The 56,375-nt window shown below is 60.2% G+C and carries 54 protein-coding genes (1 of these 54 running past the window's edge); 11 read left to right on the top strand and 43 right to left on the bottom strand.

Annotation, left to right across the window (positions count from 1 at the left end; genetic code table 11):
- Positions 1-76 precede the first annotated feature (76 nt).
- From ONZ54_RS20535 to ONZ54_RS20615, 17 genes are all read right to left on the bottom strand, one after another.
- A complete protein-coding gene (locus tag ONZ54_RS20535; RefSeq protein ID WP_271787038.1) occupies positions 77-3,724 on the bottom strand; it encodes a DUF6701 domain-containing protein in 3,648 nt (1,215 codons plus the stop codon).
- Positions 3,721-4,191: an MSHA biogenesis protein MshP gene (locus ONZ54_RS20540; protein ID WP_416995599.1), complete on the bottom strand. Its 471-nt coding sequence runs from the start codon at positions 4,189-4,191 to the stop codon at positions 3,721-3,723. Before ONZ54_RS20540 ends, ONZ54_RS20535 begins: the two co-directional genes overlap by 4 nt.
- Entirely contained in the window at positions 4,181-5,092 is a 912-nt protein-coding gene (locus tag ONZ54_RS20545; protein WP_271787039.1) for a PilW family protein, read from the bottom strand. The genes ONZ54_RS20540 and ONZ54_RS20545 overlap by 11 nt, the downstream gene beginning before the upstream one ends.
- A complete protein-coding gene (locus ONZ54_RS20550; RefSeq protein ID WP_271787040.1) occupies positions 5,092-5,715 on the bottom strand; it encodes a prepilin-type N-terminal cleavage/methylation domain-containing protein in 624 nt (207 codons plus the stop codon). Before ONZ54_RS20550 ends, ONZ54_RS20545 begins: the two co-directional genes overlap by 1 nt.
- Positions 5,702-6,190, bottom strand: a complete 489-nt coding sequence (locus ONZ54_RS20555) for a type II secretion system protein (protein WP_271787041.1) — start codon at positions 6,188-6,190, stop codon at positions 5,702-5,704. Before ONZ54_RS20555 ends, ONZ54_RS20550 begins: the two co-directional genes overlap by 14 nt.
- A gap of 52 nt (positions 6,191-6,242) precedes the next feature.
- Positions 6,243-6,677, bottom strand: a complete 435-nt coding sequence (locus ONZ54_RS20560) for a prepilin-type N-terminal cleavage/methylation domain-containing protein (RefSeq protein WP_264304384.1) — start codon at positions 6,675-6,677, stop codon at positions 6,243-6,245.
- 14 nt (positions 6,678-6,691) lie between these two features.
- The gene (locus ONZ54_RS20565) at positions 6,692-7,363 is read right to left on the bottom strand and encodes a type II secretion system protein (protein WP_059168883.1); all 672 of its coding nucleotides are present in this window, start codon (positions 7,361-7,363) and stop codon (positions 6,692-6,694) included.
- Positions 7,364-7,440: 77 nt separating this feature from the next.
- Entirely contained in the window at positions 7,441-7,902 is a 462-nt protein-coding gene (locus tag ONZ54_RS20570; protein ID WP_058394768.1) for a hypothetical protein, read from the bottom strand.
- Positions 7,903-8,137: 235 nt separating this feature from the next.
- Positions 8,138-9,358 carry an MSHA fimbrial biogenesis protein MshG gene (gene mshG / locus ONZ54_RS20575; protein WP_271787042.1) on the bottom strand — a complete coding sequence of 407 codons (1,221 nt, stop codon included), beginning with the start codon at positions 9,356-9,358 and terminating at the stop codon, positions 8,138-8,140.
- Positions 9,359-9,432: 74 nt separating this feature from the next.
- On the bottom strand, positions 9,433-11,142 hold the full coding sequence (gene mshE, locus ONZ54_RS20580; protein WP_021139565.1) for an MSHA fimbrial ATPase MshE: 1,710 nt from the start codon (positions 11,140-11,142) through the stop codon (positions 9,433-9,435).
- 32 nt (positions 11,143-11,174) lie between these two features.
- Complete coding sequence (locus tag ONZ54_RS20585) at positions 11,175-12,239, bottom strand: tetratricopeptide repeat protein (RefSeq protein ID WP_271787043.1); 1,065 nt, start codon at positions 12,237-12,239, stop codon at positions 11,175-11,177.
- Positions 12,236-13,126 carry an ExeA family protein gene (locus ONZ54_RS20590; RefSeq protein ID WP_271787044.1) on the bottom strand — a complete coding sequence of 297 codons (891 nt, stop codon included), beginning with the start codon at positions 13,124-13,126 and terminating at the stop codon, positions 12,236-12,238. The genes ONZ54_RS20585 and ONZ54_RS20590 overlap by 4 nt, the downstream gene beginning before the upstream one ends.
- Positions 13,127-13,218: 92 nt before the next feature.
- Complete coding sequence (gene mshL / locus ONZ54_RS20595) at positions 13,219-14,883, bottom strand: pilus (MSHA type) biogenesis protein MshL (RefSeq protein WP_271787045.1); 1,665 nt, start codon at positions 14,881-14,883, stop codon at positions 13,219-13,221.
- 70 nt (positions 14,884-14,953) lie between these two features.
- Positions 14,954-15,274: a SctD/MshK family protein gene (locus tag ONZ54_RS20600; RefSeq protein ID WP_111589349.1), complete on the bottom strand. Its 321-nt coding sequence runs from the start codon at positions 15,272-15,274 to the stop codon at positions 14,954-14,956.
- Complete coding sequence (locus ONZ54_RS20605) at positions 15,267-15,914, bottom strand: hypothetical protein (protein WP_059168890.1); 648 nt, start codon at positions 15,912-15,914, stop codon at positions 15,267-15,269. The genes ONZ54_RS20600 and ONZ54_RS20605 overlap by 8 nt, the downstream gene beginning before the upstream one ends.
- Positions 15,914-16,507, bottom strand: coding sequence for a PilN domain-containing protein (locus ONZ54_RS20610; protein WP_096117710.1), 594 nt, complete (start codon positions 16,505-16,507; stop codon positions 15,914-15,916). The genes ONZ54_RS20605 and ONZ54_RS20610 overlap by 1 nt, the downstream gene beginning before the upstream one ends.
- Positions 16,507-17,370, bottom strand: a complete 864-nt coding sequence (locus ONZ54_RS20615) for a type IV pilus biogenesis protein PilM (protein WP_005316385.1) — start codon at positions 17,368-17,370, stop codon at positions 16,507-16,509. The genes ONZ54_RS20610 and ONZ54_RS20615 overlap by 1 nt, the downstream gene beginning before the upstream one ends.
- Positions 17,371-17,439: 69 nt before the next feature.
- Here ONZ54_RS20615 and ONZ54_RS20620 point away from each other — a divergent pair, with 69 nt between their 5' ends.
- Complete coding sequence (locus ONZ54_RS20620) at positions 17,440-18,387, top strand: 1-aminocyclopropane-1-carboxylate deaminase/D-cysteine desulfhydrase (protein ID WP_271787046.1); 948 nt, start codon at positions 17,440-17,442, stop codon at positions 18,385-18,387.
- A gap of 22 nt (positions 18,388-18,409) precedes the next feature.
- On the opposite strand, the gene ONZ54_RS20625 is transcribed toward ONZ54_RS20620, so the two are convergent.
- Both ONZ54_RS20625 and ONZ54_RS20630 read right to left on the bottom strand, forming a co-directional pair.
- Positions 18,410-20,338: an EAL domain-containing protein gene (locus tag ONZ54_RS20625; protein ID WP_271787047.1), complete on the bottom strand. Its 1,929-nt coding sequence runs from the start codon at positions 20,336-20,338 to the stop codon at positions 18,410-18,412.
- Between the two features lie 663 nt (positions 20,339-21,001).
- A complete protein-coding gene (locus ONZ54_RS20630) occupies positions 21,002-21,652 on the bottom strand; it encodes a class I SAM-dependent methyltransferase (protein WP_099991458.1) in 651 nt (216 codons plus the stop codon).
- Between the two features lie 280 nt (positions 21,653-21,932).
- On the opposite strand from ONZ54_RS20630, the gene ONZ54_RS20635 reads away from it, so the two are divergent.
- Entirely contained in the window at positions 21,933-23,030 is a 1,098-nt protein-coding gene (locus tag ONZ54_RS20635) for a calcium:cation antiporter (protein WP_005316398.1), read from the top strand.
- A 72-nt stretch (positions 23,031-23,102) separates the two neighbouring features.
- Here ONZ54_RS20635 and hutH read toward each other — a convergent pair whose 3' ends face one another.
- From hutH to ftsY, 10 genes are all read right to left on the bottom strand, one after another.
- On the bottom strand, positions 23,103-24,635 hold the full coding sequence (gene hutH, locus ONZ54_RS20640; protein ID WP_099991457.1) for a histidine ammonia-lyase: 1,533 nt from the start codon (positions 24,633-24,635) through the stop codon (positions 23,103-23,105).
- 1 nt (position 24,636) lies between these two features.
- Positions 24,637-26,340, bottom strand: a complete 1,704-nt coding sequence (gene hutU / locus ONZ54_RS20645) for a urocanate hydratase (RefSeq protein WP_271787048.1) — start codon at positions 26,338-26,340, stop codon at positions 24,637-24,639.
- A gap of 55 nt (positions 26,341-26,395) precedes the next feature.
- Positions 26,396-27,340, bottom strand: coding sequence for a formimidoylglutamase (hutG, locus tag ONZ54_RS20650; protein ID WP_271787049.1), 945 nt, complete (start codon positions 27,338-27,340; stop codon positions 26,396-26,398).
- A complete protein-coding gene (gene hutI / locus ONZ54_RS20655) occupies positions 27,333-28,568 on the bottom strand; it encodes an imidazolonepropionase (protein WP_271787050.1) in 1,236 nt (411 codons plus the stop codon). Before hutI ends, hutG begins: the two co-directional genes overlap by 8 nt.
- Before the next feature lie 155 nt (positions 28,569-28,723).
- On the bottom strand, positions 28,724-29,428 hold the full coding sequence (hutC, locus tag ONZ54_RS20660; RefSeq protein ID WP_058394753.1) for a histidine utilization repressor: 705 nt from the start codon (positions 29,426-29,428) through the stop codon (positions 28,724-28,726).
- Between the two features lie 11 nt (positions 29,429-29,439).
- On the bottom strand, positions 29,440-30,099 hold the full coding sequence (gene can, locus ONZ54_RS20665; RefSeq protein ID WP_005316416.1) for a carbonate dehydratase: 660 nt from the start codon (positions 30,097-30,099) through the stop codon (positions 29,440-29,442).
- A gap of 125 nt (positions 30,100-30,224) precedes the next feature.
- The gene (gene rpoH / locus ONZ54_RS20670) at positions 30,225-31,079 is read right to left on the bottom strand and encodes an RNA polymerase sigma factor RpoH (protein WP_011899178.1); all 855 of its coding nucleotides are present in this window, start codon (positions 31,077-31,079) and stop codon (positions 30,225-30,227) included.
- 451 nt (positions 31,080-31,530) lie between these two features.
- Complete coding sequence (ftsX, locus tag ONZ54_RS20675) at positions 31,531-32,484, bottom strand: permease-like cell division protein FtsX (protein WP_005316425.1); 954 nt, start codon at positions 32,482-32,484, stop codon at positions 31,531-31,533.
- Between the two features lie 97 nt (positions 32,485-32,581).
- Positions 32,582-33,250, bottom strand: coding sequence for a cell division ATP-binding protein FtsE (gene ftsE, locus ONZ54_RS20680; protein WP_271787051.1), 669 nt, complete (start codon positions 33,248-33,250; stop codon positions 32,582-32,584).
- Between the two features lie 51 nt (positions 33,251-33,301).
- The gene (ftsY, locus tag ONZ54_RS20685) at positions 33,302-35,065 is read right to left on the bottom strand and encodes a signal recognition particle-docking protein FtsY (RefSeq protein ID WP_271787052.1); all 1,764 of its coding nucleotides are present in this window, start codon (positions 35,063-35,065) and stop codon (positions 33,302-33,304) included.
- Positions 35,066-35,176: 111 nt separating this feature from the next.
- Here ftsY and rsmD point away from each other — a divergent pair, with 111 nt between their 5' ends.
- Both rsmD and ONZ54_RS20695 read left to right on the top strand, forming a co-directional pair.
- A complete protein-coding gene (gene rsmD / locus ONZ54_RS20690) occupies positions 35,177-35,806 on the top strand; it encodes a 16S rRNA (guanine(966)-N(2))-methyltransferase RsmD (RefSeq protein ID WP_271787053.1) in 630 nt (209 codons plus the stop codon).
- Between the two features lie 113 nt (positions 35,807-35,919).
- A complete protein-coding gene (locus ONZ54_RS20695) occupies positions 35,920-36,234 on the top strand; it encodes a DUF1145 domain-containing protein (RefSeq protein ID WP_125608572.1) in 315 nt (104 codons plus the stop codon).
- A gap of 35 nt (positions 36,235-36,269) precedes the next feature.
- Here the strand turns inward: ONZ54_RS20695 and ONZ54_RS20700 are convergent, their stop codons facing one another.
- Entirely contained in the window at positions 36,270-36,635 is a 366-nt protein-coding gene (locus ONZ54_RS20700; RefSeq protein WP_021140174.1) for a YijD family membrane protein, read from the bottom strand.
- 21 nt (positions 36,636-36,656) lie between these two features.
- Complete coding sequence (fabR, locus tag ONZ54_RS20705; RefSeq protein WP_005316443.1) at positions 36,657-37,277, bottom strand: HTH-type transcriptional repressor FabR; 621 nt, start codon at positions 37,275-37,277, stop codon at positions 36,657-36,659.
- A 149-nt stretch (positions 37,278-37,426) separates the two neighbouring features.
- Between fabR and ONZ54_RS20710 the strand changes: the two genes are divergently transcribed.
- On the top strand, positions 37,427-38,545 hold the full coding sequence (locus tag ONZ54_RS20710) for an acyl-CoA desaturase (protein ID WP_271787054.1): 1,119 nt from the start codon (positions 37,427-37,429) through the stop codon (positions 38,543-38,545).
- 468 nt (positions 38,546-39,013) lie between these two features.
- Here ONZ54_RS20710 and ONZ54_RS20715 read toward each other — a convergent pair whose 3' ends face one another.
- Positions 39,014-40,267, bottom strand: a complete 1,254-nt coding sequence (locus ONZ54_RS20715; RefSeq protein WP_271787055.1) for a phospholipase D family protein — start codon at positions 40,265-40,267, stop codon at positions 39,014-39,016.
- Between the two features lie 78 nt (positions 40,268-40,345).
- Here ONZ54_RS20715 and ONZ54_RS20720 point away from each other — a divergent pair, with 78 nt between their 5' ends.
- Positions 40,346-40,492 (top strand): hypothetical protein, encoded by a 147-nt coding sequence (locus ONZ54_RS20720; protein WP_005316451.1) that lies wholly within the window; start codon positions 40,346-40,348, stop codon positions 40,490-40,492.
- Between the two features lie 24 nt (positions 40,493-40,516).
- Here ONZ54_RS20720 and ONZ54_RS20725 read toward each other — a convergent pair whose 3' ends face one another.
- The 3 genes from ONZ54_RS20725 to tatA form a co-directional block, all read right to left on the bottom strand.
- Entirely contained in the window at positions 40,517-41,938 is a 1,422-nt protein-coding gene (locus tag ONZ54_RS20725; RefSeq protein ID WP_271787056.1) for an MltF family protein, read from the bottom strand.
- Positions 41,939-42,165: 227 nt separating this feature from the next.
- Positions 42,166-42,468, bottom strand: coding sequence for a YfcZ/YiiS family protein (locus ONZ54_RS20730; RefSeq protein WP_005316458.1), 303 nt, complete (start codon positions 42,466-42,468; stop codon positions 42,166-42,168).
- A 14-nt stretch (positions 42,469-42,482) separates the two neighbouring features.
- Positions 42,483-42,644 carry a twin-arginine translocase TatA/TatE family subunit gene (gene tatA / locus ONZ54_RS20735; protein WP_005316461.1) on the bottom strand — a complete coding sequence of 54 codons (162 nt, stop codon included), beginning with the start codon at positions 42,642-42,644 and terminating at the stop codon, positions 42,483-42,485.
- A 272-nt stretch (positions 42,645-42,916) separates the two neighbouring features.
- Here tatA and ONZ54_RS20740 point away from each other — a divergent pair, with 272 nt between their 5' ends.
- Complete coding sequence (locus tag ONZ54_RS20740; protein WP_270687765.1) at positions 42,917-43,885, top strand: LysR substrate-binding domain-containing protein; 969 nt, start codon at positions 42,917-42,919, stop codon at positions 43,883-43,885.
- A gap of 110 nt (positions 43,886-43,995) precedes the next feature.
- Here the strand turns inward: ONZ54_RS20740 and ONZ54_RS20745 are convergent, their stop codons facing one another.
- Together ONZ54_RS20745 and ONZ54_RS20750 are read right to left on the bottom strand one after the other, a co-directional pair.
- A complete protein-coding gene (locus ONZ54_RS20745; protein WP_005316467.1) occupies positions 43,996-44,595 on the bottom strand; it encodes a YhgN family NAAT transporter in 600 nt (199 codons plus the stop codon).
- Between the two features lie 110 nt (positions 44,596-44,705).
- Entirely contained in the window at positions 44,706-44,951 is a 246-nt protein-coding gene (locus tag ONZ54_RS20750; RefSeq protein WP_271787057.1) for a YecH family metal-binding protein, read from the bottom strand.
- Positions 44,952-45,159: 208 nt separating this feature from the next.
- Here ONZ54_RS20750 and ONZ54_RS20755 point away from each other — a divergent pair, with 208 nt between their 5' ends.
- Positions 45,160-46,443: a dicarboxylate/amino acid:cation symporter gene (locus ONZ54_RS20755; protein WP_017412345.1), complete on the top strand. Its 1,284-nt coding sequence runs from the start codon at positions 45,160-45,162 to the stop codon at positions 46,441-46,443.
- A 14-nt stretch (positions 46,444-46,457) separates the two neighbouring features.
- On the opposite strand, the gene ONZ54_RS20760 is transcribed toward ONZ54_RS20755, so the two are convergent.
- A complete protein-coding gene (locus tag ONZ54_RS20760) occupies positions 46,458-46,772 on the bottom strand; it encodes a putative signal transducing protein (RefSeq protein WP_042467471.1) in 315 nt (104 codons plus the stop codon).
- A 114-nt stretch (positions 46,773-46,886) separates the two neighbouring features.
- A complete protein-coding gene (locus ONZ54_RS20765; protein WP_017413013.1) occupies positions 46,887-47,789 on the bottom strand; it encodes a LysR family transcriptional regulator in 903 nt (300 codons plus the stop codon).
- A gap of 96 nt (positions 47,790-47,885) precedes the next feature.
- Between ONZ54_RS20765 and ONZ54_RS20770 the strand changes: the two genes are divergently transcribed.
- Both ONZ54_RS20770 and ONZ54_RS20775 read left to right on the top strand, forming a co-directional pair.
- A complete protein-coding gene (locus ONZ54_RS20770; RefSeq protein WP_058394745.1) occupies positions 47,886-48,938 on the top strand; it encodes an HlyD family secretion protein in 1,053 nt (350 codons plus the stop codon).
- Positions 48,938-50,491, top strand: a complete 1,554-nt coding sequence (locus tag ONZ54_RS20775) for a DHA2 family efflux MFS transporter permease subunit (protein WP_271787058.1) — start codon at positions 48,938-48,940, stop codon at positions 50,489-50,491. The genes ONZ54_RS20770 and ONZ54_RS20775 overlap by 1 nt, the downstream gene beginning before the upstream one ends.
- Positions 50,492-50,612: 121 nt before the next feature.
- Here ONZ54_RS20775 and ONZ54_RS20780 read toward each other — a convergent pair whose 3' ends face one another.
- Entirely contained in the window at positions 50,613-51,239 is a 627-nt protein-coding gene (locus ONZ54_RS20780) for a lysoplasmalogenase (protein ID WP_005316484.1), read from the bottom strand.
- 174 nt (positions 51,240-51,413) lie between these two features.
- Here ONZ54_RS20780 and ONZ54_RS20785 point away from each other — a divergent pair, with 174 nt between their 5' ends.
- Positions 51,414-51,566 carry a hypothetical protein gene (locus tag ONZ54_RS20785; RefSeq protein WP_005316486.1) on the top strand — a complete coding sequence of 51 codons (153 nt, stop codon included), beginning with the start codon at positions 51,414-51,416 and terminating at the stop codon, positions 51,564-51,566.
- Between the two features lie 297 nt (positions 51,567-51,863).
- On the opposite strand, the gene ONZ54_RS20790 is transcribed toward ONZ54_RS20785, so the two are convergent.
- From ONZ54_RS20790 to ONZ54_RS20800, 3 genes are all read right to left on the bottom strand, one after another.
- Complete coding sequence (locus ONZ54_RS20790; protein WP_113721551.1) at positions 51,864-54,416, bottom strand: TRAP transporter permease; 2,553 nt, start codon at positions 54,414-54,416, stop codon at positions 51,864-51,866.
- A 103-nt stretch (positions 54,417-54,519) separates the two neighbouring features.
- Positions 54,520-55,491 carry a TAXI family TRAP transporter solute-binding subunit gene (locus tag ONZ54_RS20795; protein ID WP_042467466.1) on the bottom strand — a complete coding sequence of 324 codons (972 nt, stop codon included), beginning with the start codon at positions 55,489-55,491 and terminating at the stop codon, positions 54,520-54,522.
- Between the two features lie 416 nt (positions 55,492-55,907).
- Positions 55,908-56,375, bottom strand: partial view of a S9 family peptidase gene (locus tag ONZ54_RS20800; protein ID WP_271787059.1) — the 3' end only. 1,674 nt of this gene lie beyond the right edge of the window; only the last 468 of its 2,142 coding nucleotides appear in the window; its start codon lies beyond the right edge, outside the window; it ends in the stop codon at positions 55,908-55,910.

Consider the following 56,375-nt stretch of genomic DNA (forward strand, 5'->3'; position numbering starts at 1 on the left):
ACTCGCACAAGCCGACAAACGCTAATAAACAAGAAGATAGGGGGGAAGATCCCGAAGATCCGCTGCCCCGCCTCCGCTACTGCATCACTTCACGCCGATAAATAATTCTGTCATTACCTCTGCTGGAGCCAAAAATGGCCTCACCTTGCAGGCTAACGGGGTCAGATAACCAGAGCGGCTGAGCCGGCTGTTTTGACAAATCGACCTTGTAGGGAATGCGTACCGAGATATCCGGCTTGGCAAACTGGAACAGGATCTCACCATCTTTGGCTGTAGCCGACATAACTCCCGGGGGCGGATCCCCCAGCCCCAGCCTGATCTTGCGACTGGCGCCCAGATTCAGGTCTTGGGTAGCCGCATCAAAGGTGTGACTCGGATTGAGGAAAGTGAACCCCTGATTGGCCAAAGAGAGCTGAGTACATTGATCCAGCTTGTTCAACTGCCAGTTGCCCGCTTCGTAATATTGCATCTGCAACGGCACGGCTAACGGCGCAGAGGCCAGGCCTGCTCCCGTACCTGCCAGCAGGCGACCGAAATAGACTTGCATGGGCACACTGTCGATCAGACGAGCATTGCAGCCACTGCCGCTGCAATTGCCGACCACGGCATCGTTGAAATCGGGGCTGGCAATCAGGGTGCGTTCGCCATCGTTATCCTGCATATAGAGGCCAAACAGCAGTGCCTTGAAGGGGCCATCCGGCTGGGTATCGGAGAGGCGAACAAACTCGCTGCTGCCGCTGAACGCCGCCTGCCCATCTAGCCAGGGCAGAGGTTGCAGGCTGCGCAAGCGGCTCGATAGAGAAGTACCATTCTTGCTATTGGCGGTGGTGATATAAGCATTTCCCTTGGCAAAGTCGCCGGTGTAATTACGGGTCTGTCCCCCCGCCACATTGCGGGCAATGATATCCAGCGTCACCCCGAATGGCTGGCCCATGTAGGAGAAGACGCTACAGGCAGGCACTATGTCGCCACTGACCAGCTCAAAATCAGCGGGGATAAAACGACCCACCGGCTGGCTCTGAGCAGAAGGGATGGTATATCCGAAGTAGTTGCTGGCGAGCGGTGTCGCCGTCATCCTGAATACCCCCACCTCGCTCACCGTCTGGTTGACGCTGTTGAGACTGTTGGTCGCAGCAACATGGTTATAGGTGGTGGTTCCCACTGTCGCATTGGTACCTGGGCTTGGCGCCACCAGGGTGCTGCCCAAGCCAATGCCGTTGAGCACAAAATTGGGGGTTGTCTGATTCCCCGCGCAGATATCCCCATCATTGGCCGACTCCCAGGCCATCGCCTTGATATCTACCTGGAATGTCTCTCCCGCTTTCTTGAAGACCGGGCAGCTGGCATTCCCTACCGCACATACGCCTTGCGGGGGTGTAATACACAAGCCGACAGGACGCGCCACGAACTGATCCGCGCCGAGCATCACCAGACCCGCCTCGTTGCCCGTACCATCATAACGGGCATCCAGCTGTACCTTGCCTGCATCCGGATACTTGACCGTCATGGTCGACTGCCCCTGTGCATCAAACGCCAGGGACACGGGGACAGCAGTCCCCTGACTGGTGCCAAGCACGCTGCTGTTGACACTTATCTTGCTGTTGCTGAGGTTGCTGGTCGGAGAGATGTAGCTGCCCCAGAACTTGATGCTCTTGCTCTGGCTGGCAAACCCGGGTACGCACTGTTTGGTCACGTCACTCTTCTTGACCGCCTTGATGGTCACCGTCTGCGGCTGATTGGAGTAGGTATCCGGCACGTCGAAGAAAAAGCCGCTGTCGGCAAAACTCAGGGTACAGGCTGCCACGCTGGGGGTGCCATTGCCTGACTTGCACAAGGTAGTACTGAATGGTTTGGTGGTCGGGGTCGAGCCGGATACTCCGATAGTGACCGCCGAGGCGGTGTTATTGCGAAGCTGGACCGTGGTGGAGCCGCCACTGAAAGTCACCGTATTGCCGCCGACCCAACCATTGCTGCTGGACGTCGGCGTCAGACTCAGGGTCGCCGTAACAGGGTCCGTAATAAGGGAGCTGCAAGCCGCATCGGCACAGGCCTTGATAGTGACCGTCTCCGGATTGCACGTCAGCGCCTGACCGGAATGCTCGAGTTGGAAGTGGTCTATCTGTACGCCGACCGGGTTGGATCGCAGGGCACAGATCCGCACGTTGTCGATCTCGTGGAAGTTGGTCACCGAACCGGTGGAGCCGGTCAGGGAGAGCAGGAAATTGGCAGGCACCGCCGCCTGGCCGGCCTGACTCGCCATGTTGATGGGACCAACCAGGGTGCCATAACCCGAGCCGGTGTCCCGCTCGACTTTCGCCAGCGAGCTGCCAGTCGTCCGGGAGTCGACTGTGATGCGGTAGCGGTGGGGGCGATTGCCGTTGATGCCGCTGTCGACGGACGGACTCAGGTTGCTGACGGTACCGGCCAGATAGTTGTAGCCGGAGGTGCCAGAACCCGAGCCACGGATGGAAACGGCCTGAGGACGGGACCCCCAGTTGTAGTTGCCCCCTTCGTTGGCATAGTTGCCGTACTCGTCGATCCCCACCCCGAGCCAGCCGCCCGCGAAGCCGCTGATCCCAGTCTTGTAGCCATAGCCCAGCGGGCCGCCAAAGGCCCCCGGCTGCGGCGTCAGGGTGGCATCCGAGAGCACCACAGCCATGCCGTCCGCCCCGCTCGTGCCGAAGGTCTTGTAGGCGAACTGATCGAATTCGACCGTCACCAGGTTGCCGGCTCCCGGAAAGAGGCGCTGGAAGGTGGCCGAAGTGGCCTGGTCGGTGACGTTCTGGGTGAGGCGCAGGCGGCCATTTTGCACCGATGGCAAGGTACTGTTGTTGCGCTGGGCCACCACCCAGCTGTCCGGGTTGATCTGGGCGCTGTCAAAACCGTCGGCAAAGCAGGTCAGCGGAGGAGGAACGGCATAGTCGTTGATGCTGGACTGGGCATCCATGCTCAGATAACGGGCCGTCACCCGCCCATAAACGGTGGCATTGTTGTTCATGGTCAAACGACCATCGGTGTAGAGGTAGCCATAAAATGTGGTGGCGTTATCAAGCACCATGTTGCCGTAATTAACCCAGATAAGACTCCCTTGACCATTGCTGTTGACGCTGACCGTGTTGAGCAGCTTCACGTCCTGATTGACAAAAATGCGCGTCGTGCCGTTGCCGGACAGGCGGATGGTGGCATTGTCGAGGATCAGCGAGTCGATAAAGTAATCCCCATCCCCCAGCACCAGCACACCGTTGTTGCGTACACTCAGCGATTTGATCTGGTAGGTGCTGCGGCTCGGGAAAGTCACGGTGCAGTTCTCGACCGTGACAGACCCGTAGTCCGAGAAGAGTGCGGTTTGCTGGCCCTGCTGGCAAAGAAGCGGCATCACAGAGGTGATGGTCGGGAACTTGTTGTTCCCCGTTGCCATCGGGAGGCCGCGAATATCGCTGCCGGTGATGGCGCAGACCTTGTAACCGCCAGCCCCGTTATCGCAACGGGGCGTATTGTTCTGATCGGGCAGGATGGAACAGAAATTGAGCGGCAGACCGCCGGTGCCATTGATCTTGGGATTGTTGAGCTGGCTCAGCTGGTTGCCGCTGATCTGGTGGCAGGTATTGTTGTTGTCACCATGATGACCCTGTACCACGGCAGGGAAGAAGGTGCTGGTGTCGATGGGGTCAAATGCCCAGACCGGGCCAGTGAAGAGGGCCAGCGCCCATAGCCATTTCATCATAAACCTCCATCATAGGCTTCAACGGCCAGAGTGCGACTCACGGCAAAATCCGGGTTGGCGCTGCCGAGATCGGTAGAACCACAGGAGCCGACACTGAGCAGACGGTAGCCATTGGTCACCTCTCCGTTATAGGTCACGGGCAGTTGCACGCAACTGATCCTTGCCTCGCAGCCAGCCAGTCCAGAATTGCCATTAAACACAGGTGATGAGAGTACCCACTCGCAGCGATCAAGCGGTGATGGCGGTGTCGGTCTATTGGGAAACAGCTGATACAAGGCTATCTCCAGCCCGCTCTGTGCCGCCAGCAAGGCGCGCACACTGCGCACCTCCACTGCATTTTTCTCGCTGCTGTCTACCAGAAAGCGGCCCATGGCAGCCGCCAGCAGCGCCATCACCACAATGACAAACAGGGCAATCATCAGGGCACTGCCACGCATGCGTCCAAGAGCCTGTGTATCAGGGCACATTGAGCACCTCTATCTTGTGGTTGAAGGTGACTGACTCCCCTTTGCGCTCGAACACAAAACGCATGCCAAACTCCCCTTCAGCGTTAAACGCAGAGGTTTCCCGATAGAAAGCGCCAATACGAAGGGAATCTGCCATCAACACGCCCTGCGCAGGCAAAGATGCACCAATGGGAGCTGTGGTACGGGTGAGCGTGCTCCCTTCCACACAGTAACGTACCTGCTGGTTGGCAAAGTAGACTCGGCTGCCAGGCGAGAGGCCCGCCAGGCTCTCGGCGCTGGTATAGCGAATGGTTTGCGCCCCGGATACGGGAGCCAGCACATCAGTGACCTTGGCTACGCAGCGGCCATAATCGCAGCCTGCCGTGAGCGAGCCGGCATTTTTGTCCGGCACAGGGAATACGATCAGCTGGTCATCTTTTTTGACGGCGGTGGCATCCACATCCAGTGGATTGGCAGCAGAGGCCGGGGTTGCCATCACCAGCTCCAGGGTGGCGCTGCTACCTGATATCGCACGATTCAGGGTGATATAACGGCTGGAGGTGCTGATGGGCCAGAAACTCAGGCAAGGGCCAGCGTCGACCCAGACTCCATCTGTCGTCTCTATCCGCTCCGAGCCGGGGACCGCATCGCGAACTTCACGGTTGAGCCGCTCCATGGCGAAGCGGGCATCGCTCATCAGCTGTTCGCGACTGCTGGCATCCCCATAGATCTGGCTGCCAATGCCGATAAACTGGCTGGTAAAGGTCGCCATTATGCCGAGCAGCAGGATCACCATCACCAGCTCGACCAGGGTAAAACCGCTGGCACGCCCAAGTCTGGCGCAGGTTCGATTAGCCTGCCGGCGTAATCGGACATCGGAAGCAGGATCGGACACTCGGACACGATCGCAAGGCCGACCCATCAGTAGTTCCCCCGATAGAAGGAGAAGTCGAGCAGGCTCTCATCCGGCAGCTTGACCTGTAGGTCGATGCGTTTGCCCACAGAGCAGGGGGCAGTGCAGTTCTTGAAGGTGCCATCGCTGAAATCGACCCCGCTCACCGTAATTTTCACCTGGTAGTTGCGATACTCCTCGCCGCTGATCCCCGCCGCAGTCTGGGTAAACCGATTGGCATCCACCCAGTTGCCTGCGGTATCAAAGTCATCCACATCGTTGTAGGCATAAGGCGCTGGCTCGCCATCGGGGCCATAGGCACTGGGTTGCCAACCGGTGATGGCCGGAGCGGGAGGCCGCTGGGTGCATGCCACACCGACAGGGCAGCTGCAATCCCCATAAAACTGGCCATTGAAGGTCTCACCACAGCGATAGCCGCCACCGTTATGATCCGACTGCTCATCGAACGACTTTTGCAGCATCTCGCCGGCCAGACGCTGGGCCAGCTGGGCGGCACGCACCTGCTGCACCGGATCCACGGCCTGGGGCGCCTGATTGATCAAGAGCCCCAGAATGCCGGTCAGCGCCACCGCCAGCAGCACTATGCCGACAATCAGCTCTATCAGGGTAAAACCGCGATCAGGGGATCTCATGGATATACCCCTCGGGCTCTATCTTGATGCGGCCCGTTTCGCGGCCATCCGTTACCTGCAGGGTACAGCCATTGGTTGTGGAGCAATCCCCTTGTGGGCGGCCCATTTGATCAAAATGCAGTACAAAGTGGGTATTGCCATTCAGGGTGACAGCGATATCGGCTGAGGGGGTAACCAGGCGGCCACGAGTACGCAAATTGTCGCTCCAGCCACTGACCAGACCATCGCTGGATGGACAGGCGGCATAGGTGCGGTGGGCAAAACGGGGGGAGACAACAATGAGTTGAGTACAGCGATTGGTGGCTTCATGCATATTGACGGTCTGCACCAGCCGCAGCCGGGTCAGCAGCTCATCGCGTACGGTTTGAGTTTCAAAGCCGCCTTTACCCAGCCACTTGGGCACGGCAAAGGCGGCCAGAATCCCGAGCAACAGGATCACGATCACCAGTTCTATCAGGGTGAAGCCTCTGCGCATCAGACTCTCTCATTGAAAAGAAAGGCGAGGTTTTTGGCCTCGCCTAACGCCATCAGTTACAGCCAGCCAGGGTAGTAGAAGCGGCGGAAGTTTCTGATGCTTCGGTGTAGTTCACTGTACATTGGGAGCTACTGGTCGAGAAGACATAGGCACCACCAGACACTTTACCACTCCAGGAACCGTCAATGGTGACTGCATTCTTGATACCTGTATCGGTTGCCGCCGGATAGCCGAACACAACATCAATATTGGTGCCGTCACTGCTGCTGACTGCACCAGAAGAAGCACGCTCAATCCCTTCCAAGGCTGACTTGCTATAGACCAGCTGGGCAGAGCTGCTGACAGCAGCCTGTACCCCTTGTGCAGCAGCTTCCCTAGCATCACCTTGCAAATTCAGGAACTTGGGCGCAGCGGTCACTGCCAGAATGCCCAGAATGATGATCACTATGACCAGCTCGATCAGGGTAAAACCCGCCTGTTTTTTCATTTTACTATCCTCTGTCAATTGATATTGGTGGTCACCTGACCGGAAGCCGGACGGTAACTGAAACTCATGAATGCATCAGTACTACCTTGCGGATCCTGATACTTGCCATCACTACCCTTACTCAAACTATTGACCAGATAGTAGCGGCAGACCGAGTCCAGGCCATTATTGGTCACACTGACATAGTATTTCAGGTCATTGCCGCTACCGCTCACCTCGCTGAAGCTGGCGGTAGCCTTGGGTGGGTTCTGTAATAATCCCTCCCAAATCTTGAGACAGCGCTGGGCTGTCAGGTTGGCCGGATCAACATCTATGCCGCCCCCTGCCGATGTATCCATGGGATAGCCGGGCGAGAGCTCACCATTGCTGACCTGCGTCTCGGTCGGGGTCGTCAGATAGAAACGAGAGCCGTCATATAGCACAGTGTTCTGACCGTCCTCCTTGGGACGTCCTTCTGCCTCCCACTGGGCCCGTACCAGCGAAACCGCAGTGGCGAAACCGCCAGAGACCCCCTCCACGCTGGCCTTCTTGGCTTCATCGGTCACATCGAGGAAGCGAGGCAGGGCGGTCACCGCCAGTATCCCCAGGATAACGATGACGATCACCAGCTCGATCAACGAGAAACCGGCTGCCCGACTCGTCATCATCGACGCGGGATGTCTTGGTGCCATTCGATTTGTTGCCATGGTCCCTCCGTAATAACCCGCATTATTTCATGCAGATATAAAAAAATCATTTAACTGAACCACACTATCGGCCTCATTCAAGGCTTTAGTGTCACTCTGCCATCATAAAATTGATAAATCAGCCAATTATCTTCCCACCCGAACTCGCATCCCGTGCCATCTCGGCTCGCCATGGCCTGCAACGGCGGCAGGGCCTGGCTCTGTGTGCCAATGATCGACGACCAGAGCTGGCGGCAATTTTCCGAAGGGGCCAGCAGCGCATCAACACCCAGAGGCCAGCCCCTGGCATCGAATTGCCAGGCCACCCCATCTGCATGCAGGACGGCGGGACGGCGCTGATCCAGCCAGAGACCGTGCAACCTTTGTACCCGCTCGGCAAACTGCTCCCCCAGCAGGGTCAGGCTGAGGGCCAGCGCCTCGGCCCTGTGGCTACGATAGCTCTGGGCCAGGGTCGCCACCATGATCAACAGCAAGATCAGCACGGCCATCCGTCGATACCCTCCCAGCCAGCGATCATCCTGTTGTGACTGTCTGTTCAACCGCACCTCTCCCGCACCCTGTTGATCATCCACTCCGCATCAGGCCCCTACGCTGAAATAAAGAGTCTGCTTATTTTCCGCGTATGGCGCTCATCATTCTCCCCACCAATAGGAGTAAAGATCATCACTTGCCGCGCACCGCGCTCATCATTCCCCCACCAGGAGGAGGAAAGATCATTATTTACCCCTTACAGCGTCCAGCATGTCCCACCATCGGGAGGGTAAAGATACCTGCTTATTTGCCGCGCACCGCGCTCATCATGTCCCACATGGGCGTAAAGATACCCAGTGCCAGCACCAGTACCATGACGGCTACGATCCCGATCAGGATGGGCTCGATACGGGCGGTCAGGCTCTTGAGGTCATAATCCACCTCTCGCTCGTAATACTCAGCCGCCTCGTGCAACAGATCATCCACCTGACCCGTCTCTTCCCCCACCGCTATCATCTGCATCACCAGGGGCGTAAACAGACCGCTGCTGCCGGCGGTGCGCAGCAGGCTCTCGCCCCGCTCGATACCGGCCCGCATGTCGCGGATCTGACCCGCCATATAAGCGTTGTCCACCGCATCGGCCACCAGGGTCAGTGCGGTATTGAGCGGCACACCAGCCTTGAGCATCATGGAAAAGCTGCGCGCAAAGCGGGCCAGCAGGGAGCGCTCGATGATGGTGCCGACAATGGGCAATTTGAGTTGCCATCTGTGCCAGGTCAGCTTGCCCTTGACAGTGGCAACCCAGCGCCGCCAGCCAAACACCATGGCCAGCAGCATGCCGAGCAGCAGCCACCAGTAGTTGACGAAAAAGTGGGAGGTAGCGAGCAGAATGCGGGTGGCCAGCGGCAGCTCGACCCCGAACTTGGCAAACATGCCGGCGAAGACGGGGATCACCATGATATTGAGGATCACCATGGCGATGCCGATGGCAACCATCACGAAACTTGGATAGCGCATGGCGGTCTTGATCCGCTTGCGGGTCTCCAGCTCCAGCTCGAAATAGTTGGCCAGTTGCAGGAAGGCTTCTTCCAGCTGACCCGTGTTCTCGCCAACGTGAATGATGGCGACGAACAGGCTGCTGAACACTCTGGGGTGCGCCTGCATAGAGCTGGACAGGGGCCTACCGTTGCCGAGATCCTCGCCCAGCGCATGCAGCGCCCGCTTGAGCGGCTTGCTGTGGGCGGTCTCTTCCAGGCCAGCGATGGCACGCAGTATGGGAATGCCTGCCCGGGTCAGGGCGTACATCTGGCGGCTGAATACCACCAGCTCGTCCAGCTTGACGCCACCTTCCAGCAGCAAAGACCAGTCGATGGCCGCGGATTTCGCCTTGCCGAGTTTGAGTTCGGTGGGCATAACGCCACGGCGCATCAGCTGCTCGGCGGCAGCCATCTCGTTGGCAGCATCGACCACGCCATTGACGGCATTGCCCTGACTGTCGCGACCCTTGTAGGCGAAGGTATTCATGCCGCGCTCCGCACAAGCCGAGTGGCAGGGCGCTGCCGTCCGGGTTGCTCATTGCCGATGAAGTTGGTCATCACTTACCCCAGGTCCTCGGCCAACCGCAGCACCTCGTCCACCGACGTGATCCCTTGGCGGGCATAATCGAGCGCTGTCAGGGCCAGCGGCCGGTAGTGCTCATGCTGACGCGCCGCCTTGGCAAAGCCTTCCGCATCGTTGCGGCGCAGGGCATCCATCATGGGTTGATCCAGCTCCAGCAGCTCGTAGACACCGATCCGGCCAGAGTAGCCGGTGAAGTTGCAGCTCTGGCAGCCACGTCCCTTGTGGTAGACATGCTGACCCGGCGCCTCGCCGGAAAGCACCCTTAGCCAGGTCGCCTGCCCCTCGTCAGGCGCCTTCTCCTCGACGCAGTGCTCGCACACCCGCCGTACCAACCGCTGGGCAATGACGGCACGCAGCGCGCTCGCTACCAGATAGCCAGGCGCGCCCATGTCGATGAGACGCAGGGCGCTGGTGACCGCATCGTTGGTGTGCAGTGTGGTGAGCACCAGATGGCCCGTGATGGCGCCACGCAGGCCTATCTCCACCGTCTCGTTGTCCCGCATCTCCCCCACCAGCAAGATGTCCGGATCCTGACGCAGGGTGGAGCGCAACACATGGGAGAAGGTGAGGCCTATCTTGGGATTGACCTGCACCTGATTGACCCTGGGCAAGCGGTATTCCACCGGGTCTTCCACCGTGATGATCTTGTTGCTGGCCTGATTGAGTTCAGACAGAGCGCCATAGAGGGTAGTGGTCTTACCGCTCCCGGTCGGGCCTGTCACCAGTATCATGCCGTGGGGGCGCTTGAGCTGGCGACGGAAGCGGGTCAGTATCTCCGGCGGCATGCCGGTTTCGCTCAGGGACAATATGCCGGATGATTGATCCAGCAGACGCATCACCACGGATTCACCGTACTGCACCGGCATGGTGGACATACGTACATCCACGTCCCGACCGCGCACCTTCATGTTGAAGCGGCCATCCTGGGGCAGTCGCTTCTCGGAGATGTCGAGCCCGGCCACCAGCTTGAGGCGCAGCACCAGCGCCTGGGCAATGCGCACCTCATTGAGAATATTCTCGTGCAGTATGCCGTCGATCCGCTGGCGAATGCGCAGCACCTTCTCATCCGGCTCGATATGGATATCGGACGCCCCCACCTGCACCGCATCCTCGAACAGGGAGCGCAGTAGCTTGGCCACCGTCGCCTCCCCCTCGTCGCCGGCGCCCAGGTTGCTGGAACCCAGCTCGAAGCCGGAGTCCTGATACTCCTCGTGCAGCTGTTCGGCAAAGCTCTCTATCTCGCGGGTACGGCGATAGAGGCGGTCGAAATACTCCAGCAGCTGACCTTCCCGCGCCACCGCCAGCACCATTTCCCTTGGGCTGAGCAAGGCCGCGATGGCGTCGAGGGCACTCAGATCCGCCGGATCCGACATGGCCACAGTCACCCGGTTGTCGGTGAGATTGACCGCCAGGGCGCGATAACGGCGCGCCTGAACCTCGGGCAGAAGCGGCACCGCAGAAGCGTCTATGGTGAGGTTGTTGAGATCGAAGAAGGGCACGTCCAGCTGGCGGGCGAGGAACTGCAGCAATTGCACCTCGCTGATGAAGCCGAGATCGATCAGTGTGGTGCCCAGCTTGCGGCCGGTCTGACGCTGCTGCTGCAGGGCGAGCTGCAGTTGATCATCCGAGATGATCTGCTCTTGTACCAGCAGGTCGCCGAGGCGCATTTTCAGTCTGGGTTGTGCCATGCAAACTCCAAAAAAGTTAACTGTCCCGCCCGTCAGGGAGCAAGCTGGGCAATTCGCTGTTCAATCCAGCTGGTCGACGCCTCGCCGAGGTTGCCATGCAACTGGGCATTGCGATAGGCATCGAGCGCCCGCAGGCTGTGGCCCTGGCCATCTTCGGCCACACCGAGCCCGAGCCACCAGCGCCCCTGATCCGGCTGCTGACGCAGCAATTTCACATAGATCTCTGCCGCCTCGGCGTTGCGGCCCAGCTCCTGGGTCAACCCTGCCCAGGTGGCGTAATAATCCAGATTGCTGGCCAAGTCAGGTTGATAACCGGTCAACCAGCCAAGTGCCTTGAGCTGATCACCACCACTGATGGCAAGCCGTGCCAGCAGCAGACGAAAATCCGCCTGCGCCGGATCGAGCCGTATCCCCTCTTCCAGCAACTGGCCAGCCTCACTCAGCCGCCCTTCGCCGTAGAGCAGACCCGCCAGCTGTTCGCGGGCGCCCTGATTGTGGGGGTCGTGAACCAGCACCTGATAGTAGTTGTCCTGGGCGTCGCGCAGTTGCCCCCTGGCCATGGCGGTAGTGGCCTTGCGCTCGGCCAGGGTGGCCAGTTCAGCCTCGGAGAGGTTCACCGTCTCTATCTTCAGCACCCCCGGTTTGCGCGGCGGCGGGGCGACCGCCTCTTGTTCCGCTTCCAGCTCGGCATAGAGCTCAGGTTGCAGCTCTTCATCGCTCGGCGGAGCCTCTTCATAGGCGCTCTCATCCTGCTCTTGCGCCAGCCCGGGTTCGACTGCAGGCCGAGAGCGGGTCTCGGGCCCGGAGCCCGGGGTAGGCAAGGCCACCACCAGATCCACCGGCTCCTGCTCTACATAGGTCGGCGTGGCGGGCACGGCGCGGGCAACGGCATCAGGCCCCGGCTCGCTGGCCTGGACCAGACTCTGCTGCCAGTAAATCCAGGTCCGCCAGCCCAGAATGCCGAGGGCCAGGCCGCAGATTAGGGTCAGCACCAGCATCCACCAGCCCTGTTGCCGCACGGGCGGCACATAGACGGCACCCTCGCCACCCTGCTGGCGCTGCTCCAGATCCTTGAGCATCTGGTTGATCACGCTCATGGCCAGACTCCATAAGCCAGGGCACACCCCAGCAACAGTAACAGGGGCCACCAGCACAACGGCGCAAAGCGGCTGGCATCGTCGGTATCGCGAATGGCGAGCCGCACCAGACGGCTGTCGATCTGGCGAGCCCCCTGGCCATAGGCCAGCATCAGGCACTTCTGCGCCAGTATGTTGATAAGCCTGGGGATCCCGCGCGACGCCCGCCACAGCAGGCGCATGGAGCGACCGGCAAACAGCGGCGCACCTCGATAGCCGGAGATCTGCAATCTGTGCTCCAGATAGGCACGGGTCTCGTCAAAACGCAGGGGGCGCAGGCAGTAGGAGAAACCGATCCGCTGACGCAACTGGCGCAAATGAGGCTTTGCCAGCCGGGCGTCCAGCTCGGGCTGACCGAACAGCACGATTTGCAGCAGCTTGTTCGACTCCGTCTCCAGGTTGCCAAACAGCCGGATCGCCTCCAGGGTCTCGTCCGGCAGGGCCTGCGCCTCGTCGATCAGCACCACCACTCGACTGCCCTGCTGATGCAGGCTGATAAGGTGGCGATGAATACGATCCGTGAGATCCAGCTCGGCCCCCTCCCGCACCGACAATCCCAGCTCCAGCGCCAGGGCTGTGCGCAGCTCGGCCGGCGTGAGGTGCGGGTTGGGCAACCAGGCCAGACGCACGGGGTGAGCCTCAGACCCCAGCTCGCTCAACAGCTTGCGGCAGAGCAGTGTCTTGCCGGTACCCACCTCGCCGGTCACCTTGATGAAGCCCTCCCCCTGTGCCAGCGCCCAGTTCAGCACCTGCAACGCCTCTTCGTGGGGCGGCAAGCCATAGTAAAAACCCGTGTTGGGGGTGAGGCCGAACGGCGCCTCCAGCAAGCCGAAGTGGTTCAGGTACATGGGTTGTCACCTGCCATCCCGAGCAAGCAGCCTGCGGTGACGCAGGGCAAGAGGGCACATGGGGTAAGGCTGACCGCGCGCTGCTTCATAGCTTAGCCCTTGGGCGGATACCACTTGTCCAGCAGATCGGCGCTGCGTTTCAGCTCGTTCTGCCAGGTGTCTTTTTCCACCACTGTGGGCTTGAGCAGGATCACCAGCTCCACCTTCTTGGTGCTCTCGCGGCGGTTGGTGAAGGCTTCGCCAATCCAGGGAATGTCCCCCAGCAGTGGCACCTTGCTGACGATCTCCTGCTTGTCGGTCTTCATCAGGCCACCAATGACGATGATGTCACCGTTGTTGGCCTGTACCACTGTATCGGACTCGCGGATCGAGCTCTTGGCGAGCGGCAGTTCCAGCCGGCCACCGGAGGTACCCATGTCGATCACCTTGTTCTGCTCTTCCGTATCGATAACGGAAGGATGGATATGCAGCAGCACCTTGCCCTCTTCGTCGATCTGCGGCGTCACGTCCAGCGAAATCCCGGAGAAGAAAGGTGTCAGCTCAACGTTCGGTGTTCTATCCGACACCCCGGACGAGTTGCTGGTGATGGTGGTCGAGGCCTTGGTGACGAAGTACTCGTCCGTCCCCACCTTGATCACCGCCTTCTGGTTGTTGGTCGCCGTCACCCTGGGGCTGGAGAGAGTATTCACATCCCCCTGGGTCTTGAGCAGATTGACCGCCACGTTGAAGTTGCCGTCGGAGATCTTGAAACCGGCCCCGCCACCCAGTGCGGTGAAGATCTGATTGGGAGTCGTGGGCAACTGGGTCGGCGAGAGAGAGCCGCCACCGGTAATGCCCTTGTTGCCATCCCAGCTGGCGGAGAGACCGCTCCAGTCCACCCCCTGCTCGTACCCCTCGTTGAGGGCGACCTCCAGGATCCGCGCCTCCAGCACCACCTGACGCTTGAGGTGAGTCTCGGACTGGCTGAGGAATTCACGCACCGCCTTGAGCTCTTTGGGATAGGCACGGATGGTGACCAGACCCGCCTGCGGGCTGGTGATGACGGCGCGGCCATCACCGCTGCCGATCAGCATCTCCAGCGAGCCGCGCAGATCGGTCCAGTAGTCGCTGTTGGTGTCTGTCTCGATACGGGTGCCATTGCTGCTGTTCGAGCCGGAACTGCCGTTGGACGAGTTGTTGCTGCCACTGCCGTTGGCATTGTCGACACTGCTGTTATTGCTGTTGTTGTCGTTGGCCGTCACACCGCCGGTACTGACAGAGGTGCGTGACAGACCCCGGCGGGACATCATCAGATAGTTCACAGGTATGGTTTCGGTGCGCAGGCCAGCCGGATAGACGTGGAACACGTTACCCTTGCGCTGCACGTCGAAGCCGTACATGTCACCCACCACGGCCAGCACCTCGGGCAGGGTCACGTCCTTGAGCTCGACGGAAACCAGCCCGCCCACCCCTGGATGCACGGCCACGCTGTAACGGGAGCCCTTGAACAAGGAGCCGAAAAACTCCACCGCCTCCACATCGTGGGCGGCGATGCGCAGCCGCTGTTCCGGCATGCTGATGGCCTGGGGCGGCCGGTTCATCTGCAGCAGTTCGCTTTGTACCGACTTGGGTACGGTCGCCAGGGCGCCGACCTTGTTCTGCTCGGTCATGGCGTGTTTCAGCGCGTCCTTGGCCTGCACGGGTTCGGGGTGCCGGTAGCTGGTACAGCCTGCAGCCAGAACGGCTACGGAGATCAGGCAGAGATGATTTTTTTTCATGTAATGAGTGCACCCTGACTTGCAATTAAACTCGACAAACCTTGCCCCGCCCATCCCGGGCAGGGCCCGTTCAGATACGGACCTTGCTGGCAAACAGGGTCAGCGACTGGCGCTTGCCCCCCTTCTCCAGCACAACGGCATCTGCACTGATGGCCACCAGTCGATATCCCTCGACCTGCTGGCCTACCCGGTAACTTTTCCCGTTGAGCACCGCCAGCGCCGGGCCGTTGCCCAGCACCACGCTCTGCAACTTGGGCAGACCGGCGCTCTGGCTCTCTACCGCCCCTGCCTGGCTGTTGACTCCCTCGAGCGGTTCGGTGGGATCCTGCAGCACCTCGGCCTGGGCCACTGAGCCCAGCAGGCAACACAATAGCGTCAACCATCTAGCCACGAATAAACTCCTTGCTGGTGCTCAGGGTGTAGATTTCCATCTCCACCACCGCCTTGGGGTGCGCTTCCACCCGATAGTCAAACTGCTTCCAGTAGAAGTGACGAGGCAGCGCCTCCAGCGCTTTCAGGTACTGATACACATCGAAATAACCGCCTTCCAGTTTGAGGCGAATACCGTGCTTGAACAGGTTGATGCCCTGATCCCCCGCCATCAGCGGCTCAGGGGCGAGGGAGGTCAGCGCCAGCATGTGCAGATTGGTGGAGCGTGACAGCAAGGCCTCCAGTACCTCCGGCATCTCGTGGGCCGGGATCAGATCCACCGTCTGGGCCTTGAGTTCGGCATCCAGCTTGCCAAGCTCACCCTCAACCCGCGCCAGCTGCTCACGTACATTCTGATCGGGATCCCGTGCCAGACGCGCCTGCTTGCCCAGATTCTCGAGATCCATGATCTCCAGATCCCGCTGGGCCGAGGTCAAGGCCGCGCGCTCCTGCTCAAGGCGCAGGGTGGCATCATCCAGCCAGCCATAAATGCCACCGGCACAGACCAGCACCAGCCCGGTCAACAGTATCAATATCCGCTCGCGCTGGCTGAGGGCGGCAATCTTGTCTGCCCACGCCTGCCATTGTGCTTTCAGGCTCATCAGGGCTTCTCCCGCTCGATACCGCTGAGCTGGAAGGCCAGACGGCCCTCCTTGTCACGGCTCAGGGTCAATTCACCAAACTGCTTGCCCGCCAGCGACGGTGTCTGCTTGAAACGGTTTACCCAGGCGGGCACATCCTGGCTGCGACCGGCGAAGCCGGAGATATTGATGCGCCCCTCGGCGATCTCGATCCGCTGCAAGGAGAGCTGTTTGTCCCGAATCCGGGAGAGATCGGCCATCAGGCCGGCGTAGCCCTGGGATTTTTGCAACGCCAGGCTGCCCAGCTGACGCATCAACCCCTGCTTGGCAGTCAACTCTTCCTGCTTGTTGGCCAGCTGCTGTTGCAACAGGGTATTGGCCTGATGGCGAGTCAACGCGGCATCCAGCCGCTGGGCTTCCCCACGTTTGACCTCCAGCGCCGCGCGCACCTGTGCCAGTTCACGGCTGACCCCTTGCTGCTGCCAGCCGTAGAAGGCAGCCATGCAGAGCAACAGGATCACGCAGCCCCCCCACACCAGCGCCATCTGATTGAGGCTGGCCCACTGGCGTTTGGGGCGAAATTCTGCGCCATAGAGGTTTATCTGACGTTTCATCAGGCAGGCTCCCCGATGGCTGCGGCATAGGCCGACAGGTACTCAACACCGGCCAGCACAGCTTTGTTGGCCATGGCGGAGACGGCAAAACCGAAGGTCTGCTCCATGTGGCGCACCAGGGTGCCGATGAAGGAGGAGGCGATGGCGAGCTGCATCTGGCCAAGCTCCGGCAGCTTGAGCTGGCCGGCCAGATAATCGAGGGAGCGCTGGATCTCCAGCGCCAGCGAATCGAGCAGCATGCTGTCCGGCTCATGCTCGCCTGTGAGGGCGGTGAAACCACGCAGCTGGCGGGAGAAACAGAGCCCGCCCTGATGGAATACCAGCAGTTGCAGATCCTGCCCCCTGGGTTGCCACAGCAACATGCGCACAGTATTGTCGGCCTCATAAAGCGCCGTCATGGCCAGCTCGTCGCTGACGATGGCATCCAGGCTCGCTATGCTGTTGACCGCATCCGCCAGTTGCTGCACCCGCGCCTTGGGCACGCAGATCACGTTGATCCGCGGCCTGCCAGCAGGCGGAGTGGGCAAGTCCACGTAATCCATGGCGAGCTGCAACACGGGCTCGTTGACATAATCCTTGATGGCCCAGGGCAGAGCGCCCGCCATTTCTGCCTCTGGCACGGCGGGCTTGTCGATCTGGACTTGCTGATAAAGAGTGGCGGCGAGGGCGACCCGCACTTTAGACTTGGCGAGGCCATGGCGGCTGAACAGCTCGCTCATGGCAAGCGGCCACTCTTGCGGGCCGTTGATGGCGCGGGTGGCGAAGACAGGGGGGTTGCCCAGCGAGGCCAGCATGATCCGGTCGCTGGCAAGCAGGAGCCCCACCTGACGGCTTGGGGTTGAACGTCTGAAAAGTTGTTTCATTGAAACCCGCACCTGGCTGCATAAAACGCATTAAACCTTAGCATAAACAGGGCATTAGCCTCCAGATAAATGACGGATTACTCATTGTTACCCAGTTCGACCCGCCCGCAGGCGTTTGCCCTGCAACCGGCCCGGCTGCCCTCGCCACTGGAAGCCATCTTCCACCCTCTGCTGCGGCAATACGACGTCCAGCTCTGGTGCAAACGAGATGACCTGATCCACCCGACCATCTCGGGCAACAAGTGGCGCAAACTCAAGTACCAGCTGCAACATGTCCGGGAACAGGGCATGCAGCACCTGCTCTCGTTTGGCGGTGCCTATTCCAACCACATTCATGCGCTGGCGGCAGCTGGGAGTCAATCTGGCCTGAGAACTACCGGCATCATACGTGGTGAAGCAGAGGCCGTCAGCAACTCCACCCTGAGCGCAGCAAAAGGCTGGGGCATGGATCTCATTTTTGTCGACCGCCAGAGTTACCGGCGGCGTCAGGACCCCGACTGGCTGGCCCAGTTTGCGGCGTCCGATACCCTGATAGTGCCGGAAGGGGGCAGCAGCCCGCTCGCCATTCCCGGGGTGGCCGAGCTGGTCGAAGAAGTACCCTTCTCGCCGGATCTCTGGGTACTGCCCTGCGCCAGCGGCGGCACCCTGGCTGGCCTGATCGCCGGCAAACAGGATCGGGAGCAGATCCTCGCCATCGCGGTACTGAAGGGGGGCGGTTTTATCGCTGACGAGGTGTGTCGCCTCCATCCCGCCGCTGCCAGCACGCCCGGCTGGCAGATAGCGCTGGATCACCATGATGGTGGCTATGCCAAATTCAGCCCGGCCCTGTGGCAGTGGGTGCAGGATTTCAGCGCCGAGACAGGCCTGCCGCTGGAACCCATATACAGCGGCAAGGCGATGTGGGGCCTGTTTCGCGAGCTGGCCGCCGGGCGCATCCCCCGTGGCAGCAAGATAGTCTTCATCCACACGGGTGGCATGCAGGGACTAGCTGGCGTGAAGGAGCAGGGCCGGATCTGAGGGCAGCCCTGCGGCCACACCATCAGGCGCCGGCCGGTTCCATCACCAGCCGCTCCGGCTCGGCGAACCAGGGGCCCTGACCGGCATGAACGCCGAGGTGGCGCAACATCTTCCACTCGTCGCCACTCTCCACCCCGACGGCGATCACCCGGGTACGGGTGTTGGCGCAGCCTCCCACCAGGCTGCGCACCGCCATTTGGTTGACCTGTCGGGTGTGGATCTCCCGCACCAGACTGGGGTGGAGCTTGAGGAAGTTGATCTCGAACTCCTTGATGTATTGGGTACTCACCACATCCTGACCGGCGTGATCGATGGCCAGCTGGCAGCCGAGCATCCGCAGGGCGCGCAGTGGCCGCTTGAGTGCCTCGTAGTGGCGAGTCACCTGAGCTTCGGACAATTGCAGGATAAGCCGCTCGTTGGTGCTGCGCGGCAGCTGGAACAGATCGAAGAAGAGCCAGCGCTGGAACTCGCGGTGCAGCAGGCTCTGGGCGCAGAGGGTCAGACTGATGGGGCAGCTCTGCTCTGAGCGCTGACGCAGCAGCCGCAGGATCTGTTCCGCCACCAGCCGATCCAGTGGTAACAGCAGCCCCGCCTTTTCTGCCATGGGCATGAAGACGCCAGCCTGCAACGCCCGCCCCTGCTCGTCGTGAATGCGGATCAGCAAATCCTGCTGAAGCACCACCTGATCCCGCTCCTGCTGCACCGGTTGAACGTAAAAATCGATGCCATGCTCCTCGATGCGGCGCCCTATCAGGGTGCGCCAGCGTACCGTGCCCTTGCTGCTCTGCTCCTCATCCAGCTGCTTCTCGTAGAGGAACCAGCCGGTATGACCCTGCAGCCGCGCGCTCTTGAGTGCCAGCTCGGCCTCTTCCTGCACCTTGAGCAGGGAATCCTGCGCCTGATAGCAGACGGCGCCCAGGTAGACGGCGGTCTCGACATTGACCGCCGCGGGCCAGTGCAGTCGCTGCAGGCTCTTGTGCAGCTGACCCGCGCCATCCACCATTTCGCTCTCGGACATGTTGGGCAGCAGCACGGCAAATACCTGACCGGCATAGCGGGCCTGCAGGGCACCGCTGTGCTTGCGCACGAAGGCGGCGATGGAGGCGCTCGCCTCCATCAGCAGATCCTGGCTCTGGCGCCCGCTCAGCTCGGGATCCAGGTCCTCCAGACCGGCGAGGTCGATCAGCAGCACGCCGCCGCTCATCACACTCGCCTCCATGATGGCGCTCTCCAGCCGGTTGTCGAAGAACAGCCGGTTGCCTATGCCGGTCATCTTGTCGACGAAGGCATTGCTGCGGATGAAGTTGTCGAAGCGGCTGCGCTCCTTGCGGGCATCCGCCAGCTCGGCCAGCAGATGATCCAGGGCCTGACTGGCGGAGACGGGCCACTCCTCCGCCGGATCGTGGGCCAGCTTGGTGAGCTTGTTGTCGAGAATAAGCTGGGCCCTTTCGGCCAGCAGCTCGGCACCTCGCAGTTGCAGCCGCAGCCAGCGAATGGAGTACCAGAGCCCGAAGATGACGATGAAGATACCGAGGGAGATGCCGGACATGGCCTTCATGGAGTATTCGAACTCCTTGAACGGTCGCTCCAGCTTGAAGTCGGCTTGCATGCCTGCCTGATGAGAGATGGGCTGGCTGTAGGGGATCAACAGACTCTCGTCGGTCTGCTGTTGCACGTCGCGAAACCAGTAAATCCGCTGCTTGCCCTGACGGATCTCCAGCTCCACCACGTGAGCCGAACGCAGCAGGGTCGGCAACCAGCGAGTGAGTTCCTGATGGTCATCGGCCACCTCCAGCTGCTTGTCGATCACCTCGACCAGAGAGTTGACCTTCTTTTGCTGCAGCTCCATCCCCAGCTCACGAAAGCTGAACACACCACCGAGCAGCACCATGGCCATGGAGGCGATCACGCACAGGGTAATAAACGAGACAAGCTGAGTAGTCAGTTTCATATGCCTTCCGTATGCCCGACAACATCCATGTGGCTTCATCGTATCAGCCAACGCCGAAGCGCGCCTATGGACGAAGATCCCGCTTCTGGAATTAAGCCGGCGAGCATAACCAAATGGGCACAGGAACACCAAGCCTGACACCAAGCCATCCGTGAAAAATGGCTACCGGGGCAGAAAAATGGGAGCGAAGTGGCGGGATCAGGGATTTTCAGGCAGAAAAATGGTCCCACTAAGGGGACCGAAAGAAACACTCATATCAAAACTAACACTCTGTGCTACTGACAAAAAAACAGATACAGGAGTATTGAACACACGGTGAGTCAAACCGCACGGCTACTCTAGCCATTTCAGATAAGCTGGACAATTGTCACTTATGACAGGTAAGCGATTGAATCTTCATCAGCGTTTTTTATAAAATCTATATTTATCATTGCGTTATAATTTATCATTGCCACTGTGCTCCCTGCGGATCAAATTGATACAGCTAATGCACCAGAACAACGCCTCCCATTTGCATCCCATCCGTGTATCAAACCCTTCCTCCTTGCGACAAATCCCGCCCTCAGGCTTATGCCGCCGCGGCCTTGACCGCCCACCGGGTCGATAAAGAAACCACTACCGGATAGGGAAGCCTGGCGCGACGGCAACCCATACTGCCGATGACTAGCGCCGGTATTGCAGGATCTGGCCACGAAATGGCTGGCTCAGATAGCTCACATCCAGTGGCTTGTGCTGACTGTGCTGATAGCCCAGGGTCACCATCCGCTTGCTGAAGCGGGCATGCAGGCCACGACCCGGATCCACCAGGATCACCTCGCAATGGGGCTTGGCGTGTTGTTCGATAAAGGCGGCCAGGGTCTCGACCTGACCACGCTCATAGAGCAGATCGCTGCCGATGATGAGATCGAAGCGACCCAGCGCCGTGGTGGTATCTGCCCAACCGGTGCGAATAAAGGGGATGAGGCTGCCTTTGTTGAGCTGCACATTTTCCGCCAGAAAGGCGCCCGCCTCCGGGTGATAATCAGTGGCCGTGATGTCAGCCAGCCTGTGGTTGAGCACCAGACTCGCCAAGGCGATGCCGCAGCCCACCTCCAGGATCCGCAAGCCAACTATCTCGTACTCCACCATCAAATGGGCCAGCACATTGCCGGAATCCCAGACGATACCGAATAGCGGCCAGAAGGCTGAAGAGATGCCGAGCGCCTCTGCCTCCCCCTCGTCATCGGAGAATTGCTGGTTGTCGCGCAGGGTGCGCAGGTGGATGTCGAGTTCGCCAAACTCTATGGTGTGATAGCGCAGACGCACAACAGACATGGGAGTCCTTGGTCGGAATGCCGCCAGATCCACAAGAGCATGAATGCGATCGGCATAGCCCATGCTACGCAGCATACGGTCAGATTAGCTATCTATATCCCGACCATCGGCCGACAACGAGTGTCAGGCGAGCCCACCACTGCTTGGTTTGTAACAAAATGATTTTTCCCGATCCGGGCAACAGCCTTTATCATTGTCGGGGTCGTCACCTCCCGTGACCTTGCATCATTGCCTCCATACCCCGTCGGCTCATGCCGCCCCGAGATGAGAACCATTGCCTATGAAGTCATTTATCCGGCAAGAGATTGCCCTGCCCGTTGGCCTGCTGACCCTGCTGTTCTTCAAGACCATAGGGAGCGAGCTGCTGACAGAGGCGACTCCGCTCGGGATTTATCTGCCTGTCTCGGCGGCGCTGCTTGCCATCGTCACCTGGGCCATCTTCTCTGTGGTGCGCCACTCGGATGCCCTCGCCATCAAGCTGGGTGAACCCTTCGGTACCCTTATCCTGACGCTCTCCGTCATCTCGCTGGAAGTGGTGATGATCTCCTCCGTCATGCTCACAGGCGACCCCAATCCGGTGATGGCCCGCGATACCATGTTTGCCGTGGTGATGCTGGTCACCAATGGCCTGGTGGGCTTCACCCTGCTGTTTGGCGGCTGGCGCTACCACACCCAGAGCTTCAATCTGGATGGGGTCAAATCCTATCTGGTCGCCATCATACCGCTGGCCCTGCTCTGTCTGGTGCTGCCCAACTTCACCCGGGGTGGCACCATTGGCAGCATGTCGAGCCCCATGTCCTGGATGCTGATCATCATCTCCATCCTGCTCTACGGTATCTTCCTGCTGATCCAGACCCGCAGCCACAGCCACTTCTTCGTCGACAGCGACCACGAGGATTACGAGGAGCACCACGGCCCGCTGCGCAGCAACGTCTATCACACCATACTGCTGCTCGCCTATCTGGTGGTGGTGATCCTGCTGGCCAAGACCCTGGCCGTGCCCATCAACTTCGGCGTGAAGATCATGGCGGCGCCTCCTGCGCTGGGTGGCTTTATCGTGGCCTGTATCGTACTAGCCCCCGAGGCAGTCGGTGCCATCAAGGCAGCCTTCAACAACCAGTTGCAACGGGCCATGAACCTCTATTTCGGCTCTGTGCTGGCCACCATAGCCCTGACAGTACCGGCCGTGCTGTTCATCGGCGCCATGCTGGGCCAGGAGGTGCGCCTCGGCCTCTCCGCCGCCGACATGGTACTGCTCGTCACCACGCTTATGGTCTGCAAAGTCACCTTCAGCAGCGGCCGCACCAATGTGCTGCACGGCGCTACCCACCTGGTGCTGTTCGTGGTTTATCTGTTCCTGATGTTTGAACACGAATAACCCGCGCCAGCCAACACCAGAAACGAAAAGACCGCCCGATGGGCGGTCTTTTGCTATGAGCCGAATGGGGGCTTAGAGGCTGGGCAGCACACCGACCGGGATCAGGTCGTTGTAACTCGCCCTGGCCAGCAGCGCAGCCGCCGCCTCTATGTCCGGCGAGAAGTACCTGTCCTTGTCGTAGAAGCTCACCTCTGCCCGCAGCCGCCCCTTGGCCTGCTCCAGCAGCGCTGTGGTGCGCAGCGGAGCACGGAAATCCAGCCCCTGGGCCGCTGCCAGCAGCTCGACGGCCAGTATGCCACGGGTGTTCTCCGCCATGTCCGTCAGTCGGCGAGCGGCGAAGGTGGCCATGGAGACGTGATCTTCCTGGTTGGCGGAGGTGGGCAGGCTGTCTACCGAGGCCGGATGAGCCAGGCTCTTGTTCTCGGAGGCGAGCGCCGCCGAGGTGACCTGGGCGATCATGAAGCCCGAGTTGACGCCGCCGTTGTTGACCAGGAAGGCGGGCAGACCCGACATGCGCGAATCGATCAGCAGCGCCATGCGACGCTCCGACAGCGACCCGATTTCGGCAATGGCCAGTGCCAGGTTGTCGGCGGCGAAGGCCACGGGCTCTGCATGGAAGTTGCCACCGGAGAGGATCTCCTCATCCTCGGCGAACACCAGCGGATTGTCGGAGACAGCGTTGGCCTCGCATACCAGCACCTCGGCGGCGTGGCGGATCTGGGCCAGACAGGCCCCCATCACCTGGGGCTGGCAGCGCAATGAATAAGGATCCTGCACCTTCTCGCAGTTGTGATGGGACATGCCGATCTCGCTGCCATCCACCAGCAGGTGACGATAGCAAGCCGCGGCATCGATCTGGCCACGCTGACCGCGCACCTCATGGATGCGGGCATCGAACGGACGACGACTGCCCAGCGCCGCCTCCACACTCATGGCGCCTATGGTGATGGCGCCGGCGAACAGATCTTCGGCGTGGAACAGGCCTTCCAGCGCAAACGCCGTGCTGGCCTGGGTACCGTTGAGCAGCGCCAGTCCCTCCTTCGGCGCCAATGAAATAGGCTCGAGACCCGCGATCTTCAGCGCCGTGGCGGCGTCCATCAGCTCGCCTTTGTGGCGGGCCTTGCCCTCCCCGATCAGCAGGCAGCTCATGTGGGCCAGCGGCGCCAGATCGCCGGAGGCACCGACGGATCCCTTCTTCGGCACCACCGGATAGACTTCGGCGTTGATGAGGGTCATCAGCGCCTCAAGCACAGTCAAACGGATGCCGGAGAAGCCCCGCGCCAGCGAGTTGACCTTGAGCACCATCATCAGCCGCACGGTGGCGTCATCCATGTAGGTACCGATGCCGGCGGCGTGGGAGAGCACTATGGATCGTTGCAATTCGTCCAGCTGCTCCACCGGAATGCGGGTGTTGGCCAGCAGGCCAAAGCCGGTGTTGATGCCATACACAACGCGGTTTTGCTCGATCACCTTGGTGACCACGGCTGCGGAGGCGCGGATCCCCGGCAGCGCGGCCGGATCCAGGCTGATATGGACCGGCTCGCGGCTGACGCGGCGCAGGGTGTTGAGGCAGAGCTTGCCCGGTAACAGATTGAGTTCAAACATCTTATTTAACCCCTTTGGCCGTTGCGGTCAGCATTGGCAGATCCAGTTTCGCATCAACGGCACAGTTGATGGCAATCTCGTAACCCGCATCCGCATGGCGCATCACGCCGGTGGCCGGATCGTTGCGCAGCACGCGGCCGACGCGCCTGGCGGCGTCATCGGTGCCGTCACAGACAATCACCACACCCGAGTGCTGGGAGAAGCCCATGCCCACGCCGCCACCATGGTGCAGGGAGACCCAGGTCGCGCCACCGGCCGTGTTGAGCAGGGCATTGAGCAGCGGCCAGTCGGAGACGGCATCGGAGCCATCCATCATCGACTCGGTCTCCCGGTTCGGGCTCGCCACCGAGCCGGAATCCAGGTGGTCGCGGCCAATCACGATCGGCGCCTTCAGCTCGCCATTTTTAACCATCTCGTTGAAAGCCAGGCCGAGGCGTACCCGATCCTTGACCCCGACCCAGCAGATCCGCGCAGGCAGGCCCTGGAAGGCGATGCGCTCACGGGCCATGTCGAGCCAGTTGTGCAGGTGGGGATCGTCCGGGATCAACTCTTTGACCTTCTGATCCGTCTTGTAGATATCTTCCGGATCGCCGGACAGCGCCACCCAGCGGAAGGGACCAATCCCCTCGCAGAACAGCGGGCGAATATAAGCAGGCACGAAGCCGGGGAAATCGAAGGCGTTTTTCACCCCTTCTTCCAGTGCCATCTGGCGGATGTTGTTGCCGTAATCGAGGGTCGCCGCGCCGCGGGATTGCAGGGTCAGCATGGCTTCCACCTGACGGGCCATGGAGTGACGAGCCGCCTGATTCACTTCCTGGGGCGCAGATTTTTGCAGCTCGCGCCACTGGGCGACGCTCCACCCCTGCGGCAAGTAGCCGTGGATGGGGTCGTGGGCCGAGGTCTGGTCGGTCACCACGTCCGGGGTGATGCCACGGGCCACCAGCTCGGCAAAGACATCGGCGGCGTTGCCGAGCAGGCCGATGGAAACGGCGGTGCCGCTCTGTTTGGCCTCCTCGACCATGGCCAGCGCCTCATCCAGGCTGTGGGCCTTCTTGTCGACGTAGCGGGTCTTGAGGCGAAAATCAATGCGGGTCTCGTCGCACTCGACGGCAATCATGGAGAAGCCGGCCATGGTGGCCGCCAGCGGCTGTGCGCCACCCATGCCACCCAGACCGCCGGTCAGGATCCAGCGCCCTTTGGGCTCGCCGTTGAAGTGCTGATTGGCCACCGCGAAGAAGGTTTCGTAGGTACCCTGCACGATTCCCTGGGTGCCTATGTAGATCCAGGATCCGGCCGTCATCTGGCCGTACATCATGAGACCTTTCTTATCCAGCTCGTTGAAGTGTTCCCAGTTGGCCCAGTGCGGGACCAGGTTTGAGTTGGCGATCAGCACCCTAGGCGCATCCTTGTGGGTCTGGAACACGCCGACCGGCTTGCCGGATTGCACCAGCAGGGTCTCGTCTTCCTCGAGCCGGGTCAGCACCTCGACAATCTTGTCGTAGCAGGCCCAGTTGCGGGCGGCGCGGCCGATACCGCCATAGACCACCAGGGATTGGGGATGCTCGGCCACTTCCGGATCCAGGTTGTTCATCAGCATCCGCAGCGGCGCCTCGGTGAGCCAGCTCTTGGCGGTCAGCGTGGTACCACGGGAGGCACGGATGACACGGCTCGGATCCTGACGGGGATCCAGGTGTTGCTCAGACATACACACTCCTTGTTTTATCAATGCAGCAGCATGGCGACCTGCCCTCGGCAGAGCGCTACTTGGTTAACTGATGGACCAGCCGGGCGGCCACGCGGGCGCTGCGGTTATCCTGATCCAGGTTCGGGTTGTACTCGGCCAGATCGGCGAGCCGCAGCTTGCCGCTGGCGCGGATATGGGCGATCAGGGGTTCGATGACAGCCAGCTCGACGCCGCGGGCGGCGGGGGCACTCACCCCCGGCATGACGGCGCCGGGCAAGACGTCGAGATCGATAGTCAGATAGAGGTGGTCACACTGGGCGATAAAGCTATCCAGCCCGCTTAGCAAGGCGGGCAGACTACGCTCGCTCATGGCCTCATCTTTCACATACCAGCCCCCCAAGGCGTCAGCCCTTGCAAAAAGCGCCTGCGTATTGGCGGTCTCGGCCACCCCCAGGCAAGCGTAATGGAAAGGCGTTCCCTGAGCAGTACACTGCTCGGCGATCTGGAAGAAGGGGGTGCCGGAACTCGCCTGCTCTCGCTTCATGCGCAGGTCGAAGTGGGCATCGAAATTGATGATGCCGATCTTGCCACGGCCACCCAGATGACGGTTGAGGCCGCTCCAGCTGCCGAAGGCCACCTCGTGACCGCCTCCCAGCACCAGCGGGAAGTGTCCCTCATCCAGCAGGCTTGCCACCCGCTCGGCCAACCGGCCATGGGCGGCATCGAGATCACCGTCGTCACAGGCCAGATCCCCGCTGTCATAGACGGGACGGGTCAGATGCCAGGCACTGTTGGCCAGCAGCTTGCGGATCGCCAGCGGTGCGCCGGCGGCCCCCACACGCCCCTTGTTGCGGCGCACCCCCTCGTCGCAGGCAAAGCCCACCAGGGCGACGCCGGGTTCGGCCGTCACGCTCAGCGGCCAGGCCTTCACCTTGTCATGCCAGCGCAGGGCGAGCTCGCCATCTTCCGGATCCTGGCGCCCCTGCCAGACCGACATATGGGGCAGGCTGAACTTATCCATGCAGCGTCTCCTCCCCGTTGACGACCCGGCTCACCAGCTGATCGACCCCGATGAGGTAGCTCAGCTCGGCCGGGTGCGCGCAATTCCAGACCAAGAAATCCGCCAGCATGCCCACTCTCAACTGCCCCAAACGCTCCTGCTCACCAAGCGCGCGGGCGGCGTTGCGGGTCACCCCGACCATGGCCTCGACCGGGGTCAGACCGAACAGGGTACAGGCCATGTTCATGGCCATGCGCAGCGACACGACCGGGGCCGTGCCTGGGTTGATGTCGGAGGACACGGCCATAGGCACATGGGCCTTGCGCAGGGCGGCGATGGGGGGCAGCTTGGTCTCTTTCAGGAAATAAAATGCTGTGGGCAGCAAGGTGGCGACCACACCACGGTGCGCCAGTGCCTGGATCCCTGCCTGATCCAGATGCTCCAGATGATCCACCGAGAGGGCGCCAAAGTTGGCGGCCAGCGCACTGCCTCCCAGGTTGGAGAGCTGCTCCATGTGGCCCTTCACCGGCAGACCGTATTGATCCGCGGCCAGATAGACCTGCTCGGTCTGGGCCAGCGAGAAGCCGATGTGCTCGCAGAAGACATCCACCGCATCCGCCAGACCCGCCTCGGCAGCCGCAGGGATTATCTCCTGGCAGATGGTCTCGACCCAGGAGTCGGGATCGTCGCGATATTCTGGCGGCACCGCATGGGCAGCCAGCAGGGTGGTCTTGACCCGAATGGGCAGTGCTTCCCCCAGTCGGCGGGCGACCCGCAGCATCTTGAGTTCATCTTCCAAGGTGAGGCCGTAGCCGGATTTGATCTCTACCGTGGTGACCCCTTCCCGGATCAGCGACTTGATCCTGGCAGCCGCCAGCGTGAACAACTGCTCCTCGCTAGCCTCACGGGTCGCACGCACAGTGCTGATGATGCCGCCGCCCTTGCGGGCGATTTCGGCGTAAGGCACCCCATGCTGGCGTAGCTCGAACTCTTCGGCCCGGCTGCCGGCAAAGATGAGATGGGTGTGACAGTCGATGAGACCCGGGGTTGCCAGCTTGCCCTTCATGTCCTGCCAGTGCGCAGGATAAGGGCCCTTGAGATCCTGCATGGGCACCAGAGCGTGGATCTTGCCTTCATGAATGCCGAGGGCGTGGGGTTCCAGCAGACCGTAGTCAGCCAGATCAGGGCGCAGGGTGGCGGGTGTCACGTTGAGCCAGACCCGCTCGCAGTTCAACAGTTCCTTGTTCATACCGACCTCTAAATGTATATACATTAACTTATATCCGATCTCTGTCAGGAAAGAAAGGATCAAGTTCACATCTTGATAACAGCGCTTTCATTAGAGTTTAAGCACAAAAAAGCCCACCATGAGGTGGGCTCTGTCAAAACTATATGTATATACAATTAACTGAGACTGGTCTTGGAACTCAGCTTGTAGCGGGAACCCGGCGAGAGCAGACGGGCATAGGAGACCAGATACCCTTCCGACCAGGTACGGCGGTGCAGCAACAGGCAGGGGGTATCGACCCGCACCTGCAGCAGACCGGCTTCACCGGCACTCGGCAACACGGCCTCTACCACATGCTCCATCTCGGAGAGAGGACAGACGTCCATCAGGTAGCGATTCGGGGTCTGTTGAGTGAAATCCTGCTCGCCATAACCGGGCAGACGCTCGGCATCGACGAAGCGTTCCTCCAGTTGCAGCGGCTCCCCATCGGCCTGATGGACGATGAGGCTGTGGAAGATGGCAGCACCGACTCTCAGCCCGAGCTGGACCGCCACCTTCTCGTCGGCGGCCTGGCGTTGCAACCGGATCACCCGGGCGCTGTACTGGCTGCCCCGCTCGGCGATCTCGTCAGCTATGTTGCGAATGGCCAGCAGGGGCGACTCGGTACGCCTGTCCGCCACGAAGCTGCCGGAACCGGCGGTGCGCACCAGCCAGCCCTCGGCCACCAATTCGCGCAGTGCCTTGTTGACCGTCATGCGGCTCACGGCAAACTGCTCGCACAGGGCGGCTTCGGTCGGGATCCTGTCTCCCGCCTGATAGTGGCGTTCACGGATCCCGTCCAGGATGTGCTGCTTGATCTGAAGATAGAGGGCTGGCGCCAACGGCAGGCTCCTCAGCGACGGCGGTGGGGCGGACGCATGTCCGGCCAGGCGCGGTAAACATCGGGGATCTGATCCGGGCCGCTGACGCAGAGATCCAGATCGTGCAGCAGACCGTCCTTGATGCCATAGATCCAGCCGTGCACCGCCAGCTCCTGCCCCTTGCGCCAGGCGTTCTGGATGATGGTGGTGTGGCAGACGTTGGCAACCTGCTCGGCCACGTTCAGCTCGCACAGGTAATCGAAACGCTCGTGCTCATCTTCGATGGCATCCAGCTGTTCACGATACTTGAAGTAGACATCCTTGATGTTGCGCAGCCAGTTGTCGATGAGCCCCAGCTCCTGGTTCTGCATCGCCGCCTTGACGCCGCCGCAGCCATAGTGGCCGCAGATGATGATGTGCTTCACCTTGAGCACCTCGACCGCGTATTGCAGCACCGAGAGGCAGTTGAAATCGGTGTGCACCACCAGATTGGCGACATTGCGGTGGACGAACACATCCCCCGGCAGCAAGCCCATCAGCTGGTTGGCGGGAACCCGGCTATCGGAGCAACCGATCCAGAGGTATTCAGGGGCCTGCTGGGCGGAGAGGGTAGCGAAGAAATTCGGATCCTCGGCCTTGATCCGTTCCGCCCACTCGCGGTTGTTGGTAAACAGGTCGTTCAACAGTTTCACTATCTGCTCTCCCTACTGTGGCAGTGGCGGCAACATAACATAGACAAGGGTAATCAAGGCAAGGCCGACCAGATACTCGCCAAACAAAAACAGGGCCATCAGGCCCTGTTTTTGTTTGGGAGGCATCAGGCCTCCATGGCGTCTTTCAGCTTCTTGAGTGCGTTCTTCTCAAGCTGACGCACCCGCTCGGCGGAGACACCATAGGTGTCGGCCAGCTCCTGCAGCGTGGTCTTGCTGTCATCATCGAGCCAGCGGGCACGGATGATGTGCTGACTGCGCTCATCCAGAGTGGCAAGGGCCGAACTCAGGCGACGGGTCGCGTGATCGTCCCAGTTGTCGTTCTCGATGGTGGCTGCCAGATCGGAGGATTTGTCTTCCAGATAATGGACGGGGGCAAAGCCACCTTCGTCTTCATCATCACCGACCAGATCGAACGCCTGATCGTAGTTGCTCATACGCGCTTCCATCTCGGTCACGTCGGTCGGGGAGACCCCCAACTCGGCGGCGACGGCCTGCACTTCGTCATGGCTGAACCAGCCCAGACGCTTCTTGGATTTGCGCAGGTTGAAGAACAGTTTGCGCTGGGCCTTGGTGGTGGCCACTTTTACCATGCGCCAGTTGCGCAGGACATACTCGTGGATCTCGGCCTTGATCCAGTGCACGGCGAAGGAGACCAGTCGCACTCCGACGGTCGGGTCAAAGCGCTTGACCGCCTTCATCAGGCCGATGTTGCCTTCCTGAACCAGGTCAGCCTGGGGCAGACCGTATCCGGCATAACTCTTGGCGACGTGAACGACAAAACGCAGGTGCGACATGACCAGCTGACGGGCAGCCTCGAGATCGCCACCCTGCTGCAAACGCTCAGCCAGCTCACGCTCTTCCTCTGCGGTCAGCACAGGAATCGAATTTACTGCCTGGATATAGCCTTCCAGACTACCTTGCGGAATCAGAGCCATAGTGCGTTGCAATGAAGTTCCCATTTTTTACCTCTTTCTTTTCAATCGAACCAGTCTAACACCCTGAGAGGGTCTGTCTACTGACCGGATATCATTCTGCGGCCCACATCAAACACTGTGCCCAGTTTGAACTCGGGCTATCTTAGGCCGGCAGGATGAATCATGAATGAACAGTCAAAAAAAGGGGGTCACAATCAAGGACCCCCGAAAAGTAGCATGCTAAGTCCATTGTTGCGGAGCTCGCAACCTTCACATGCTTGCCAAGTCAGACGAGCAAGGCAGAGGGGCCACACCCGTATAAGTTCTTCAGCACTTGTAGACTGCTTATAAATCAGAAGGTTCACCGGATCCAGAGCAGATCCTGAAGATAGCTGTTAATCAGATTACTCCGAGAACAGTGGCCGAGCCAGAAACGGCAATTCTTTTACTTGATCCAGCTCTCAAAATCCAGCGCTTTGAAACGCTGATAAATTAATCAGGATGGTTCTATGTCACGAATGTGGCGATGTACCGAGAACCAGGAAGCGATCAGCCCCAGCAAGGCACCCAGCAAGACCAGATTGATCCCGTCTATCGCCCCCATGCCCACCAGCCGGAAATTGCTGTTGTAGAGCCCGGCCAGCTCCTTCACCACACCCTCGCTCCAGATCACCATCACTTCGGTCAACCACCAGGCCAGCATGCCGCCGATGACCCCGAACCAGATGCCGGTATAAAGGAAGGGACGGTGGATGAAGGCGTCAGTCGCCCCCACCAGCTTGAGCACTTCGATTTCTGAGCGCTGGTTGAGGATGTTCAGGCGCAGGGTATTGCCGACGATCAGCAGCACAGCCGAGAGCAACAGCACGGCGATGCCTGTGATGGTATGGCGTAGCAGGTTCATGATCCCCTGCAACCGGGTCAGCCACTGCAGATCCAGTTTGCCCTGCTCAACCCCGTCTTCGTTGTTAAGCTTGCCGAGCAGCTCGGCGGCCCCTTCCGGATTCTGCCAGCGGGGATCCGGAATGACGCTCAGCACGGGCGGCAAGGGGTTGCTGTCCAGATAGTCGAGGGCATCGCCGAAGCCGGAGATCTCGCGAAACTCTTTCAGCGCCTCCTCCCGGCTCATGTAGGTGACGGATTCCACCTCGGGATAGAGCAGGATCCGCTGCTTCATGTCGAGAATGCTCTGCTCTGGCAGATCCTTGCGCAGATAAAGAGAAATCTGGGAGCTGGTCTGCCAGCTGCCTTCCACCACTTCGGCGTTTTTCAGCAAGACGTGGAAGCAGGAGGGCAGCGCCAGGCTGACGCCGAGCACCGCCAGGGTCATCAGGGAGGCGAGCGGATTGCGCCACAGCTCCCCCAGACTGGCAAATGCCTGACGGACGTGATCGACCCCGTACATCATCAGACGGCGCAGCGGTGGCTGTTTATGGCGAACGATAGCCATCAGAGCTCTCCCCCGTGTCGAATATCGGCGACGTGATCCATCCACATGAGCATCATCAGACGGCGCAGCGGCGGTTGTTTATGACGAACGATAGCCATCAGAGCTCCTCCCCCGCCGAATACATGCGGCCCGCCTTGAGGGTCAGGGTGCGGTAGCGCATGCGGGCAATCAGCCCCAGATCATGGGTCGCAATGAGTACCGAGACCCCGAAGCGGTTGAACTCCTCGAACAGCCGCATGATATCCATGGAGAGCTGGGGATCCAGGTTGCCGGTCGGCTCATCCGCCAGCAGCAACGGCGGCTTGTTGACGATGGCTCGGGCGATGCCGACCCGCTGCTGCTCACCACCGGAGAGCATGCGCGGCTGGTAGCGCTCCTTGCCGAGCAAGCCCACCTTGTCCAGCGCCGCCGCAACCCGCTTGTTGATGTCTGTATGACTGTAACCATCGATCACCAGCGGCAGGGCCACGTTGTCAAACACGGTTCTGTCCATCAGCAGACGGTGATCCTGGAAGATCATGCCGATCTGGCGACGCACATAGGGGATATCCCCCCGCTTGATATGGCTGACATCGTCACCGTGAAAGAAGACACGGCCATCGGTCGGTCGCTCCATCACGCCAATAAGCTTCAAAAGGGTACTCTTGCCAGCCCCCGAGTGCCCGGTCAGGAAGGCCATCTCCCCCTTGTGCAGGTGAAAGCTGACCTTCTGCAACGCCTGATGGCCGCCGCTATATACCTTGCTGACCTTATCAAAACGAATCATAACGGATCCCTGACATTGACATGCCCCGACCTGAGTCGGGGCATGTGGCGCTTACTCCTCGCGACTGAAGAGTGCCTCGATAAAGTCGTTTGCGACGAAGGGGCGCAGATCGTCGATCCCCTCGCCCACCCCGATATAACGGATCGGGATCTGGAACTTGTCGGCCACCGCGAAAATGACGCCGCCCTTGGCGGTGCCATCCAGCTTGGTGAGGACGATACCGTCCAGACCCACGGCTTCGCTGAACAGCTTGGCCTGGCTCAGGGCGTTCTGACCGGTGCCTGCATCCAGCGTCAGCATGATCTCGTGAGGTGCTTCTTCATCGAGCTTCTTCATCACCCGCACCACTTTCTTGAGCTCTTCCATCAGGTTGCTCTTGTTCTGCAGGCGACCAGCAGTATCGGCGATCAGCACGTCGGCACCGCGGGAACGGGCAGCCTCAATGGCGTCATAGATGACGGAGGCAGAATCGGCACCGGTATGCTGGGCGATCACGGGTATGTTGTTGCGCTGACCCCATACCTGCAGCTGCTCGACGGCAGCGGCACGGAAGGTATCGCCAGCGGCCAGCATGACGCTCTTGCCTTCGGCCTGGAACTGCTTGGCCAGCTTGCCGATGGTAGTGGTCTTGCCGACACCGTTCACCCCGACCATCAGGATCACATAGGGCTTCTTGCTGGTGTCGATCACCAGCGGCTGCTCGACTTGGGCCAGCATGGCGCCCATGTCCTGCTTGAGCAGGCCGTAGAGTGCCTCGGCATCCTTGAGTTGCTTGCGATCCGCATGCTGCACCAGGCCATCTATGATGCGACGGGTGGTATCGACCCCCAGATCGGCGGTCAGCAGCTGGGTTTCCAGCTCCTCAAACAGATCGTCATCGATCTTCTTGCCACTGAACAGACCGAAGAAACCGGAACCGATATTCTCTTTGGTACGCACCAGACTGCGCTTGAGACGGGCAAAGAAACCCTCCCGCTGCGGCTTGTCCTGAGTGTCATCATCCACTTTGGCGGCCAGCGGCAAGGCAGCCAGTGCGGCGGCTTCAGCCTCCATCTCGGCAACCAGGCGAAGATCTTCCGCTCTCTGGGCCTCTTTGGCGATACGAGCCTCTTCGGCGGCCTGCGCTTCGGCAGCAACACGGGCGACTTCTGCGGCTTGCGCTTCGGCGGCAACACGGGCCACTTCTGCAGCCTGCGCTTCGGCGGCAATACGAGCCGCTTCTGCGGCTTGCGCTTCTGCGGCAACACGGACCGCTTCTGCGGCTTGCGCCTCGGCAGCAACACGGACCGCTTCTGCGGCTTGCGCCTCGGCAGCAACACGGGCGGCTTCTGCGGCTTGCGCTTCGGCGGCAACACGGGCCGCTTCTGCAGCCTGCACTTCGGCAGCAACACGGGCCGCTTCTGCAGCCTGCGCTTCGGCAGCAACACGGGCCGCTTCTGCGGCTTGCGCCTCGGCAGCAACACGAGCTGTCTCGACAGCCTGTGCCTCAACGCGCGCTTGCTCGATCAGCAATTCGTTGACGATGACGGGTTCCAGTTCGGAGGCACACTCCTCCACGACCAGCGGAGCCACGTCCAGCTCAGTGGGAGGGCAATCGTCATCATGAAGTGGAGCGCCAGCATGCAGGGCATCATTTTGTGCACTGGCCGGCAATTCATGCACCACGACCGGCGTAGTATCAGAAATGGGAGCGGGGGAAGCAGTGACCTCAGGCTCAGTGGTAACAGGGGTGGCTTGGGGTGTCTGTGGTTGGACAGCCTCAGCCTCTTCTTTCTTGCGGCCGAAACCCAGCCAGGAAAACAAACCTTTTGCCATCTAAAAAATACTCACTTCGTTGGCTGACTGCTAAGATAGCCGTCCCTCGGCGGGTCGGCATAAAAATGAACCGCCTTATACTACCACTTTATTTTCTGACGACGAAACGCGATGCCCAGAGTGAAACCCAGCCGTAACATCCCGAACAAGAGCCCGGCCCCGCAGGGGAAATCGGGCTTTGTAAGAATCATCAGCGGCCAGTGGAAGGGCCGAAAATTGCCGGTCAAGGATGTGGAAGGGCTCAGACCCACCACGGATCGCGTCAAGGAGACCATCTTCAACTGGCTGGCTCCCCATGTGCGTGGCGTTCGCTGTCTCGATCTGTTTGCCGGCAGCGGCGGCCTGGGGCTGGAGGCGCTGTCGCGCTATGCCGAGCAGGTCACTCTGGTCGAGATGGACAAAGGTGCCGCCGACCAGATCAGAAAGAACCTGACCGCCCTTGGCAGCAGCAAGGGCCTGGTGATCCAGTCCGATGCCGTCAGTTGGCTGCAAGGCCCGGCCACCCCGTTCGACCTAGTGTTCCTGGATCCGCCGTTTCGGCGCGAGCTGCTGCCCCGGGTGTGCGATCTGCTGGAACAGCACGGCTGGCTGGCACCGGATGCTCTGATCTATCTGGAGCGGGAGAAAGAGATGACCGACCTGGCGTTGCCCGCCAGCTGGCAACTGCTCAAGGACAAACAGGCCGGTCAAGTCTGCTATCAACTCTATCTGCGGGACACCAAGAATGACGCTGCGGTTTAAATTCCGTGTAGGAAGGGGACTAGCGTTGGCCCCTCCCCGTCAATTTGGGCAACGACTCAAAGGCAAGCAGGCCGGTCAGGTCTGCTATCAACTCTATCTGCGGGAGGTGAGCAATGAAGCGGATGTTTAATCTGTTGGCGATGGGGCTGACCCTGTTCTTCTGGTTCGGCGTGCTGGTCAGTCTGGTGGCTCCGCTACCCGGCAAGCTGAATGATCTTTTGCCGATCTGCGGCCTGCTCATCGCCCTGGTCCACCTGGTGCAGGCCAGCATGGTCAAGTCTGCCTGCAAACCCTACTTCGTGGTCACCCGGCTCGAAGTCATACTGATACTGGTGTTCGGCGTCTTCGGCATGGCTGATATCCGCGCCCGACTCAAAGCCATCATAGAAGCCAAACAGCACGGTACAGATATCAACAGCGCCGACTGATGCCGGCACTGTCATGGTTCAGGAAGGAGTGCTGGTCACTCCTTCTCTTTTTTCCCCACACTGATACCCAGCTTGATCGACAACACGGCGAGCAGCAACAGCATCATGATGAGCGAGAAGAAATTGCTGCCAAGCTCGGGATACTGCACCTTGACCAGCGCCGCATGCCCGAACCCGCCGATGAAGAAGCAGAGCAGCATGCAAACCGGGGTATTGCCCTCCAGCGAGACATGGCGGTAGTGCTGATAGAGCTGATAAGCCGCCAGCACCAGGGCAATCATGGGAAAGAAGGAGAAGGGCACCGCAGGCTCGATCAGGGCCGACAAGGAAGCATCGCCACAGATACCAACGAGCAGGGCCAGCAGCAGGGGTTTCTTCGGGATCAGATTCTGGTCATGCATGGAGCTGTCCATCCTGTTGACTTAAGAGAGAGGTTCACGGCGCTTCTGGTTCTGAACCTCGGCGCCCATGGCGATCATGCGCAGCTGGCGTATGGTGCGATCTGACAAGGCCCGACACTCCTCGCTGGTCATGTCGAGCGCATCGGCACCTGCGCTGAAGACGATAGTCACCATGGCCTCGGCCTGGATGTAGGCCTCCTCCCGCGGAGCCCCCGAGGTCGCTTCAAGGTAGTCAGTCAGCTCGGCGATGAAGTGCTGGATCTCCCGCGCCACCGCCTGACGAAATGCAGCCGAGGTACCGGAACGCTCGCGCAACAGCAGCCGGAAGATATTCGGGTTGTTCTCGACGAATTCCATGAAAGTCTGCACCGAGGTGCTGATGACACTGCCACCACCCGCGATGCGCTGGCGAGCCTGACGCATCAACTGGCGCAGGGTCAGGCCCCCTTCATCCACCAGCGTCAGGCCCAGCTCCTCCATGTCGCGAAAATGGCGATAGAAGGAGGTCGGTGCTATGCCGGCCTCCCGAGCGACTTCCCGCAAACTGAGGTTGGAAAAACTGCGATTGGCGCACAGTTGGCTGAACGCCGCATCGATCAGAGTACGCCGGGTTTTTTCTTTTTGTTGCGCGCGAATACCCACGAAAACAGTCACCTTCAGGTTATCGAGGCCAAATGATAACCCGAAGGCCGAGCCAGGATCAGGTTTGTCTCCTACTTTTTTACCATTGACCCGAATTCTTGCTACATGGAGAATGGCGCACAGCTGTTCGCTGAAAGGAACCGAGTGAGATGGAACGCCCACCTATCATCATGACCAACACCCTGCTGTTTGCCCTCTCCGGGCTGACCGCACTGATCGCCGTGCCCTGGTACGGTATGACCCATGGCTATGACCTCTGGCAGTGGAGCTGCTTCCTGCTGCTGTTCTGTTACAGCGGCATCTCCATCACAGCCGGTTATCACCGCCTCTGGTCGCACAAGGCCTACAAGGCCCACCGGATCCTGCAGTGGATCTTCGCCATCGGCGGCGCCCTCGCCCTGCAGAACTCGGCCCTGCACTGGTCTTCCGATCATCGCCGTCACCATCGCCATGTGGATGACAACCTGAAGGATCCCTACAGCGCGGGTCGCGGCTTCTGGTATTCCCACATTGGCTGGATGCTGCGCGAGTACCAACGCGAGATCTATAACGATTACAGCAACGTGCGGGATCTGCAGAACAACCCCATCGTTGCCTTCCAACACAAGCACTATCTGGCGCTGACCCTGACCACCAATCTGGGCATTCCGCTGCTGCTGGGGCTTGTCCACGGCGATCTGCTCGGCATGCTGCTGCTGGCAGGGGTGCTGCGCATGGTGATGACCCACCACACCACCTTCTTCATCAACTCCCTGGCCCACATCTGGGGCAGTCAGCCATTTACTGACCGCAATACGGCAAGGGACAACGGCATCCTGGCCCTCTTCACCTTCGGCGAGGGTTATCACAACTTCCACCACCTGTTCGAAAACGACTACCGCAACGGCATCCGCTGGTGGCAGTTCGATCCCACCAAGTGGCTGATCCGCAGCGCCTCTTGGTGCGGGCTGGCCCGGGATCTGAGGTCCTGCCCGGAAGAGCGGATCGAACAGGCAAGACTTGAGATGCAACTCAAGCGCGCCCAGGCCAAATTGCGTAAACGCGAAGACAGGGAACTGTGGCAGGCATTGTTGCAGGAGGAGTACGACAAACTGAGCCAGCAGTTGCAGCTCTACTATGCCAGCCGCAAGTCTCTGCTGGAGCAGCGCAAACGCAAGGCGCTGGCCCGCTACGACAAGCTGAAACTGCAACTGGAGTATCGCAACCTGCACGACGGCTTCGTTGCCAGCAAGCGCAACTGGAGCCGGTTGCTGGCGGGCATCGCCTGAGTTACAGGCCCCGCCACAGCACACAGAGACCGCCAACCGGCGGTCTTTTTATGGGCACAAACTTGGGGTCTGGCCATAAAAAATGGGGTGACATTTCCATGTCACCCCCTCGCAAATAGCATGTTCCATATTGGAGTCCGGTCCTGCCGGGTTCTGCCCTGTTTCTTGAGTTTCCGCTACCCATCCGAATCAGGTGCCTGCTGGAGCGATCCAACTGGCGGTTCCCTTCACGACCTTTTTCCACACGACGGACGAGCCGCCGTGTTTGTCCTTGCGATTGAAATATTACGCACTTAAATAAAATAAAAAACCGTTTTATTCAGTCTGCCATGCAAGCGACAGTTCGCTACCAGGATTCCTACACAAGAACAATCTGATTAAAAACAATACGATAAGATAGAATATCGCCTTTGGATGGCAAACGTTATCCTCTAAGGCGCACAAGGCTTTACGAGATCTCGCACACGCTCACAACCAGCGCTGCAAGGGCAACCAGTCACTCATCTTCGCCAACAGCCGGCGCAGGGTTGAGTGAGACGCAGCCACTGAATGAGCAGACAGCTGCTGCCAGTGCGTCAGCCACTGCTGCAGCTCGGCGCAGAGCGCTGGGCACTCGAGATGCAACATCAATTCGGTGTTGAGCATCAGGGATCGAGGATCCAGATTGAAGCTGCCAAGCAGCGCCTCCCCGTCCCCGATCAGGATCAACTTGGCATGCAGGCTGAGGGTATCCCCCTCCAGCTCGGACAGCACTATCCCCTGCCGGATCATCCAGGGACGATGGCGCCGGTAAGCACCATACACCAGGGGTACATCCGTACTGGCCAAGGAGTTGGTGAGGATCTCGATATTCACCCCAGCCTGGCGCTGCTGCCTGAGCCGACGGCGCAACCCCCGGGTCAGGATCAGGTAAGGACTCACCAACTTCAGGGAGCCCGCGTTGTCAGCCAGCTTGCGCCAGAGCAGGGGCGCCGTGGTCGGTCGCGACACCAGCCCCTTGCCGGGTCGGTCGAACCACACCTCGGCCCGCCCCTGATGCCAGGTCAGGGAGACGGGCTCGGCTTCGAACAGACTGGCAGGCAGGTCGTAGACTGCGGCAACGTGCGGATCTGTCATTGTGAGCAGGAAGTCGTTCACCACTGTCACCTCGGCCCGCTGCAGGGGACGGCGCAACAGGCGGCGGATCGGGTGACTCCAGCGGCTGCGCCAGAATTGGTCGAAGCCCTGTTCTGCCTGCTGGCAGACAGGGCCGCGGCAGGCGAGGTCCAGATCGACGAATCGGGGCGTACCGCCCAGCCCGAAGTAGCGGTCACCTATGTTGCGGCCACCGATCACTGCCTGACTGCCATCCACCAGCAGCAACTTGTTGTGCATGCGGTGATTGATGCGGCGAAAGCTGAGCAGCCCCTCCAGCAGCAGGGTCAGCGGACGCCAGCCCCGCAACCAGAACGGATTGAACAGCCGTACTTCTATGCCGGGCTGACGCGCGACTATCTCCAGAAAACGGTTGTCACCGGCATAAAGGTCGTCAATGAGCAGCTGTACCCGCACCCCGCGCCGGGCTGCGTGCAGCAACTCGGACAGCAACAGCTTGCCGCTGCTGTCCTCTTCCCAGCTGTAGTACTGGGCCTGGATCCGGCTGCGGGCGTTACGGATCATCTGGCAACGCACCTTGAGTGCCAGTTCGGGCTGGTCGATCAGTGCAAACTCACCCGGGATCATGGCGTCATCTGCTTGTCATGGAGGAATGGCATAACGCTGGCTACAGGCCTCGTTGGAATGTGGATAAAGGAATTTACCATGGAACTCAGTGATCGCCCCGCCATCAGCTATCGACCGCAAGCCAGCCAGCCGGATCCCTCCCCGACCGGTCAGCTGACACCCTGGTATCTGCAACACAGGGATCAGGGCTGGGAACCCTTTTCTTCTCCCGAGCAGCCCCACTAAAGATCCCCCTGACCGGTGGGGTGATCAGGGCCGGGCCGCCTCTATGGCGGCCGCCTTGCCCTCCAGTTGTGGCAGGCTGAAGCGATAGGCCACATAGTACTTGTAGATGGTACTGACGTAGTTGATGGGGCCCTGCCCCACCTCGTTGGACACCAGCTGCTCCACGTTGCCAAACCAGACGTTGGGATCCAGCCCGGCGGCTTGCGCCTTGGCCCTGAGTGCCTGTACCCGGTTCGGTCCGGCATTATAGGCTGCCAGTGCAAACAGGTGGCGATTGAGCTGATCCAGCGCAGGATCGTTGAAATAGGTGTCCAGGATAAGCCGCAGATAGCGGCAAGCCGCCTCCACATTGCCCTCCAGACTGGCTAATCTGGCGCCACGTATGCCCACCTCGCTGCCGGTACTCGGCAACAGCTGCATGATCCCCACGGCCCCCCGTCCCGAGCGCGCGCCGGTATTGAGCCCAGACTCCTTGTAGGCCAGTGCCGCCAGCATCAGCCAGTCCAGTTGATACTTGTCGGCATACTGCTCAAGCACCTTGCGGATGGTCGACAGCCGCCCCATGGGATCGGGCGCCAGAATATTGCTCATCTGGTCGCTGCGCACCAGCAACTGGCGCAGTGTCATGTCGTTGTAGAGGGAGTGCTTGCCCGTATCGGCCAGGTAACCGTTGACCGCCTTGAGCAGCTCGGGGCTGTTTTTACGCAGGGCCCAGGCACTGCGGCCATTATCCCGCAGCGGGATCAGCTTGTGTGCCCTGAGGCCGCTGATCATGCCAAGCCAGATGCGCCCCTTGAAGCTGTCGGTCACTGTGAGGGGTATTATACCTGCCGCCACCATCTCCAGCAGATCCACATCCTGCAGGTATTCGGGGACAGTCTCGATATAAATGGGGGGAAGCCCCAGCTCTCGAAACAACCAGTTGAGCTGGCGCAGACTCTCGTAATAACTGGAGCTGGCCCGCACCCAGACGCGCCGGCCGGAAAGCTGGGTGATACGGTTGAACGTCGGCAGAGCGTGCTGACTCACGATCCACTCTTCGATGGGGGCTATCACCGGATTGGAGAAGGCCACCTGCTCGCGCCGGGTCGGGGTCACCGTCATGTTGGCCGCCACCAGATCGCCACGCCCCTCTGTGAGGTAGTCCAGCAGCTTGTCCTGGCGCACCGGTATGTAGATGATCTTGAGCTTGATCTGCTCCCTGGCGAGGTAGGTCTGGTTCAGCCAGCGCTCGAAACCCTGCAGCTGATTGACCAGAATGCCGTGCTGGGCGCCTTTATCGAGAAAAAAGAAACCCCGCTCATAGACCACCAGGGCCCTGAGTTCTTTCTTTTGCAGTATATGTTCGAGATCCCCGGGTTGGGGCAAGCGCTGTGGCTTGAGGTCCGCCGCCAGCAGAGGAAGACACCAGAGGGCCAGCAGGCCCCAGATCCATCGCTGCATCATGATGTAATCGCCTTCTGTGGACCAGGTAGCACCGGACTGTTGGTCAGCAGGATAAGTCGTTATAGAAGGTGGGATTCACGGCAGAGATCTCGCCGCGTCATCATGTGTACGCCTTCTGTTGGCCGACTCCCGCCGGGCAAACCGTCTGTGGGATAACTAACTATAGAACGCAGACCCACAGCAGAAGGGTCAACACGGCAGGCGAACCCGCCGTGTCACTACCGGGCTCAGATAGAGCGGGCGCGCAGCTCGAAAATCAGCTTTTCGGCGGTGCAGGTGAATTGCAGCCGGGCCTTCAGGATCACGCCGCTGGCACCCTGGCTCAGCTCGCTGCTGATCATGGCTTCGGCAGTCACCTGCTTGGCCAGCGCCTCATAGGCCGCCAGCTTGGCGCGGGCATCGGCTTCTGTTGCAGCTTCGATCACCAGCTCCATCAGATCGTCACCTTCACCAATGATGGTGCCGATCTCGGCAAAACAGCCGCAGCTGTCGCAGGTTTCGTTCAATTCAACTTTCTCGTCTACAGACATACTTCCACTCCTACTTATTTCGGATGATTGGCATCGTCACGCAAGGCGTTACGAAAATCCCTGATGGCGGTGCCCAGATCCTCACCGGCGCCGGCCAGGCGTTTGCTGCCAAACACCACGACCACCACCACGAGCAGGATCAACAAATGCCAGATATGAATTCCACCGAGTCCCATCGGGATACTCCTGACTGATAGATACGCTTTGTTTGTATCAAAAGAAGGCGCAAGGATTGTTGGGCAAAATCAAGACAGGTGCAAGTTTGCAAATAAATCACCAAAAAAATACGGCGACCCAGGGTCGCCGTATGAATTGATGCTACTTGTCCCCTCAACCGCTACATCCTGTACCAGCCGCCATGAAGGCGAGAGACGAACCGAGCATAGGGTCGCCAAGATATGAAAACAAATGGTATAAATTCATCTAAGAATTGAAAGGGATTCATATCATGTTGTTGGAACAGCTGGGGCGTATCGACCTCAATCTATTGATTATCCTGCAAGTTTTACTGGAAGAGCGGAATGGTAGCCGGGCCGCCCGTCGCCTGCATCTGAGCCAGTCTGCCGTCAGCAAGGCCCTGGGTCGCCTGCGGGAGACCTTCGATGATCCCCTGTTCGTGCGCTCCGCCTACGGGCTGGAACCCACGGCCCGCGCTCTGGTGCTGCAACAGCAACTGCAACCCATACTGCTGTCCCTGGACAACCTGATCCAGCCGCCGGATTTCGATCCGGCCAGCACAGAGCGGGAGTTTGTGATCGCCAGCATGGACAGCGCCTTCACCCTGTTTGCCCCGCTCTATTTGAGCGAGCTGAAACGCCAGGCACCGGGCATACGGCTGCGCTACGAGGAGTGGACCGAGAACAGCCTGACCGAGATGAGCCAGGGTCAGGTGGATATTGCCTTCACGGTGCGGGAGAACTGCATCAGCTCGGACTTTCGGCTCGATACCCTGCCCAACGCCATCTGCCAGCGGCTGCTCGCCATCGATGATCTCACCTGTCTGGTGCAGCACGATCACCCTGCCCTGCACGAACCCGAATGGGACCTCGCCCGCTACCTGGCCTATCCCCATGTGCAGACCTATTGCGAGGGACGGGATCGCTGGATGCTGGATCACAAGCTGGCGGGGATGGAGCTCTACCGCCGGATTGAGGCAACCGTGCCCTCGTTCGAGGCCGCGCTGCGAATGGGCATGCACTCGGACATGATAGTGACCCTCTCCAGACTCTATGCACGCCACGCCACCCAGGTCTATCCGCTGGTGCCGCTGCCGCTGCCCATTGCCCTCGACAGCATCTCCCACCTGCTCATCTGGCATCAGCGCCACGAAGAGGACCCGGGCCACCGCTGGTTACGGGAGACACTGCTCGCCCTCATCATGAGCAAGCTGGAACCCTCGGCAACCGAGCCGTCCTGACTATCAGCACCGAGCAAGAGAACGCCCAGCCTTCCTCATCATGAGTGAGCCGGATACCGCCGCCAACGACTGGCCTGATTATCAGTGCTGGCGAGGGGAGAGCCTGACCGTCAGCCCTGACCCGTCACCGCCAGATAGTGGTGGACACCGTCCAGCAGCATCTGCACCGCAATCATCACCAGCAGCATGCCCATCAGCCGTTCCACGGCTGTGAGTCCTCGCTCACCCAGCAGCTTGTTGAATACCTCGTAGAACATCAGGATCACTGCGCTGGCACCCCAGGCCATCAACAGCGCCAGCGACCAATCCGTCATCCGGGTCGGCTCCTGGTTTGCCAGCAGCAACAGGGAGGCAAGAATGGAAGGACCGGCAATCATGGGGATGGCCATGGGCACCAGGAAGGGCTCCTCGCCCGCCGCCAGCCCGGTCACCCCACCCTCGCTCGGGAAGATCATCTTGATGGCGATGAGAAACAAGATGATGCCGCCTGCGATACTCACCGCTTCCTGGCGCAAATTGAGGAAATTGAGGATCTGCTGACCGGCAAACAGGAAGGCCATCATGATGGCCAGCGAAAACAACAGCTCCCGCATCATCACCTTGCGCCGTCGCTTGGGATCGATATGACGCAGGATCGACAGGAAGACCGGCAGGTTACCCAGCGGATCCATGATCAGAAACAACATGACGGCAGCGGAGAAAGTGTCCATACGATTCCAGGGCAATGCCCGGGCCAAGCCTTCGACAGAGAAAAACAGGAGGAAATACTAACAAAGGGGCAAGGATTCGGCGAGCACCAAGGACGTGCCCGCCGTGAAGGTCAACCGTGGTTGCAGATCTTGTCGGCGTGGGTCTGGAAACCCTGCGCTGATTCGATGAACTTGCCGCGCTGTGCCAAGAAGGCGATCAGCGCCTCGGCATCCATCCCGCTCGCGCTGCAGGTGTGAAAACGGGCATCGGCACCGAAGTGCTCATCGATCGCCTGCTTGAGGCTGGCACGGGTAAATTGCCCCCCTTGTGCCAGCATCATCTCCATCACCTCGTGACCGTGTACCGATTGAGTCATAGCAAACCTCATTAATAAACATATTTAATGCCTATTAAATCCTGCGCCGAAGGGGGTGACCTTGATATAGGCCAATAAATTGCCGATTTCCCTCATAGCAAGCTGGTCGTGAGTACCGCTTTGTCGATAATGTGGCAACCTGACAAGGGGATGGCTACACTAACGCCCCTTTTTGCCATCGCAGACAGAATATAAGGACATTGGCGTCATGCTGTTCCATGGATTGGCTTTCAAGCCCTGGCGGATCTGGACCCGCCGTCCCCTCTGGTTGAAGACCCTGATTGGCATGTTGACGGGGATCGGGCTGGGACTCGGCTTCAGTGAACAGGCGTTGCAGCTCAAGCCCCTTGGCGTCCTGTTCGTCAACACCATACAGATGCTGATGGTGCCGCTCATCTTCTGTTCTGTCATCGCCGGCCTCACCTCCCTGCTCAAGGGCAAGAGCCTGGATCGGATTGGCAGCAAGGCCATAGGCCTCTATCTCTTTTCCACCGCCATCGCCATCTGCATCGGTCTGATGATGGGCTGGCTGCTGGAACCCGGCATGGGCGCCAACATGGGGCCCTATGAGCGGGTCGGCATGGCGGAACAGCCAACCCTGGCCAGCGTGCTGAGCCATCTGGTACCACGCAACCCGGTGCAGGCCATGGTGGATGGCAAGATACTGCAGGTGATCGTTTTTGCGGTCGCCCTCGCCCTCGCCCTCAACGCCACAGGCCGACGCGGTCGCCCCGCCATCCTCTTCTTTACCTCGCTGGCAGAGGGAATGTTCAAGCTGACCCAGATGGTCATGGCGCTGGCGCCCTATGGCGTCTGCGCCCTGATGGCCTGGATGACGGGCAAATACGGGGTGAGTCTGCTCTTGCCGCTGCTCAAGGTGATCGGCGCCGTCTATCTCGGCTGCCTGCTCCATGTGCTTGGCGTCTATAGCAGCCTGCTTATCCTGCTGGCACGGCTCAACCCGCTGCACTACTTCAAGAGCATCGTCGATGCCCAGGCCGTGGCCTTCACCAGCAGCTCCAGCAGCAGCACACTGCCCATCAGTCTGGCCTGCGCCGAGAAGCGGCTCGGGGTCTCACCCGCCATCACCGCCAAGGTGCTGCCCATCGGCGCCACCATCAATATGGACGGCACCGCCCTCTACCAGGGAGTCACAGCCCTGTTCGTGGCCCAGGCATTTGGCGTGGATCTGCACATGGTGGATTACCTGACCATCATCAGCATCGCCACCCTGGCCAGTATCGGTACCGCAGGCACACCGGGCACAGGGCTCATGTTGCTGACCCTGACGCTCACTGCGGTAGGGTTGCCGCTGGAAGGAGTAGCCCTCATCGCCGGGATCGACAGGATCCTCGACATGGCGCGTACCACGGTCAACGTGTCCGGCGATATTCTGGTGTCCGTACTGATTGCTCGCAGCGAGAAGGAGCTGGATCTGGCGACCTATCACGACGCCAGTGCAGGAGATGATATCGACTTCACCCTGCGCTGAGGCAGGGTGAGGGATTAACTATCGTGGGGATCGTGATGACAGCGCCAGCAGACCTCAAAGTTGGCGCCGTTCTCCTCCCCGCACTGACCGCAGAGCCAGCCATTGCCCTGGCGCTGCTGATAACGTTCGATGACCCGTCCTGCCTTGCTGCGATCCTGCTCGCGCACCATCAGGGTCACCTGCAACAGATCCACCGGCAGCTCGCCCAGCGCCCCCGACAGGGCCTCGCCGTTGAGTCGCACCAGTACCCCTTCCACTTCCAGCGCCCCTTTCAGGGCATGGGCCTCCAGCGAATGGGAAGCCCGATAAAGATTGATCCATTGATCCATGCCTTCCCCCTGCAACCGCTTGTTGATGCCATGTCTAGCATGACACCATGCCCCTCTTCCATCCTCTGGATCGAACCTGGATCCCAGGATCCACGGCTTCCCCTGACCTGTCTGTCACAGCAAGTTGTCTATCCCGTAATCGGCCCCCTGCGCCACCATAAAATCGATAAAGGCCCGCAACTTGCGCGGCATCAGCCGCCGCTCCGGGAACAACAGATAAATCGGCACCTTGGGCTGCTGCCACTCGGGCAGCAGGGGCACCAGGGCGCCGCTGGCAAGCTCCTCATGGCAAAGCATGGCGGGCAGGGAGGCGAGCCCGAGCCCCGCCTTCGCTGCCTCTCTGGCACAGGTTATATTATTAACCCTAAAGCGGGAGGGAGGGTCAACCAGCACCTCTCTTCCATCCAGCTCGAAGCACCAGTGCGAAGCCAGAAACCCGCTGCTCACCGCCACCCTTTCATGGCGCACCAGATCCTCGGGATGAGTGATGGCCGGACTGCGGGCCAGATAATCCGGGCTGGCACACAGCAGCCGCTCAGTGCTCCACAGCCGCCGCGCCGCCAGGTTGGAATCGCTCATGTCGCCGATGCGCACTATGGCGTCCAGCCCCTCGTTGATGGGATCCACGATGCGATTGGTCAGCTCCAGCTCCACCTGCAGTCCCGGATAAACTTGCAGAAATTTGGCCACCAGCCGACCCACCACCAGCTGCCCCGTCTCGATGGGTACCGCCAGCTTGAGAATGCCGGTCACCTCCTGCTGGCTGGCGCTCACCATCAGCTCGGCCTGAGCCAGCTCATCCACTGCCTTGCTGCAGCGCAGATAGTATTGCTCACCGGCCTCGGTCAGGGTGAGCTGACGGGTTGAGCGGTAGAGCAGCCGTACGCCGAGGCGCTGCTCCAGCTCTGCGATACGGCGACTCACGGTCGCCTTGGTCATGCCCAGATCCTGGGCAGCCCCAGTAAAGGAGCCCTTGTCGACGATCCGCACCAGGATCAAGGCAGCGTTCAGATCCATTGTTGCACCAGTGAAACTGTATATCTCATTAATGGATACTAATCGAAACAGTTGGCCAGTGTTAGCCTGCGCTGCTTAAGTTCAGGAATCCCCAAAATGAGCCAACACAAGAAAATCCCCCTGCTGGCCGCCATGGTGCTGGCCCTGCTTGGCCTGCTGTTCGCCGGTTACTGGTATCTGCATGGCCGCTATTTCGAGAGTACCGACAACGCCTACCTGCAGAGCGAAGTGACCGGGATCGGATCCAAGCTGCCCGGCTACATCAGTGAGGTGCTGGTCACCGACAACCAGGCGGTGAAGGCCGGTCAGCTGATCGCCCGACTGGACGATCGGGAGTACAAGACCAGGGTGGCCGAGGCCGAGGCCGACCTGCACCTCAATCAGGCGACCGCCGAGAATCTGGCCGCGACCCGGACCCAGCAACTGAGCCTGATCCGTCAGGCCGAGGCCAAGGTCGCCTCCGCCAATGCCGAGCAGGTGCGCGCCAGACAACAGGTGCAAAGGGTCAGCCAGCTCAACCAGCGCCATTACAGCTCGCAAGACAGCCTGGATGAAGTGCGGGCCGGACTTCAGGTCAATCAGGCGCAGGAACAGGAAGCCAGGGCCGCCCTGCAAGCCGCCCGTGAACGCCTGCTGGTGCTGGATGCCGAGGCCAAGCAGAATGAGGCCAGGCTGGCATTGAGCGAGGCGCAGTTGGAACAGGCCAGACTGGAGCTGAGCTACACCGAGTTGCGGGCACCGGCTGACGGCATCATAGGAAAACGCAGTCTGCGGGCAGGGCTCTACGTTCAGTCCGGCATGCAGGTCGCCAGTCTGGTGCCGCTGCAACAGGTGTGGGTCGAGGCCAATTTCAAGGAGACCCAGCTGCACCATATGCAACCGGGCCAGAAGGTCAAAGTGATCCTTGACGCCTATCCGGATCAACCGGTCGAGGGGATCATCGACAGTCTGGCCCCCGCCACCGGCGCCAGGTTCGCCCTGCTGCCACCGGAGAATGCCACCGGCAACTTCACCAAGATTGTGCAGCGGGTACCGGTCAAGATCCGCATCCCCGAGCCGGGTGCCCTGGCAGGCAAGCTGCTGCCGGGCCTCTCCACCGAGGTGATAGTGGATACCCGTGACCCTGCCGCCCTGGTGGCAGCCAACTGATGGAACCCATTCCACGTCGCAACTGGATCGCCGTCATGGGGGGCCTCATTGGCGCCTTCATGGCCATCCTCGACATCCAGATCACCAACGCCTCCCTGAAGGATATTCAGGGGGCCCTGTCGGCCACCCTGAGCGAGAGCTCCTGGATCTCCACCTCCTATCTGGTGGCGGAGATGATCGCCATTCCCCTGAGCGGCTGGCTGAGTCGGGGTCTGAGTGTGCGTCGTTACCTGTTGTGGACCACGGGGGCCTTTATCGTCGCCTCCGTGCTCTGCTCGTTCAGCTGGAACCTCACCAGCATGATCGTCTTCCGGGCGCTGCAGGGTTTCACCGGCGGGGCGCTGATCCCCATGGCCTTCTCCCTCATCGTCAGCCTGCTGCCACTGCACAAGCGAGCGACCGGCATGGCACTGTTCGGCCTCTGTGCCACCTTCGCCCCCGCCATAGGTCCGACTCTGGGTGGCTGGCTGACGGAGCAGCTCTCCTGGCACTACATCTTCTACCTGAACGTACCGCCCGGCCTGCTGGTGATGGCCATGCTGGCCCATGGTCTGGACAAGAAGCCGGTCGACTGGACAGTGATCAAGCAGGTGGATCTCATCGGCATCATCACAATGGCGATGGGACTGGGTCTGCTGGAAGTGGTGCTGGAAGAGGGCAACAGAGAGGACTGGTTTGGCTCGAGCTTCATAGTGCGGCTCACCGTCATCTCTGTGGTGGCCCTGGTGTTCTTCGTCATCAGCCAGCTGCTCAGACGCCATCCGCTGGTCAACCTGCGGCTGCTGCACAACCCGCGCTTCGCGCTGGCCTGCTTTGCCTATCTGGTGCTCGGCATGGCGCTAATGGGCTCCATTTATGTGCTGCCGCTCTACATGGCGCAGATCCACAACTACAACGCGCTGGAAATCGGTGAGGTGCTGATGTGGATGGGGCTGCCCCAACTGCTGGTGTTGCCGCTGGTGCCCAAGCTGACCCACAAGATAGACCCGCGCTATCTGGTGAGCTTCGGTTTTCTGATATTTGCCATCAGCTGCTTCATGAACATGAACATGAGTGCCGACTACGCCGGCCCCCAGCTTATCCAGTCGCTGATAGTGCGGGCGCTGGGTCAACCCTTCATCATGGTGCCGCTCTCTCTGGTGGCGACAGCCAGCCTGAGTCACGACGAGATCCCCTCCTCCTCGACCCTGCTCAACGTGCTGCGCAACCTGGGGGGTGCCTTTGGCATCGCCATCATAGCGACCCTGATCGACAACGACACCCGCGTCCATGTCAGCCAAATCAGCAGCACGCTGGCCGCCAGCAGCATAGAGGGGCAGAGCTACCTGCTGCAGCTGGCCCGGAGCATGATGGCGCAGGGTTCGGGTCCCGAGCTGGCCCAACAGCAGGCCCAGGCCATGCTGTCGAACACCATCAGCCGCGAGGCTGCCATCATGGCTTACAACCAGGTGTTCTACGTAATGGGCATCTTCCTGCTCATCGCCAGCGCCCTGATGCTGCTGCTCAAGCAGCCAGCCCCCAGAGCGGCCGATGCCGAGCCGCTCGAGGCATAGCAAAGGCGTAAAAACAGACACAAAAAATGGGCCAACAGGCCCATTATTCTTGCTGGTGATCAGCTGCCCGTCAGCGAACCTGAGGGATCAGGTGCAAGTGACGAAAGAGACCGGCTCTGCTTCACCCCGCCAGGGAGGCTGCGATCAGAAACTGGGCCGCGAAGTAGCTGCTCATGATCCAGGCCGTGGCATGAGGAAAGGGACGCCGGAACCTGTCCAGCGCCAGCATGCTGTCGGAAAAGAGGAACATCAGTGCCCCCACCAGGGCGGCGGCACTGCCCGCGGTCAAGGAGGCGTGCCAGGCACCGGCAGCCACCCAGGCCATGCCGATGATCACCAGCATGTAACAGAAGACGGGGATCTTCATCTCCCCCAACCGGCCCCACAGCAGGCCGAACACCATGCCTGCCACCAGCAGCAGCAAGAGGCCATCCACCAGGTTCAACACCAGGGGTCCCTGGGCAAAGCCGACTATGTAGCAAAGGTGTGCGACAAAAAATGCCGCCAGTCCCTGAATGAAGCGATCCCTTGGCAACATCAGCAGTACGTCACCGGCCAGCGACAGGCAGAGCCCGAGCAGGATCCAGGCGTGTGAGCCGTCATGGTCATCGCTCTGATAGCCAAACGCCAGCGCTATGATGAACAACATGGTCAGCGGCTTGCTGATATAGAACTGACGGGAGTCTGAGCCGTAGGCCGCACGAATGTGCCACCAGCCCGATGCGATGATCAAGAAACTCAATAACATGCCCTGCTCCTCACGTGTTGCTCGCAGTCATACGGCAACATCTTCTGACTGGCAGCAGAGTAGCAAATTCCCTCGGCCAGTGGCAGGGGAGCTCAGCAAATGAGCAGCCTACGCCTAAAGTCTAATTGCCCGCTAGCCCTGGTCAGGGCATAAGGAAGGGTCTGGAGGATCACCATGGAAGACGAAATGAAAAACTATCTGCCCGCTATCGATATCATGATGTGCCATCTGGGGATCAGCTTCGAGCAAGCCTGCGAACAGCTTGGACTCAGTCCGCAAGAACAGCAGGCGCTGGATCAGTTGCAACAGCAGGCTCAGTCAAACTAGCCCTCCCGATATGGATATCATGATGTTCCAGAACCGGGGATCAGCTTCGAGCAGGCCTGCGAACAGCTTGGACTCAGTCCGCAAGAACAGCAGGCGCTGGATCAGTTGCAACAGCAGGCTCAGTCAAACTAGCCCTCCCTCACGATGTGCCGTCTGGGACTAGCATGCGAGCTGCCGGGCCTCAGTTTACTGGCACAACAGACCCTGAGCCAGCTGCAGGAACAGGATCCGCAAGAATAAGCCCCGATTGGGAAAATAAAAACGGCGCCTTGATGGCGCCGTTTTTATTAGCATTTTTTATTGGTGAACCACACGTCGCCGTTGCAGCCAGACGATCAGCCCGAACAGCAGGAAGCCCGGGAACCACATCAGCTCCTTGGACCAGCGCTCGGTAGGTGCCTTGACGGAGAGGATCTCCTGGTCAAACTCCATGCCGGCCACTGCCGCCGGGCTGCCGAAGGTCACGCTGTCGATCAGGGTCTTGCCATCCTGCTCATAGAGCGTCAGCCCCAGATTCGCCAACCGCTCTTCACCATTGGCGCCATCCGGTACCGCAATCAACAGGGTAGACTGGCGAGCCTTGCCCACCCCATCCTCACCCTGGATCCGCAGCCGCAGCGTACTTTCCGCCTCGACCTCACCCATGGTCCGGGCAAGCTGGGCTGGCGGTGTACTGCGGTAGGGATCGTGCACCATGTCCATCCAGAAACCGGGACGGAACAGGGTGAAGGCCACCAGCAGCAGCAAGATGTTCTCGTACCAGCGACTCTTCACCAGGAACCAGCCCTGGGTCGCAGCGGCAAAGATCAACATGGCGATGGTCGCCACAATGAAGATCAGCACCCCATGGGCAAAGTCCACGTCGATCAGCAGCAGATCCGTGTTGAAGATGAACAGGAAGGGCAACGCCGCAGTGCGCAAGCTGTAGTAGAAGGCCGTGATGCCGGTCTTGATGGGATCACCCTTGGAAACGGCAGCCGCCGCAAACGAGGCCAGACCCACAGGTGGCGTCACGTCCGCCATAATGCCGAAGTAGAACACGAACAGATGGACTGCTATGAGCGGCACTATCAGGCCGTTCTGCTGACCAAGCGTCACCACGACCGGTGCAAGCAAGCTGGACACCACTATGTAGTTGGCCGTGGTGGGCAGCCCCATGCCGAGGATCAGGCTCAGCAGGGCGGTGAGCAGCAGCATCAGCAGCAGGTTGCCCATGGAGAGGAACTCCACCAGATCCGCCAGTACCAGGCCAACCCCTGTCTGGGAGACGGCACCGACTATGATCCCCGCCGTGGCGGTGGCAATGCCGATACCGATCATGTTGCGGGCACCGGCGACCAGCCCTTCCCGCAGATCCACCATGCCATCGAGCAGCGAGCCGTAGTCATGCTTGCCATCGGTACGCAGCCAGTTGAGCAGCGGCCGCTGGGTCAGCAGTATGATGACCAGCATGACGGTGCCCCAGAAGGCCGACAGGCCCGGCGAGAGGCGCTCCACCATCAGACACCACACCAGTACCACCACGGGCAGCAGGAAGTGCAGGCCGGAGAGCAGCACGGCGCGGGTGTTGGGCAGCTCGAGCAGCGGCTTGTCGGGATCTTCCGCCGCCAGCGGTTCATTGCTGGCAGCTATCTTCAACAAGCCCACATAGGTGGCAGCCAGCAGCAACGAAATGCCCGGCAGCGCATAGTCACCCAGCACGGGTTTGAGCCAACCCAGGCCGTAGTAGACCGCCAGCGACAGGCCGCTGATGAGGGCTGCGCCGAAGGCGAAGCCGGTCAGCCGACGCAGCCAGGGTTTCGGCTGATGGTTGCCGATGGGCTCCATGCCCAGCTTGAGTGCCTCCAGATGGACGATATAGAGCAGCGCTATATAGGAGATGGTCGCCGGCAGGAAGGCATGCTTGATGATCTCGACGTAGGGGATGCCCACATACTCCACCATCAGGAAGGCCGCAGCTCCCATCACGGGAGGCATGATCTGGCCGTTGACCGAGGAGGCTACCTCGACTGCCCCAGCCTTCTCTGAACTGAAGCCCACCTTCTTCATCATGGGGATGGTGAAGGTGCCCGTGGTGACCACGTTGGCGATGGACGAACCCGAGATGAGACCGGTCAGGGCGGAGGCCACCACAGCCGCCTTGGCCGGACCACCGCGCAGGTGACCGAGCAGGCTGAAGGCGAGCTGGATAAAGTAGTGACCGGCACCAGCCCTCTCCAGCAGGGCACCAAACAGCACAAACAGGAACACGAAGCTGGTCGACACGCCGAGGGCTATGCCAAACACCCCTTCCGTGGTGATCCACTGGTGGTTGGCCAGGGCAGTGAAGCTCACGCCGCGGTGAGCCAGCAGACCCGGCATCCAGGGGCCAGCCAGGCTGTATACGAGGAACAGCAGGGCGATGACCGCCAGGGCGGGGCCCAGGGCCCGCCGTGCCGCTTCCAGCAGCAAGGGGATGCCGATGCAGGCCGTGATCAGGTCCGAGGTGGTGAGGCTGCCAGGACGCAGGGCCAGCGCTTCATACATCACGAACAGATAAGAAGCCGCTCCGGCAGCAATCAGCCCCAGCGCCATGTCGCTGAGCGGCACTCGATCCCGGGGTGAACTACGAAACGCCGGAAACACCAGATAGGCCAGCAACAGGGCAAAGGTGAGGTGAATGGCGCGGGTCTCGGTATCATTGAGCACGCCAAAACCCAGCATGAAGGGCAGTGGCGAGGCGATCCAGAGCTGAAACAGGGACCATGCCAGCGCCAGGGCGGTAATGAGCCAGCCCATGAGGCCAAGCGGCAGACGAGCGCCCACATCCTGGGCGATCAGTTCCTCGGTAGAGAGTTGTTTATCTTGCATAGGGTTAACTTGTGCCAACGAGTACAACAAAAACGACACCCGCCGCCACAAACAGCGCAGCCAACGGGTGTCGAGGGAGTGACAAAGGCCCTTGGGCCCTCAATCAGAGCCAGCCGCGCTCTTTGTAGTAGCGAGCAGCCCCTTCATGCAGCGGTGCAGAGAGCCCTACCTTGATCATGTCGGCCTCTTTCAGGTCGGCAAAGGCAGGGTGCAGGCGCTTGAAGCGATCCAGGTTGTCAAAGACAGACTTCACCAGCTGATAGACCACTTCCGGATCGGCCTTGGCGCTGGTGGAGAGCACAGCCTTGCCACCGATGGACGGGGTCGGCTTGTCGCTGCCCTTGTAGAGGCCACCCGGGATCTCGGCCTTGGTGTAGTAGCTCTTCTCTGCCAACAGCTTGTCGATAGCCTCGCCGGTCACCGGCACCAGCACGGCATCCGTGGTGGTGGAGGCTTCCTGGATGGCACCGTTCGGGTGACCAACGAAGTAGCTCATGGCATCGATGTTGTTGTCACCCAGTGCAGAAGCCTGCTCCGCCGGTTTCAGCTCGGAAACCAGAGCGAAGTCACCCTTCTTCCAGCCCTTGACCGCCATGATCTCTTCCATGGTGTCACGCTGACCCGAGCCCGGGTTGCCGATGTTGACGCGCTTGCCTTTCAGATCGTCAAAACTGGCGATCTTGGCATCGCGGCGAGCCAGAATGGTGAACACCTCGCTCTGCAGGGAGAAGACGGCACGGATATCATCCATGGCCCCTTCGGTCTGGAAAGGGGGCAGCCCTTTCATCGCCTTGAACTGGTGATCTGACTGCATGATGCCGAAGTTGAATTCACCGCTGCGGATGCCGTTGACGTTGGCAACACCGCCACCACTGGCTGGCGCGTTGCACTTGATCTGGTGATCGGCAGCGCCGCGATTGAGGAAACGACAGATAGACTGGCCCGCCACGTAGTAGACGCCGGTCTGGCCGCCGGTACCTATGGTCACGAAGCGCTCCTGCGCTTGTACCTGGCCGCCAAACGATGCACCGACCAAAGCCGCCGACAGGGCGCACGCCAAGGATAATCCTTTCATGTTTTCCATCCTTTTCATTGATTTATCTCATCCGATTCCCGGATGAATGTACGACAACGCCCTGTTCTGCGCAGGGTTTGCCTAACTTGCCTCATGCAAGAAAAGGGTTGGGCAGCAACGCCATTCCCAAAAATCACCCTCTATCCTGCGGTGAGTTAACCAGCCTCGTGCCAGTTGAAGATAATTTGGCCCCTGAGGGGCCAAAGAAAAAGTTATAAGCACTCCGATTAAGCACATTCCGCCAACACAAATCAAACAAAATGGCAAAATGATGGAATTAAATATCGAAAATTATGACGTTGATCATTCATTTTTCTACCAAAGATTAATTCCATCTGCTACCTGATGAAAGCAATACAAACCGACAGTGGATTCTTTTGTGGCCCTTGCAGTGCAAGGGCCTGTGTCATCTTTTCTCAGCTGCCGGCTTGGGCCAGATCCAGAATAAACGCAAATTCCAGCGCTATGTCTTCGTAAGCCTTGAAGCGACCGGATTTGCCACCGTGGCCAGCATCCATGTCGGTATTCAGCAACAACTTGTTATCATCCGTCTTCATCTCGCGCAGTTTGGCGACCCACTTGGCAGGTTCCCAATACTGTACCTGGGAGTCATGCAGACCAGTGGTGACCAGCAGATTGGGATAGGCCTGTGCCTTGACCTGATCGTAGGGGCTATAAGCCTTCATGTAGTCGTAGTAACGCTTCTGGTTCGGGTTGCCCCACTCGTCGTACTCCCCCGTGGTGAGGGGGATCGACTCATCCAGCATGGTAGTGACCACATCCACGAACGGCACCTGGGCGACCACGCCGCGATAAAGCTGGGGAGCCTGGTTGATGACGGCCCCCATCAGCAGGCCACCAGCACTGCCGCCCATGGCATAGAC

It is taken from the genome of Aeromonas salmonicida (assembly GCF_028355655.1).
In the GTDB taxonomy this organism is placed as follows: Bacteria; Pseudomonadota; Gammaproteobacteria; order Enterobacterales; family Aeromonadaceae; genus Aeromonas; species Aeromonas salmonicida.

What these genes read in the sequence shown, in the direction of transcription:
- ONZ54_RS20535 (WP_271787038.1), bottom strand. Translation starts at nt 3,724, where the DNA reads ATGATGAAATGGCTATGGGCGCTGGCCCTCTTCACTGGCCCGGTCTGG.
- ONZ54_RS20540 (WP_416995599.1), bottom strand. Translation starts at nt 4,191, where the DNA reads ATGTGCCCTGATACACAGGCTCTTGGACGCATGCGTGGCAGTGCCCTG.
- ONZ54_RS20545 (WP_271787039.1), bottom strand. Translation starts at nt 5,092, where the DNA reads ATGGGTCGGCCTTGCGATCGTGTCCGAGTGTCCGATCCTGCTTCCGAT.
- ONZ54_RS20550 (WP_271787040.1), bottom strand. Translation starts at nt 5,715, where the DNA reads ATGAGATCCCCTGATCGCGGTTTTACCCTGATAGAGCTGATTGTCGGC.
- ONZ54_RS20555 (WP_271787041.1), bottom strand. Translation starts at nt 6,190, where the DNA reads ATGCGCAGAGGCTTCACCCTGATAGAACTGGTGATCGTGATCCTGTTG.
- ONZ54_RS20560 (WP_264304384.1), bottom strand. Translation starts at nt 6,677, where the DNA reads ATGAAAAAACAGGCGGGTTTTACCCTGATCGAGCTGGTCATAGTGATC.
- ONZ54_RS20565 (WP_059168883.1), bottom strand. Translation starts at nt 7,363, where the DNA reads ATGGCAACAAATCGAATGGCACCAAGACATCCCGCGTCGATGATGACG.
- mshG (WP_271787042.1), bottom strand. Translation starts at nt 9,358, where the DNA reads ATGAATACCTTCGCCTACAAGGGTCGCGACAGTCAGGGCAATGCCGTC.
- mshE (WP_021139565.1), bottom strand. Translation starts at nt 11,142, where the DNA reads ATGGCACAACCCAGACTGAAAATGCGCCTCGGCGACCTGCTGGTACAA.
- ONZ54_RS20585 (WP_271787043.1), bottom strand. Translation starts at nt 12,239, where the DNA reads ATGAGCGTGATCAACCAGATGCTCAAGGATCTGGAGCAGCGCCAGCAG.
- ONZ54_RS20590 (WP_271787044.1), bottom strand. Translation starts at nt 13,126, where the DNA reads ATGTACCTGAACCACTTCGGCTTGCTGGAGGCGCCGTTCGGCCTCACC.
- mshL (WP_271787045.1), bottom strand. Translation starts at nt 14,883, where the DNA reads ATGAAAAAAAATCATCTCTGCCTGATCTCCGTAGCCGTTCTGGCTGCA.
- ONZ54_RS20605 (WP_059168890.1), bottom strand. Translation starts at nt 15,914, where the DNA reads ATGAGCCTGAAAGCACAATGGCAGGCGTGGGCAGACAAGATTGCCGCC.
- ONZ54_RS20610 (WP_096117710.1), bottom strand. Translation starts at nt 16,507, where the DNA reads ATGAAACGTCAGATAAACCTCTATGGCGCAGAATTTCGCCCCAAACGC.
- ONZ54_RS20615 (WP_005316385.1), bottom strand. Translation starts at nt 17,370, where the DNA reads ATGAAACAACTTTTCAGACGTTCAACCCCAAGCCGTCAGGTGGGGCTC.
- ONZ54_RS20620 (WP_271787046.1), top strand. Translation starts at nt 17,440, where the DNA reads ATGACGGATTACTCATTGTTACCCAGTTCGACCCGCCCGCAGGCGTTT.
- ONZ54_RS20625 (WP_271787047.1), bottom strand. Translation starts at nt 20,338, where the DNA reads ATGAAACTGACTACTCAGCTTGTCTCGTTTATTACCCTGTGCGTGATC.
- ONZ54_RS20630 (WP_099991458.1), bottom strand. Translation starts at nt 21,652, where the DNA reads ATGTCTGTTGTGCGTCTGCGCTATCACACCATAGAGTTTGGCGAACTC.
- ONZ54_RS20635 (WP_005316398.1), top strand. Translation starts at nt 21,933, where the DNA reads ATGAAGTCATTTATCCGGCAAGAGATTGCCCTGCCCGTTGGCCTGCTG.
- hutH (WP_099991457.1), bottom strand. Translation starts at nt 24,635, where the DNA reads ATGTTTGAACTCAATCTGTTACCGGGCAAGCTCTGCCTCAACACCCTG.
- hutU (WP_271787048.1), bottom strand. Translation starts at nt 26,340, where the DNA reads ATGTCTGAGCAACACCTGGATCCCCGTCAGGATCCGAGCCGTGTCATC.
- hutG (WP_271787049.1), bottom strand. Translation starts at nt 27,340, where the DNA reads ATGGATAAGTTCAGCCTGCCCCATATGTCGGTCTGGCAGGGGCGCCAG.
- hutI (WP_271787050.1), bottom strand. Translation starts at nt 28,568, where the DNA reads ATGAACAAGGAACTGTTGAACTGCGAGCGGGTCTGGCTCAACGTGACA.
- rpoH (WP_011899178.1), bottom strand. Translation starts at nt 31,079, where the DNA reads ATGGGAACTTCATTGCAACGCACTATGGCTCTGATTCCGCAAGGTAGT.
- ftsX (WP_005316425.1), bottom strand. Translation starts at nt 32,484, where the DNA reads ATGGCTATCGTTCGCCATAAACAGCCACCGCTGCGCCGTCTGATGATG.
- ftsE (WP_271787051.1), bottom strand. Translation starts at nt 33,250, where the DNA reads ATGATTCGTTTTGATAAGGTCAGCAAGGTATATAGCGGCGGCCATCAG.
- ftsY (WP_271787052.1), bottom strand. Translation starts at nt 35,065, where the DNA reads ATGGCAAAAGGTTTGTTTTCCTGGCTGGGTTTCGGCCGCAAGAAAGAA.
- rsmD (WP_271787053.1), top strand. Translation starts at nt 35,177, where the DNA reads ATGCCCAGAGTGAAACCCAGCCGTAACATCCCGAACAAGAGCCCGGCC.
- ONZ54_RS20695 (WP_125608572.1), top strand. Translation starts at nt 35,920, where the DNA reads ATGAAGCGGATGTTTAATCTGTTGGCGATGGGGCTGACCCTGTTCTTC.
- ONZ54_RS20700 (WP_021140174.1), bottom strand. Translation starts at nt 36,635, where the DNA reads ATGCATGACCAGAATCTGATCCCGAAGAAACCCCTGCTGCTGGCCCTG.
- ONZ54_RS20710 (WP_271787054.1), top strand. Translation starts at nt 37,427, where the DNA reads ATGGAACGCCCACCTATCATCATGACCAACACCCTGCTGTTTGCCCTC.
- ONZ54_RS20715 (WP_271787055.1), bottom strand. Translation starts at nt 40,267, where the DNA reads ATGATCCCGGGTGAGTTTGCACTGATCGACCAGCCCGAACTGGCACTC.
- ONZ54_RS20720 (WP_005316451.1), top strand. Translation starts at nt 40,346, where the DNA reads ATGGAACTCAGTGATCGCCCCGCCATCAGCTATCGACCGCAAGCCAGC.
- ONZ54_RS20725 (WP_271787056.1), bottom strand. Translation starts at nt 41,938, where the DNA reads ATGATGCAGCGATGGATCTGGGGCCTGCTGGCCCTCTGGTGTCTTCCT.
- ONZ54_RS20730 (WP_005316458.1), bottom strand. Translation starts at nt 42,468, where the DNA reads ATGTCTGTAGACGAGAAAGTTGAATTGAACGAAACCTGCGACAGCTGC.
- tatA (WP_005316461.1), bottom strand. Translation starts at nt 42,644, where the DNA reads ATGGGACTCGGTGGAATTCATATCTGGCATTTGTTGATCCTGCTCGTG.
- ONZ54_RS20740 (WP_270687765.1), top strand. Translation starts at nt 42,917, where the DNA reads ATGTTGTTGGAACAGCTGGGGCGTATCGACCTCAATCTATTGATTATC.
- ONZ54_RS20745 (WP_005316467.1), bottom strand. Translation starts at nt 44,595, where the DNA reads ATGGACACTTTCTCCGCTGCCGTCATGTTGTTTCTGATCATGGATCCG.
- ONZ54_RS20750 (WP_271787057.1), bottom strand. Translation starts at nt 44,951, where the DNA reads ATGACTCAATCGGTACACGGTCACGAGGTGATGGAGATGATGCTGGCA.
- ONZ54_RS20755 (WP_017412345.1), top strand. Translation starts at nt 45,160, where the DNA reads ATGCTGTTCCATGGATTGGCTTTCAAGCCCTGGCGGATCTGGACCCGC.
- ONZ54_RS20760 (WP_042467471.1), bottom strand. Translation starts at nt 46,772, where the DNA reads ATGGATCAATGGATCAATCTTTATCGGGCTTCCCATTCGCTGGAGGCC.
- ONZ54_RS20765 (WP_017413013.1), bottom strand. Translation starts at nt 47,789, where the DNA reads ATGGATCTGAACGCTGCCTTGATCCTGGTGCGGATCGTCGACAAGGGC.
- ONZ54_RS20770 (WP_058394745.1), top strand. Translation starts at nt 47,886, where the DNA reads ATGAGCCAACACAAGAAAATCCCCCTGCTGGCCGCCATGGTGCTGGCC.
- ONZ54_RS20775 (WP_271787058.1), top strand. Translation starts at nt 48,938, where the DNA reads ATGGAACCCATTCCACGTCGCAACTGGATCGCCGTCATGGGGGGCCTC.
- ONZ54_RS20780 (WP_005316484.1), bottom strand. Translation starts at nt 51,239, where the DNA reads ATGTTATTGAGTTTCTTGATCATCGCATCGGGCTGGTGGCACATTCGT.
- ONZ54_RS20785 (WP_005316486.1), top strand. Translation starts at nt 51,414, where the DNA reads ATGGAAGACGAAATGAAAAACTATCTGCCCGCTATCGATATCATGATG.
- ONZ54_RS20790 (WP_113721551.1), bottom strand. Translation starts at nt 54,416, where the DNA reads ATGCAAGATAAACAACTCTCTACCGAGGAACTGATCGCCCAGGATGTG.
- ONZ54_RS20795 (WP_042467466.1), bottom strand. Translation starts at nt 55,491, where the DNA reads ATGAAAGGATTATCCTTGGCGTGCGCCCTGTCGGCGGCTTTGGTCGGT.